Source organism: Streptosporangium minutum, assembly GCF_002149035.1.
GTDB lineage: Bacteria > Actinomycetota > Actinomycetes > Streptosporangiales > Streptosporangiaceae > Streptosporangium > Streptosporangium minutum.
The window spans coordinates 1-46,531 of record NZ_NGFP01000040.1 but is presented as its reverse complement, the minus strand read 5'-3'; the positions used below and the strand labels follow the sequence as shown (position 1 = coordinate 46,531).

The 46,531-nt window shown below is 70.0% G+C and carries 37 protein-coding genes and 1 pseudogene; 14 read left to right on the top strand and 24 right to left on the bottom strand.

The genetic code is table 11. The features are described 5' to 3' along the window. The 4 genes from CA984_RS11715 to glgC all read right to left on the bottom strand — a co-directional run. A partial coding sequence (locus CA984_RS11715) for a pentapeptide repeat-containing protein (protein WP_207620824.1) occupies positions 1–609 on the bottom strand: 609 nt, incomplete at its 3' end. 184 nt (positions 610–793) lie between these two features. After that, positions 794–1,168, bottom strand: a complete 375-nt coding sequence (locus tag CA984_RS11710; RefSeq protein WP_086571186.1) for a VOC family protein — start codon at positions 1,166–1,168, stop codon at positions 794–796. Between the two features lie 10 nt (positions 1,169–1,178). Further along, positions 1,179–1,883, bottom strand: a complete 705-nt coding sequence (locus tag CA984_RS11705; RefSeq protein ID WP_242675890.1) for a TetR/AcrR family transcriptional regulator — start codon at positions 1,881–1,883, stop codon at positions 1,179–1,181. 153 nt (positions 1,884–2,036) lie between these two features. Beyond that, positions 2,037–3,263, bottom strand: coding sequence for a glucose-1-phosphate adenylyltransferase (gene glgC, locus CA984_RS11700; protein ID WP_086571182.1), 1,227 nt, complete (start codon positions 3,261–3,263; stop codon positions 2,037–2,039). A gap of 48 nt (positions 3,264–3,311) precedes the next feature. Here glgC and glgA point away from each other — a divergent pair, with 48 nt between their 5' ends. After that, positions 3,312–4,490 carry a glycogen synthase gene (gene glgA / locus CA984_RS11695; RefSeq protein ID WP_086571180.1) on the top strand — a complete coding sequence of 393 codons (1,179 nt, stop codon included), beginning with the start codon at positions 3,312–3,314 and terminating at the stop codon, positions 4,488–4,490. Between the two features lie 39 nt (positions 4,491–4,529). Here the strand turns inward: glgA and CA984_RS11690 are convergent, their stop codons facing one another. Then, a complete protein-coding gene (locus CA984_RS11690; RefSeq protein WP_086571178.1) occupies positions 4,530–4,895 on the bottom strand; it encodes a PH domain-containing protein in 366 nt (121 codons plus the stop codon). A 98-nt stretch (positions 4,896–4,993) separates the two neighbouring features. On the opposite strand from CA984_RS11690, the gene pgeF reads away from it, so the two are divergent. Beyond that, on the top strand, positions 4,994–5,680 hold the full coding sequence (pgeF, locus tag CA984_RS11685; RefSeq protein ID WP_086571175.1) for a peptidoglycan editing factor PgeF: 687 nt from the start codon (positions 4,994–4,996) through the stop codon (positions 5,678–5,680). A gap of 254 nt (positions 5,681–5,934) precedes the next feature. Here the strand turns inward: pgeF and CA984_RS11680 are convergent, their stop codons facing one another. The 4 genes from CA984_RS11680 to CA984_RS11665 form a co-directional block, all read right to left on the bottom strand. Next, the gene (locus CA984_RS11680; protein WP_242675889.1) at positions 5,935–6,681 is read right to left on the bottom strand and encodes a sirohydrochlorin chelatase; all 747 of its coding nucleotides are present in this window, start codon (positions 6,679–6,681) and stop codon (positions 5,935–5,937) included. Positions 6,682–6,923: 242 nt separating this feature from the next. Continuing rightward, positions 6,924–7,481 (bottom strand): GNAT family N-acetyltransferase, encoded by a 558-nt coding sequence (locus CA984_RS11675; protein WP_086571170.1) that lies wholly within the window; start codon positions 7,479–7,481, stop codon positions 6,924–6,926. 181 nt (positions 7,482–7,662) lie between these two features. Then, positions 7,663–7,854: a ferredoxin gene (locus CA984_RS11670; protein WP_086571168.1), complete on the bottom strand. Its 192-nt coding sequence runs from the start codon at positions 7,852–7,854 to the stop codon at positions 7,663–7,665. Between the two features lie 9 nt (positions 7,855–7,863). After that, positions 7,864–9,063: a cytochrome P450 gene (locus CA984_RS11665; protein ID WP_086571167.1), complete on the bottom strand. Its 1,200-nt coding sequence runs from the start codon at positions 9,061–9,063 to the stop codon at positions 7,864–7,866. Between the two features lie 108 nt (positions 9,064–9,171). Between CA984_RS11665 and CA984_RS11660 the strand changes: the two genes are divergently transcribed. From CA984_RS11660 to CA984_RS11635, 5 genes are all read left to right on the top strand, one after another. Further along, positions 9,172–9,858: a TetR/AcrR family transcriptional regulator gene (locus tag CA984_RS11660; RefSeq protein ID WP_242675888.1), complete on the top strand. Its 687-nt coding sequence runs from the start codon at positions 9,172–9,174 to the stop codon at positions 9,856–9,858. A gap of 298 nt (positions 9,859–10,156) precedes the next feature. Continuing rightward, the gene (locus CA984_RS11650) at positions 10,157–11,473 is read left to right on the top strand and encodes an aminotransferase class V-fold PLP-dependent enzyme (protein WP_242675887.1); all 1,317 of its coding nucleotides are present in this window, start codon (positions 10,157–10,159) and stop codon (positions 11,471–11,473) included. Positions 11,474–11,714: 241 nt separating this feature from the next. After that, positions 11,715–12,092 carry a hypothetical protein gene (locus CA984_RS46030; RefSeq protein WP_165781210.1) on the top strand — a complete coding sequence of 126 codons (378 nt, stop codon included), beginning with the start codon at positions 11,715–11,717 and terminating at the stop codon, positions 12,090–12,092. Positions 12,093–12,175: 83 nt separating this feature from the next. Further along, a complete protein-coding gene (locus CA984_RS11640; RefSeq protein ID WP_086571161.1) occupies positions 12,176–13,234 on the top strand; it encodes a PLP-dependent cysteine synthase family protein in 1,059 nt (352 codons plus the stop codon). Continuing rightward, positions 13,201–14,460: an MFS transporter gene (locus CA984_RS11635; RefSeq protein WP_086571159.1), complete on the top strand. Its 1,260-nt coding sequence runs from the start codon at positions 13,201–13,203 to the stop codon at positions 14,458–14,460. The genes CA984_RS11640 and CA984_RS11635 overlap by 34 nt, the downstream gene beginning before the upstream one ends. A 28-nt stretch (positions 14,461–14,488) precedes the next feature. Here the strand turns inward: CA984_RS11635 and CA984_RS11630 are convergent, their stop codons facing one another. Continuing rightward, positions 14,489–14,914: an Lrp/AsnC family transcriptional regulator gene (locus tag CA984_RS11630; protein WP_207620825.1), complete on the bottom strand. Its 426-nt coding sequence runs from the start codon at positions 14,912–14,914 to the stop codon at positions 14,489–14,491. Between the two features lie 152 nt (positions 14,915–15,066). Here CA984_RS11630 and CA984_RS11625 point away from each other — a divergent pair, with 152 nt between their 5' ends. Beyond that, on the top strand, positions 15,067–15,921 hold the full coding sequence (locus tag CA984_RS11625) for a tryptophan 2,3-dioxygenase (RefSeq protein ID WP_242675886.1): 855 nt from the start codon (positions 15,067–15,069) through the stop codon (positions 15,919–15,921). A 39-nt stretch (positions 15,922–15,960) separates the two neighbouring features. Here the strand turns inward: CA984_RS11625 and CA984_RS11620 are convergent, their stop codons facing one another. Beyond that, positions 15,961–16,944 carry a LysR family transcriptional regulator gene (locus CA984_RS11620; protein WP_086571154.1) on the bottom strand — a complete coding sequence of 328 codons (984 nt, stop codon included), beginning with the start codon at positions 16,942–16,944 and terminating at the stop codon, positions 15,961–15,963. Positions 16,945–17,015: 71 nt separating this feature from the next. On the opposite strand from CA984_RS11620, the gene CA984_RS11615 reads away from it, so the two are divergent. After that, a complete protein-coding gene (locus tag CA984_RS11615) occupies positions 17,016–17,882 on the top strand; it encodes a 4-hydroxy-tetrahydrodipicolinate synthase family protein (RefSeq protein ID WP_086571188.1) in 867 nt (288 codons plus the stop codon). On the opposite strand, the gene CA984_RS11610 is transcribed toward CA984_RS11615, so the two are convergent. The 6 genes from CA984_RS11610 to CA984_RS11585 all read right to left on the bottom strand — a co-directional run bounded on the left by CA984_RS11610 (position 17,883) and on the right by CA984_RS11585 (position 25,687). Next, a complete protein-coding gene (locus CA984_RS11610) occupies positions 17,883–18,692 on the bottom strand; it encodes an Fpg/Nei family DNA glycosylase (protein WP_086571152.1) in 810 nt (269 codons plus the stop codon). Beyond that, positions 18,685–19,137, bottom strand: coding sequence for a ribosomal maturation YjgA family protein (locus tag CA984_RS11605; RefSeq protein ID WP_207620823.1), 453 nt, complete (start codon positions 19,135–19,137; stop codon positions 18,685–18,687). The genes CA984_RS11610 and CA984_RS11605 overlap by 8 nt, the downstream gene beginning before the upstream one ends. A gap of 182 nt (positions 19,138–19,319) precedes the next feature. Continuing rightward, the gene (locus CA984_RS11600) at positions 19,320–19,634 is read right to left on the bottom strand and encodes an L-rhamnose mutarotase (RefSeq protein ID WP_086571148.1); all 315 of its coding nucleotides are present in this window, start codon (positions 19,632–19,634) and stop codon (positions 19,320–19,322) included. Positions 19,635–19,852: 218 nt separating this feature from the next. Further along, positions 19,853–21,142, bottom strand: coding sequence for a M1 family metallopeptidase (locus CA984_RS11595; RefSeq protein ID WP_086571147.1), 1,290 nt, complete (start codon positions 21,140–21,142; stop codon positions 19,853–19,855). A gap of 43 nt (positions 21,143–21,185) precedes the next feature. Further along, positions 21,186–25,118, bottom strand: a complete 3,933-nt coding sequence (locus CA984_RS11590) for a Pls/PosA family non-ribosomal peptide synthetase (protein ID WP_086571145.1) — start codon at positions 25,116–25,118, stop codon at positions 21,186–21,188. Positions 25,119–25,378: 260 nt separating this feature from the next. Then, complete coding sequence (locus CA984_RS11585) at positions 25,379–25,687, bottom strand: hypothetical protein (protein WP_133061634.1); 309 nt, start codon at positions 25,685–25,687, stop codon at positions 25,379–25,381. A gap of 854 nt (positions 25,688–26,541) precedes the next feature. On the opposite strand from CA984_RS11585, the gene CA984_RS11580 reads away from it, so the two are divergent. The 4 genes from CA984_RS11580 (at position 26,542) to CA984_RS11570 (ending at position 34,368) form a co-directional block, all read left to right on the top strand. Then, the gene (locus CA984_RS11580; RefSeq protein ID WP_165781209.1) at positions 26,542–32,391 is read left to right on the top strand and encodes a DNRLRE domain-containing protein; all 5,850 of its coding nucleotides are present in this window, start codon (positions 26,542–26,544) and stop codon (positions 32,389–32,391) included. 140 nt (positions 32,392–32,531) lie between these two features. Next, positions 32,532–33,200, top strand: coding sequence for a hypothetical protein (locus CA984_RS11575; RefSeq protein WP_086571137.1), 669 nt, complete (start codon positions 32,532–32,534; stop codon positions 33,198–33,200). Positions 33,201–33,370: 170 nt separating this feature from the next. Beyond that, complete coding sequence (locus CA984_RS46025; protein WP_165781208.1) at positions 33,371–33,511, top strand: hypothetical protein; 141 nt, start codon at positions 33,371–33,373, stop codon at positions 33,509–33,511. Between the two features lie 39 nt (positions 33,512–33,550). After that, a protein-coding gene (locus CA984_RS11570; protein WP_423229299.1) for an IS5 family transposase occupies positions 33,551–34,368 on the top strand; the annotation gives its coding sequence in 2 pieces (ribosomal slippage) (positions 33,551–33,898 and positions 33,901–34,368; 816 coding nt in all). Positions 34,369–34,547: 179 nt separating this feature from the next. Here CA984_RS11570 and CA984_RS11565 read toward each other — a convergent pair. Both CA984_RS11565 and CA984_RS11560 read right to left on the bottom strand, forming a co-directional pair. Continuing rightward, entirely contained in the window at positions 34,548–35,627 is a 1,080-nt protein-coding gene (locus CA984_RS11565; protein ID WP_086571135.1) for a DUF2332 domain-containing protein, read from the bottom strand. A 352-nt stretch (positions 35,628–35,979) separates the two neighbouring features. Beyond that, positions 35,980–38,121 carry an alpha-L-fucosidase gene (locus tag CA984_RS11560; RefSeq protein ID WP_086571133.1) on the bottom strand — a complete coding sequence of 714 codons (2,142 nt, stop codon included), beginning with the start codon at positions 38,119–38,121 and terminating at the stop codon, positions 35,980–35,982. Positions 38,122–38,281: 160 nt separating this feature from the next. Between CA984_RS11560 and CA984_RS11555 the strand changes: the two genes are divergently transcribed. Continuing rightward, positions 38,282–41,647 (top strand): PDZ domain-containing protein, encoded by a 3,366-nt coding sequence (locus tag CA984_RS11555; protein ID WP_086571131.1) that lies wholly within the window; start codon positions 38,282–38,284, stop codon positions 41,645–41,647. Here the strand turns inward: CA984_RS11555 and CA984_RS11550 are convergent. The 5 genes and pseudogenes from CA984_RS11550 to CA984_RS46020 form a co-directional block, all read right to left on the bottom strand. Next, the gene (locus CA984_RS11550; protein ID WP_086571129.1) at positions 41,644–41,916 is read right to left on the bottom strand and encodes a DUF2332 family protein; all 273 of its coding nucleotides are present in this window, start codon (positions 41,914–41,916) and stop codon (positions 41,644–41,646) included. The two genes, CA984_RS11555 and CA984_RS11550, sit on opposite strands and share 4 nt — an antisense overlap. A gap of 140 nt (positions 41,917–42,056) precedes the next feature. Further along, positions 42,057–44,012 carry a hypothetical protein gene (locus tag CA984_RS11545; protein WP_207620822.1) on the bottom strand — a complete coding sequence of 652 codons (1,956 nt, stop codon included), beginning with the start codon at positions 44,010–44,012 and terminating at the stop codon, positions 42,057–42,059. Then, on the bottom strand, positions 44,009–45,166 hold the full coding sequence (locus CA984_RS11540) for a 5'-methylthioadenosine/S-adenosylhomocysteine nucleosidase family protein (RefSeq protein ID WP_086571126.1): 1,158 nt from the start codon (positions 45,164–45,166) through the stop codon (positions 44,009–44,011). The genes CA984_RS11545 and CA984_RS11540 overlap by 4 nt, the downstream gene beginning before the upstream one ends. A 1-nt stretch (position 45,167) precedes the next feature. Then, the gene (locus CA984_RS11535; RefSeq protein WP_086571125.1) at positions 45,168–45,896 is read right to left on the bottom strand and encodes an NUDIX hydrolase; all 729 of its coding nucleotides are present in this window, start codon (positions 45,894–45,896) and stop codon (positions 45,168–45,170) included. 136 nt (positions 45,897–46,032) lie between these two features. Next, positions 46,033–46,531: pseudogene (locus tag CA984_RS46020) on the bottom strand (hypothetical protein); the annotation flags it as partial.

Sequence of the window (46,531 nt, the reverse complement as noted above, 5' to 3'; positions counted from 1 at the left end):
CCACTGGCTCTGGTCGAGGCCCCGCTCCCGCATCTCCGTCTCGGTGAACGGCCGCCGGATGTCCTCCAGCCGGCTCTCGCTCGCCCGGGACCGCTCACCGGGGGCGTGCAGGCGCGACCTGGAGAGCCGGAACTGACCGGTCACGTGCGCGTTGTCCAGCCGGACCCCGCTGTGAACCGTGGAGCCCTCCAATTCCAGCAGGCCGTTGACCGTGCACCGGGCCGCCCGGACCCGCTCCATCTCGCACCCCCGGAACCGCACGCCCGACGTGGTGGCGTCGGTGAGGGAGACGACCTCGGGGAGGTGGCAGTTGAGCAGGTGGAGCTTGCCGGTGAGGGTGGCGTCGGACAGGTTCAGCTCCCCCGTCACGCGGGCCCCCGCCAGCCGCAGGCCGGCGGTCCGGCCCGGCTCGGGCTCCCGCGCGCCGAGCAGCAGCGCCGCGATGACCTCCGCCCGGACCGTCCGCTCCGGCCCCCACCCGGCTCCCTCCGCCGGGTCGTCGGCGTCCCTGTCCCCGGTCCGCAGGTCCACCCAGGTGCCCGCAGGATAGGCGTCCCATACCTGCCGTTCGGCCGGGCTCAGCCGCCGGAACGGTCGCGTCAGTCGCATTCGAGGCCTCTCGTGATCCGCCCGCATGGTCAAGGGAACGTCCCGGGAGAATCTATCCCGTGGAGATCTTTGACGGTTCCGGGCCGTCCGCCGCGTCGCGGACCGGCCGCCGCGCCAAGCGCGGCGCGAGGGCGTCGATCTCACGGAGCGTCGGGTGCCCGGGGCCCCTTGACCGGCCGCCGCCTCACTCGGGGGACATGACCTCGTAGAGGTTGCGGGCCCCGTCGACGAAGAACAGGCCGCGGGCGCAGGGCGGGTGGTCGACGCGGCCGTTGCCGGGATCGGCCGGGTGGTCGCCGTACGGCACGCCGCGCTCCTGGAGACGGGCGAGGATCCGGTCGAAGGTGGCGGGGTCCACGTCGAAGGCCAGGTGGTGCCCCTCGGGGTCGTCGACGGTCATGTAGTCGAGGGTGAGGGTGGCGTTGACCCGCACGGGGACGAAGTGGCCGCGCGCCCCGGCGGGCGGCAGGCATTCCAGCCCCATGACGTCGGCGAAGAACCGGGCGTCCCGCTCGTTGTCGACGGCGGGGACGATGGTGTGGTTCAGCGTGATGGGCATGGTCGGCCTCTCAGGTCAGGGCGCCGTGCACGAAGACGTCCACGAGGTCGTCGGTGCTTATCTGCGGGCCGCCCAGCGGGCGGCGGGCGCTGGACAGCATCAGGTGGAGGAAGATCGTCGCCAGGCGCTCCGGGGGGAGTCGGAGCGAGTCGCGTTCGGGCTCGAACAGCTCGGCCACCGCCTCAAGGGTCTGCCTGGACGAGGCCTCACGGTCCGGGAGCCGTGTCCCGTCTGCCTGGTCCGGGGGAGAGGCCTCGTCCACCCGGCCGGCGGACGCCTCCCCCCGGTCGGCCGCGGGGGCCTCGGCCGTACCGCCGGCGGAGGGAGGGACGGCGTGGCGGTCGCGGGAACGGCGGCGGCCCGAGGCGTGCAGGGCGCCGAGGACGGTGCCGATCCGCGCCGTGTGCGCCTGCAGGATGTCGGCGGCCTCGGTCAGGCGGGCGGCCAGCGGCTGGTCGAGCGGGATCGCGGCGAGCTGTTCCAGCGCGTGGTCGGGACGGAGCGCCTCGACCACGCAGGCGTCCAGCAGCTCGTCCTTGTCGGCGAAAGCCCGGAAGATCGTGGCCTCGCCGATCCCGGCGGCCCTGGCGATCTGGCTGGTGGTGACGGCTGCGCCGTACTCGGCGACCAGGGGGAGCGCGGCCAGCACGATCATGTGGCGTCGTCGCTCAAGGCTCATTCCCGGCGCTCGCCGCCGGGCAGGTGGGTTCTCCATGCGCTCATCATGCGGAGTGAGTACTCACTCCGTCAATGGGTTAATCGAATGCCGACGGTCGCCGGGCCGCGGTCGCCGATGGAAGCGACGGATCCCGTCACGGAGCGGTGGCGGGGCAGCGGCCGGCGGCCCCGCCGACGGCCGCCGCCGGGGCTACCGTTCGACGATCTCGTTCTTGCCGATGACCACGATGCCGTTACGGGTCACCGCGAAGCGGCTGCGGTCGTACTCCAGGTCGAAGCCGATGCGGGCGCCGTCCGGGATGATCACGTTCTTGTCGATGATGGCCTTGCGGACGATGGCGCCACGGCCCACCTTCACGTTGCCCATCAGGACCGAGTCCTCGACGTGGGAGTGGGAGTGCAGCACCACGCCCGGGGAGAGGATGGAGCGCTCCGCGAGCCCGCCGGAGACGATCACGCCCGCGGAGACCAGCGAGTCGATCGCCCGGCCGACCCGGTCGCCGTCGTTGTGCACGAACTTGGCCGGCGGGAGCGGGTCGTGGCCGGTGTAGATGGGCCACTGGTTGTTGTAGAGGTTGAAGATCGGGTGCGCCGAGATGAGGTCCATGTGGGCCTCGTAGTAGGCGTCCAGCGTCCCGACGTCCCGCCAGTAGCCCCGGTCCCGATCGGTGGAGCCCGGCACGACGTTGTCGGCGAAGTCGTAGACCTCGGCGCTGCCCGCCTTGACCATCATCGGGATGATGTTCCCGCCGAGGTCGTGCTTGCTGGTGGGGTCGAGCGCGTCCTCCCGGAGCGCGTCGAGCATCGCCTGGGTCCTGAAGACGTAGTTGCCCATCGACGCGTACACCTGGTTGGGCGCGTCCGGCAGGCCGACCGCGTCCTTGGGCTTCTCCCGGAAGGCCACGACCCGCCGCCCCGCGGGGTCGGTCTCGATCACCCCGAACTGGTCGGCCAGCGACAGCGGCTGCCGGATCGCCGCCACGGTCACCTCGGCGCCGGACTCGATGTGCTGCTCCACCATCTGCCGGGGGTCCATCCGGTAGATGTGGTCGGCTCCGAACACGATGACGTGGTCGGGCATCTCGTCGTAGATCAGGTTCAGGTTCTGGAACAGGGCGTCGGCCGACCCGGAGAACCAGTGCGGCCCGAGCCGCTGCTGCGCGGGCACGGGCGTGACGTAGTTGCCCAGCATCGACGAAAGCCGCCAGGTTCGGGAGATGTGCCGGTCGAGGCTGTGGTTCTTGTACTGCGTCAGCACGACGATCTGCAGGTAGTGACCGTTGGCCAGGTTCGACAGCACGAAGTCGACGAGCCGGTATATCCCCCCGAATGGCACTGCGGGCTTGGCCCGGTCAGCTGTCAGCGGCATCAGACGCTTGCCTTCGCCGCCGGCCAGCACAATCGCGAGGACTCTCATATCTGGACCTTAACCTGACGAACAAGACTGAAACACTACGCTGATCATATGCGCGTTGATCTGCTGAGTCGTGAGTACCCGCCCGAGGTGTACGGCGGTGCCGGGGTCCATGTCGAATACCTCGCCCGGGAGCTGCGCCGGCTGGCGGACACCCGGGTCCGCTGCTTCGGAGCGTCACGGCCCGAGCGCGGCGTCGAGGCCTACCGGGTGCCCGGCGGGCTGGAGACGGCCAACGCCGCACTCCAGGTCCTGGGCGTGGACCTGGAGATGGCGGCCGGGTGCGAGGGCGCGGATCTGGTGCACAGCCACACCTGGTACGCCAATTTCGCGGGTCACGTGGCCAAGATGCTGTACGGCACGCCGCACGTGGTGACCACCCACAGCCTGGAGCCGCTGCGGCCGTGGAAGGCCGAGCAGCTCGGCGGCGGTTACACGCTGTCATCCTGGGCCGAGCGGAGCGCGCTGGCGAGCGCGGACGCGATCATCGCCGTGTCGGAGGGGATGCGGCGTGACGTGCTGACCAGCTATCCCGAAATATTGCCGGAAAAAGTAACGGTGATTCACAACGGGATCGACACCGGCGAGTACGCCCCCGACCGCGACACCGACGTCCTGGCCCGGCACGGCATCGACGCCGCCAGGCCGTACGTCGTGTTCGTGGGCCGCATCACCCGGCAGAAGGGCCTCGTCCACCTGCTCCACGCGGCCAGGGACTTCCACCCCGACGCCCAGCTGGTGCTCTGCGCCGGCGCGCCCGACACCCCCGAGATCGCCGCCGAGGTCGCCGGGCTCGTCCGGGGGCTGGAACGGGACGGCGTCGTCTGGATCTCGGAGATGCTCCCGCGTCCCGAGGTGATCCAGATCCTCACCCACGCCACGGTCTTCGTCTGCCCGTCGATCTACGAGCCGATGGGGATCGTGAACCTGGAGGCCATGGCCTGCGAGACCGCCGTCGTGGCCACCGCCACCGGAGGCATCCCCGAGGTCGTCGCCGACGGCTCGACCGGCCTGCTGGTCCCGATCGACCAGTCCGCGGCCGACGGCACCCCCGACGACCCCGAGCGGTTCGCCGCCGACCTCGCCGAGCGGGTCAACCGGCTGCTGGCCGACCCGGCGCTCGCCGCCGAGATGGGCAGGGCGGGACGGGTCCGCGCGGTGGACCACTTCTCCTGGGCGCGGATCGCCGAGCGGACGATGGACCTCTACCGGTCGGTCGCCCGCTCCTGACCGTCCACCCGTTGGTGATCGGGAGGGTTCCGGGGCCGGCTACGAGCTGATGAAGTGCAGGATCACGTTGTGCACGTGGTGGGCCTTGCTGTCGCCCCGGAACTCCACCTCGTAGGTGTGGGTGCCCACGTGGATGGCGATGGCCCCGGAGGAGAAGAACGAGCCCGCCAGGGACTTGTTGCTCACCACGCTGACCGCCGAGACCTTGGCGTAGGGGATGCTCGTGATGGCGACCTTCTTGCCCACGAAGGACTTGTCCTGCACGATCACACGCTTGTCGGTGAGTCCCAGGAAGCCGGTCCCGGCGCCGATGGCGTCGTAGACGGCGATGATCTGCTCGCCGGGCATCAGACCGCTCTCGATCTGCTGGAGCTGTTCCTTCCGGTCGTACGCGACCTGTGCCATGACGCTCGCAATCTCTCGGGGGATCCGCGTATCGGTGTAACGAACGCCCCGGGGAGGTGGTTCCTGAGGCGGGTAAGGTCGGGGCCGTGAGCTTTCAGATGAGGATCACCGACCGCCACGGCGGCGTCAGCGCCGAGCCGTACGGCAGCCGCAATCTCGGGGGCCTGTGCGGGGACGACCCGGAGGCGGTCGCCGCCAACAGGGCCCGCACCGCGGCCGAGTTCGGTCTGGACAGGGTCGTGTTCATGCGGCAGGTTCACAGCGCCGACGTCCGGTATGTGAGTGAGCCGTTCGGTGACGACCCGCCGCCGCTGGACGGGGTCTGCACCGACGTGCCCGGCCTCGGCCTGGCCGCGCTCTGCGCCGACTGCGCGCCCGTCCTGCTGGCCGACCCGGAGGCCGGCCTGGTCGGAGCCGCGCACTCAGGACGGGTCGGCACCGTCCTGGGCGTGGTCCCGGCCCTGGTCGCGGAGATGGCCGCGCGCGGCGCCGACCCGGCGAGGATGACCGCCCTGATCGGCCCGATGGCCTGCGGTAGCTGCTACGAGGTCCCCGCCGAGCTGCGCGGGCAGGTGGCGGACGCCCTCCCCGAGGCGTGGTCGATCACCCGCCAGGACACCCCCGCCCTCGACCTGCGCGCCGCGATCACCTCGCAGCTCGCCAAGGCGGGCGTCGGCGAGGTCACCCACGACACCCGCTGCACCATCGAGACCCCCGACCTGTTCTCCCACCGCAGGGACCGGACGACCGGCCGTTTCGCGGGTTACGTCTGGCTGGAGGCCTGACCTCCGGCGGTGACCGCGCCGGTCGTGCCCGGATCAGGAGAAGACGCGCTCCGGCACGACCACCGGGATCTCGCGCTCGGTCTCCGTCAGATACTCGCCGCAGGACGGCCAGGCGGCCGTCCTACCCTGCCATTCGTGCCCCTCGGCGCCGTCGGTGGCCAGTAACGTTCGACGTGTTCTTCTCCGAACGACATGGTCGGTCCCCTCTGATGACGTACGGGCTCCTATTGCCCCGTCAGAGGGGACCTCTCACGTCAGTCCTCGGCCAGCACGCTCCCGTAGGCGCGGGCGGTGAGGTCCGCGATGAGACCGTGCGCGCCGAGGAGGTCGGCGCACTCGGCCCCGATCTCCGCCGCCGCGGCGCTCGCGAGGCCGGGGTCGATCTCCGGGCCGACGGCGCACGGGGACAGGGCGATGCGCTGGGCGCCGATGCCGCGCAGCCGCTCGGCCGCGTCGGCCACGGCGGGCGCGCTGTCCAGGGAGGCCACCACGACGGGGAGCGTCAGGCGGGAGGCCAGCAGCACCGCCGTCGGCTGCGCCTCGGCCGCCGCTTTCTCGCCGCCGACCGTGGCGAGGATGACCGCGTCGACCGGGCTGGAGACGTTGAGCAGCCGCATCCGATCGGCCCTGGCCAGATCCTTCTCCGCCAGGCGGATGTGCAGGGCCTCGGCGAGCAGCGGGTGCGGCCCGAGGGAGTCGGTGATCGTCACCGACGCCCCGCTCGCGGCGACGGCCATGGCGATCAGCCGGTCCGCGACCGGGTGCGGGCCGGTCAGGACCGGCACCACGATGGCGGCGACGCCGTCCTCGGGACGTTCCCGGGCGGCCGCCTCAAGCTCGGCGGTCAGCGCCTTGCCGTCCTCGCCGAGACCGGCCAGCCGGACCTCGATCTGCGGATTGTCCCCCTGGACGAGGGCGGCCAGCTCGGCGACGGCGCCTGTCGCGTCGCCGAGGGTGGCCAGCACCAGCGCGGGTGCCTCGGGCGGGAGCTGGGAGGGCACGGGCCTGCGATGCCGGCCGGAGGGCCGGACGGCGCGTCCGCGCACTGGGAGGATGGAACTCTCACTCACATGCGCGGACTCTAGGCCCATTTCACTCTCTTTGTAGTGAGAAATGGCGGCAATTCCGTCACGACATCGTCCCAGGGCGGAATTCCCGTCGCGCGGACCCCGGTACGACCTCCGCGCGCGGACGGACGCGCCCCGCAGGGTGGGACGCGGTGCACCCGGGGACGACCTTCCGCTCAGATGTCCCTGTGTCCCTCCCACTCGTCCTCCAGGGCCGAGTGGACGACGGAGTCGCGCCAGGCGCCCCGGGCCCGCACGTGGTGCCTGATCCTGCCCTCCTCGACCATCCCGGCGACCAGCATCGCGAGCTGGGCGGCGGTGTTGGCGGGGGAGCGGGCGCCCCAGATGCGGTGCAGGCGCAGATCCCGGAAGCCGAACGTCAGCATCAGCCGGATCAGGTCGGTGCCCATGCCCCGGCCCCAGTGGTCGGGGCGGAGCCCGAGACCGATCTCCGCGCTGTGCGGGTGGTCGGCCTCGATGTGCAGCCGGGCGACGCCGACGGCCTCGTCGTCGTCCAGGTCGATCACCGCGAGCACGTAGAGCCGCCGGGGCTCGGCCCGTGCGGCCTCAAGCGCCTGGGCGATTATCTCCTCGACCTCCTCGCGGGTGCGCGGGTCGAACGGCAGATGCTCGGTGGCGGTGGGGTCGCCGTAGACGGCGTGCAGCGCGTCCACGTCAGTGGTCGTGACTTCCCTCAGCCGGAGCCTCTTACCGGAGATCTCAACGTGACGCATGCGCAGACGCTAACGCCTCAGGAGTCCCACGGCTAGAGATCGTTCCGTCCGGCAACTATCACAAAGGCGGCAAACATAGCTTTGCCGCCGATCGAGAGACGGGTGGTGCCGCCAGGCGGAACGGCGACCCGCGCCACGCGGGCCGCCGATCTCGCCGCCCGTCAGGAGATCTCGCCGCCCGTCAGGAGACGGACAGGGCTCCCGACGGACACAGCTGCACGGCCCTGCGGACCGCCGTCTCCCGCGAGGCGGGCGGGTCGGCGTCCAGCAGCACCACCGTCCCCTCCTCCTCGCTCTGGTCGAAGACCTCCGGCACGGTGAGCGCGCACATGCCCGCTCCGATGCAGCGATCGGTGTCAGCCTTGATATCCATTGGAACCTCCTACCATGTGACCGGCAGCCGGTGCACGCCGTAGATGGTCATGTGGGAGCGCATGGGGACCTCCTCGGCGGGCACCGCCAGGCGCAGTCCGGGGAAGCGGCGCAGCAGCGCCGGGTAGGCGATGCGCATCTCGGCGCGGGCGAGCTGCTGGCCGAGGCACTGGTGGATGCCGTGACCGAAGGAGAGATGACCCGTCGCCGGCCGGGTGACGTCGAGGGTGTCGGGGTCGTCGAACCGCTCGGGGTCACGGTTGGCCGCGGGCAGCGAGAAGGCCACCGACTCGCCGGCCCTGATCAGGCGGCCGTCGAGCTCGACGTCCTCCAGCGCGGTCCGGACCGGGCCCATGTGGATGATCGTGAGGTAGCGCAGGAGCTCCTCGACGGCGTTGTCGGCCACCTCCGGGTCGTCGCGGAGCAGCGCCAGCTGGGCCGGGTCGCGCAGCAGCGCGAAGGTGCCGAGCGCGAGCATGTTCGCGGTCGTCTCGTGGCCGGCGATGAGCAGGAGCAGTGCGACCCCGGCGAGCTCCTCGTCGTCCAGCTCCCCGCCCGCCACCAGGCCGCCGAGCAGGTCGTCGGCCGGTTCGGCCCGCTTGCGGAGCACCAGGTCGCGCATGTAGGCCATGAGGTCGACCAGTGCCGCGCTCATCTGCTCGGCCGAGGAGTCCAGGTTGAGCAGCGCGGCCGAATCCCGCTGGAACTGCGCGCGGTCCCCGTACGGCACGCCGAGCAGCTCGCAGATGACCAGCGACGGGATCGGCAGGGCGAAGGACTGCACCAGGTCCGCCGGGCGGTCGCCCCGCTCCATGGCGTCCAGGCGGTCGGAGGTGATCTCCTCGATCCTCGGTTCGAGCTGCCGCATCCTGCGCACCGTGAACTGCCCGGTCAGGAGCCGCCGGAAGCGGGTGTGCTCGGGCTGGTCCATCCTCAGGAAGAACCCCGGAGGGAGCTGCCGGTTCTCCTGCCGGGCCAGCGGATGGGGGACCGGCGGGTGGGTCAGCTCGGTGCGGTTGCTGAAACGGTTGTCGGCGAGCACGGCCCGGGCGGCGGAGTGGCCGGTCAGCAGCCAGCCCAGATGGCCGTCCGCGAAGGTCATCCGGTGGAGCGCGCCCTGCCGCTGCCACTGGAGAACCTCCCCCGGCGGGTCGAAGAGGTGCCGGCGGGCGGTGGGAAAGGTCACCGGGCAGGATGGGGCCTCGGTCATGACGCAGCTCCTCGTAGGTAGACGCGTGTCCTCTCACCTCCACCAAACAGCATTCAATGTAAATTTGCAATGAGTGAAGAAAAGCTCGGAATGCAGTAAAATGCATGCATGGTCGATGGTCCGGGGTTGCGCGAACGCAAGAAGCTGCGCACCCGTCGCGCGCTGATCGAGGCGGCCCTGCACCTGTTCGAGGAGAAAGGCTACGAGGAGACCACCGTCGCGGAGATCGCCGCGGCGGCGGACATCTCGACGCGGACGTTCTTCAGCTACTTCGCGAGCAAGGAGGACGTGGTCTTCTTCGACGGGCAGGCGCGCGTCGACGAGATCATCGACATGATCGCGCATCGGCGGGCAGGGGAGACTGTGGTCGAGCTCCTGCTCCGCGTGGGCGAGCTGAGCATGGCCCGGACCTTCGCCGGGACCGATCACCTCATGGAGCTGACCCCCGTCCGAACCCGCCTGATCATGTCGGTCCCGGTGCTTCAGGCCCGCGGGCTGCGGCTGCTGTTCGACACCCAGCTGCGGCTGGCCGAGGCGCTCCACCGGGCCTACTCCGAGGAGATCGACCTCGTCGAGGCCGCCGCCGTCGTCGGCGCCCTCGCCGGAGCGGTCAAACTCGCCACGATGGCCTGCCTGAACCGGGGCGACCCGCCGGAGCAGATATGGGAGACGGTACGCAGAGCCATCGAGATCGCCGTACGGGGCCTGCAGTCGGTGGGCGTAGGGCCCGCCGATCCGGGCGTCCTGCCATCGGGCCGGGGGCGGCTCGACCCGGCCGGCGAGTTGTCGCGGTGAAACGGCGGGTCCGAACGGAGAGTCGGCTGGGGGCGTGGGCCTCCCGGTCCGCCGGCGGCTCCTGGGCGGCCACGTGCCGGGTGGGGGGCGTCGACATGCTGCTGGGCCTGTGCATCGTCGTCGCGAATACCTTGATCAAGTAGAACGGCCCCGCCTGCTCGCCTGCCCGCCACGCCCGTGCGGCGCGGATGCCGGACTTCGCGGCCGGGCCGTCGCACACTGGAACCCGATCGCCGCAATCGTCGGGGCCCGCCGTGTGACGGACCCTCGCTGCCTCGCGTGGAGTGGTTCGATGGGCATGTCCAGGCGTCAGATGGTCGCGGGGCTCGGCGGGCTGGCTGTCTCCCTCGCCCCGGGGCCGGCGCTCCTCGATCCGAGGCCGGCCGCCGCCGAGCCGCCGCCGGCCGTACCCCAGGGGGTCGGGCCCGACCGGCTGGCCCTGGACGAGGATTTCTGGCGCGCCGTCGCCCGGCAGTACCGGGTCAGCCCGGACTTCGTCAACCTGGAGAACGGCTACTACGGGATCATGCCCGAGCCGGTGCGCCTGGCCTACCATCGCAACGTCGACCATCTGAACGAGCAGAGCTCCCGCCTGCTGCGCACCTCCTACAAGGCCCAGGCCGACCGGGTCAGGGAGCGCGTCGCCACCGTTCTGGGCGCATCGGCGCAGGAGATCGCCCTGACCCGGGGCGGCACCGAAGCCCTGCAGAACCTGATCGGTGGTTACAACCGGCTGCGCCCGGGCGACGCGGTGATGTACGCCGACCTCGACTACCACAGCGCACGCTACGCCATGAACTGGCTGCGCGACCGCCGCGGCGTGAGCGTCGAACGGATGGTCGTCCCCGAGCCGGCGACCCGGCAGGCCGTACTGGACGCCTACGCCACGGCGCTGCGCGACCACCCGAAGGTCAAGCTGCTCCTGCTCAGCCACATGAACAACCGCACCGGACTCGTCCTGCCGGTCCGGGAGATCACCGCGATGGCCCGCGACAGCGGCGTCGACGTCATCGTCGACGCCGCCCACTCATGGGGACAGCTTGACTTCACCATCGGTGACCTCGGGGCGGACTTCGCGTTCTTCTCCCTGCACAAGTGGATGGGGGCGCCGCTGGGCTCGGGGTTCCTCTACATCCGCGCCGGCCGCCTGGCCGACATCGACCCGGCCTTCGCCGACGAGACCTACCCCGGCGACGACATCCGCTCACGGGTCCACTCCGGCACCATGGACGTCGCGCCCATTCTCACGGTGGGCACCGCCCTGGACTTCCATGAGGTCCTCGGCGGCCCGGTCAAGCAGTCCCGTCTGCGTTTCCTGCGCGACCGCTGGGTCCACCAGGTGCGTGACATCCCCGATCTGGAGATCCTCACCCCTGAGGACCCCGCCATGTACGGGACCATGACCGCGTTCCGGATCACCGGACGCACCTCGGAGGCCGACAACGTCGCGCTCACCGACCATCTGTTCGAGCACCACCGGATCTTCACAGTACGGCGGGGCGGACCGGCCAGGGGCGACTGCGTCCGGGTGACTCCGGCGCTGTTCACCTCGCGGGACGACGTCGACCTGCTCGCCGCGGCGGTGCGGGACCTCGTCCGGCGCTTCCGCCGCTGACCGGCCCGTGACCCGGTGGTCACCGCCCGTGGAGGCCGGACACCCGTCAGGCGGACCGGCGGTTCAGGCGCGGCCCCTGACCGTGGAGGCCGGACACCTGTCAGGCGGACCAGCCGGTCCGACGATTCCGCCGGTCAGAGGTATTCATCCGTTTAGCGGCGGATAGTGCGACTGTCGCGATATGAACCCAACCCCCCAATTTCACTCTTTGTAGTGGATCAGCTACATTAAGTCACTAGATATGAGCATGCAGTGGGGGACCCGGAGCAAGCCACGCGGAGCCGTGTGGCTTGTCCTGCTGGTCGGAACCCTCACGGTGATCCACATGTGGAGCCACGCCGCGACGCCGTACGAGGACCGGCAGGGCCAGGCCGTCGCGGCCGTCGCGGCGGATCCGCACCCGCCCTCGCAGGACCACCACTGCGAGCAGGCCCATACGGCGGCGTGCGTGCCCCCCACCGTCTGGACCCCGCCGCCGGCACCGGCGGCCGGTGAGCTCGCCGGCGCCGTCACCCCGCTCCCGGCCCCGCCGGTGCTCGGCAGGCCGGGCCGGGCCCCGCCCGCCGGCTACCGGGCCCGGTCGGTGCTGACCAACACCCTGGAGGTCTGTCGCTGCTGACAGGCACGAGAAGCCGCCGTCCACCGGGACGCGCGGCTCACCGACGTGCCGTCAAAGATCAGCGACCATCACAAGGGTGCATCATGTCGTCAATTTCCGCTGTCCACATCCAATCGCCACACCTCGCCGACCTGGTCGGCAAGACCCCCGTCTGCCGGATCGGTGAACCCTTCGCCCCCGGAGGCCGGGCGTTCTGGGCCAAGCTGGAGGGAGCCAACCCCGGCGGGCTGAAGGACCGTCCCGCGCTGCACATCGTCCAGCGCGCCCGCGCCCGAGGGGAGCTCGCCCCCGGTGCGATGCTCGTCGACTCCAGCTCGGGAACCTTCGGGCTCGGTCTCGCGCTGGCCGGAATCGTGCACGGCCATCCGGTCACGGTGGTCTCCGATCCCGGCATGGAGGCCATCGTGCACGGCATGCTGGCCGCGTACGGCGCGCGTATCGAGACCGTCGCCGAGCCGCACCCGGCGGGCGGCTGGCAGCAGGCCCGCCTGGACCGGGTGGACGAGCTGCTCAGAGCCCATCCGGACGCCTACTGGGCCCGCCAGTACGACAACCCCGACAACGTCGACGCCTACGCGGAGCTGGCCCACGAACTGATCGTCCAGGTGGGCCGCGTAGACGTGCTGGTGTGCAGCGTCGGCACCGGGGGGCACTCGGCGGGCATCATCGGCGTGCTGCGCCGGTTCTCCCCGCGCACGCGCCTGATCGGCGTGGACGCCACCGGATCGACGATCTTCGGCCAGCCGGCGCGGCCCCGGCTGATGCGAGGCCTCGGCAGCAGCATCCGCCCGCGCAACGTCGCCTACGACGCGTTCGACGAGGTGCACTGGGTCGCCCCGCACGAGGCGGTGTGGGCCAGCCGGAAGCTGGCCGCCACCCACTACACCACCGGCGGCTGGAGCGTCGGCGCCGTCACGGTGGTCGCCTCCTGGTGCGCCCGGGTGCTGCCGCCGCACACCCGCATCGTGGCGATCTTCCCCGACGGGCCCGCCCGCTACTACACCACGGTCTTCGACGACGCCTACTGCGCCGCGCACGACCTGCTCGGCCGCCCTCCAGCGGCCGAACCCGAGGAGATCGCCCACCCCGGCGCGGCCGAGGTGTCCCGATGGACCCGCTGCGCCACGGTGGTGAGCTCCTGATGTGGCGGCGTCTGCGCTCCTTCGACCGCAGCGTCCAGCTGCTCATGCTCAACCAGCTCACCATCAACACCGGCTTCTACATGCTGATGCCCTATCTGGCCGGTCACCTGTCCGGCGGGCTGGGCATGGCGGCCTGGACGGTCGGGCTGGTGCTCGGCGTGCGCAACCTGTGCCAGCAGGGACTGTTCCTGCTCGGCGGCACTCTCGCCGACCGGCTCGGCTACAAGCCCGTCATCGTCGCCGGATGCATGCTGCGCACCGCGGGCTTCGCCCTGCTCGGCCTGGTCGACTCCCTGCCCGCGCTCCTGGCCGCCTCGGCCGCGACCGGGTTCGCCGGAGCGCTGTTCAACCCGGCCGTGCGCGCCTACCTCGCGCACGACGCCGCCGAGCGCCGGGTGGAGGCGTTCGCGCTGTTCAACGTCTTCTACCAGGCCGGCATCCTGGTGGGCCCGCTCATCGGGCTGGCCCTGGTCGCGGTGGACTTCCGGCTGGTGTGCCTGACCGCGGCGGCCGTCTTCGCGGCGCTGACGGTGCTGCAGATCCGCGCGCTGCCCCCGCGCCACGTCGAGACCGCCGACACCCGGGGAATCCTGGGCGACTGGCGGCTCGTGCTGTCGGGCCGGTCGTTCATGCTGTTCTCGCTGGCGATGGCCGGGTCGTACGTGCTGTCGTTCCAGCTCTACCTGGCGCTCCCGCTGCAACTGGACGGTGCCGTCACCGTCAGCGCGCTGTTCGTGCTCTCCGCCCTCGTCGCCATCGCCGGTCAGATCCGCATCACCGACTGGGCCCGCCGGCGCTGGTCCCACCCCGCGGCCATCGCCCGCGGCCTGCTCCTCATGGCGGTGGCCTTCCTGCCGCCGGCGCTCGCCGGCGTGGCGTGGCCGTACTCCACCGTGCCCAGGGTGGCCGCGGTCCTGCTCTGCGCGGTGTTGCTGACGCTCGCGACGACGCTGACCTACCCCTTCGAGATGGACACGGTCGTCTCACTGTCCGGCGACCGGCTGGTGGCCACCCACTACGGCCTCTATAACACCGTCGCCGGCGTCGGCATCGCCCTGGGCAACCTGCTGACCGGCCTGCTGCTCGACAGCGGGTCCACGGTGCTGCCGTGGATCGTCCTGTCGGCCCTGGGCGGGGCGTGCGCGCTCGCCGTCCACCTCCTCGGCCGCGGGGGACGGCTCACCGGCCCGTCCGCCGTCCCGTGCCCGGTCCCGCGTCCGGGCTGAGGAACGCCGACCGGCGTCCGGGGCGGCCTCAGGTGGGGGAGAGCGGACGCCAGGGGACCGGGCTGGAGAGCACCATCATGCTCGACGGGTGGCCGTACGGCGCGAGCCGGTCGATCAGCTCCTCGAAGGCCGTCATCGAGGAGGCGGCCACCCGGAGCAGGCAGCAGGTGTCGCCGGTCACCCGGTGGACCTCCAGGATCTCCGGCCAGGCCAGCGCCTGCTCGTCGCGGAGCACGCAGCGCGGCCCGTAGCACGACATCCTGATCAGCGCGGCCACCCCGCGCCCGGCCAGTGCCGGATCGACCCGCGCGTGATAGCCGGTGATCACTCCTGACTCCTCCAGCCGCCGCACCCGCTCGGCGACCGCCGGCGCCGACATGTGGACCCGCCGCGCGAGCTCGCTGTAGGACAGCCGAGCGTCGTCCTGCAGCTCGGCCAGCAGTGCCCAGTCCATCGCATCCACCGTCACGCTCCGTCACCTCGTAACCTGGCCGACTCCAATGCCTTCCGTTCGGAAGGCGGAAGCTCGAAATCGCCTTCTTCGTATTATTTCCGGACCTGACATTACGGGCCACCATGGAGGTGAACAACCTCAAGGAGTCACTGATGACCAGCACCAGGCAGCTCAGCGAGCGAGAGCGGGAGACGCGGGCCGCGGCCAACGAGGGACTGCCCACGCTCGGGTTCGACGCGGCCACGCCGTACGACGACTACGTCGGCACCGCCACCCTGCACCAGCTTCAGCGCACCGTCACCGACGCCCCGGAGGAGCTCGCGTTCCTGGTCACCACCCAGGTGATGGAGCTCTACTTCGGCCTGCTCCGCTCGGAATGGCAGCTCGCCCAACGGCAGCTCGACGATGACGACGCCGCCGCCGCGACGGCGACGATCAAGCGGTCGGTCCGGCACTTCGAGGCGCTCAACGCCGCGTGGGCGTCGCTCAGCTGGCTCACCCCCGCGCAGTTCAACCAGTTCCGCGACGCGCTCGGTGAGGCGTCGGGCTTCCAGTCGGCTCTCTACCGGCACGTGGAGTTCCTGCTCGGCAACAAGTCCGAGGCGCTCATCCGCCCGCACCGCCGCAACCCCGAGGCCTACCGTGAGCTCGCCGAGGCGCTGGCCCAGCCGAGCCTGTACGACTCGGTGCTCGCCTTCCTCGCCCGGCAGGGCCACGCGATCCCGCGCGCGGCGGTGGAACGCGACTACGCCGCCGAATACGAGCCCCGCCCCGACGTCGAGGCGGTCTGGGTCGAGGTGTACGGCGGGCCGCTCGCGCCGCTGGCCGAGGCGCTGACCGACCTGGCCGAGCAGTTCTCCGACTGGCGTTACCGGCATCTGATGGCGGTACGCCGCTCGATGGGGGCCAAGCCGGGATCCGGCGGGTCGAGCGGTCTGAGCTGGCTGGAGCGGAGCATGCGGCGTGAGATCTTCCCCGAGCTCTGGACCGCACGCACGCTGATGTGACGTCCACCGCCGCCGGGAGGCAGGGGATCGCGCCCGCCCCTACCCGGCGTGCCGCGCATGACGGCCGCCGGGGAGCGAGGAGCGCAGCGCGGCGGTGAAGGCGGCGACGGCCGGATGGGCCGAGGCCCCCCGGCGGAAGGCGATCTGGGTGCGGCGGCGCATCGGCAGCTCGGTGAGCCGGACGCCGCCGGGCGGGTCGGCCGCGCCCAGCTCCGGCACCAGCGCCACGCCCTGACCGACCGCGACCATCGCCAGCACGGTGGCGAAGTCGTCGATGTGGTGGCGGACCCTGGGGGCGAACCCGGCGGCCTGGCAGGCCCGCACGGTCATCGTGTGGCAGAGCGTACCGGGCTTGGAAACGATCCAGGAGGCGTCGCGCCACCGCGCCAGGACGTCGCCGTGCCGGGCGGGGACGTCGCCACCGGACGTGCCGCCATGCCGTACCGGGGCCTCGCCGGGCGTGTCGCGCCGCCGTGCGGGGCAGTCGCCGGCGTCGCCGGAGGCGAGATACATGGGCTCCTCCAGCAGGGGTTCGGTGTCCAGGGCGAGGTCGGGGACGGCGGGGACGAAGTCGTACTCGTGGACGAGGGCGACGTCCAGATCGCCGGTCCGGAGCCGGGGGGCCACCTCGGCGGGATCGATCTCGTCCACCATCGGCTCCAGCCCGGGATGGTCACGGCCCAGGGCGGCCAGGGCGGCGGGCAGGATGGTGCGGGTCGCGGTCGGGAAGGCGCCGACCCTGATGGCGCCGACCAGACCCGTGTGCGCGGCCGCCAGCTCCGCCGAGGCCTGCTCCAGCCGTTCGAGCACGGCCTCCGCGTGCCCGACCAGCGCGACCCCGGCGGGGGTGAGCGTCACCCGGCGGCCGGTCCGCTCCAGCAGCGCCACCCCGGCCTCCCGTTCCAGCGCGGCCAGCTGCTGGGAGACCGCGGAGGGGGTGAACGTCATGGCCTCGGCGACCGCGGCGATCGTGCCCCGGTAGGACAGTTCGCGGAGCAGCCGGAGGCGTCGCACATCGAGCATCAGCTCAGCTTAACGGTCTCGGAAGAAACAGGAACTGGACCTGCATGGTCGGTGGCCACGAGGCTGGGGACATGACACTTCGCGGCGTTTACGTTCCCCTGATCACCCCGTTCGCCGAGGACGGCGAGATCGCCGTGGAGGCGCTCGAAGGCCTGGCACGCGCGGTGCTCGACGAGGGGGCGGCCGGGCTGGTCGCGCTCGGCACCACCGCCGAGGTCGCCATGCTCGCCGACGAGGAGCGGCGCGCGGTCGTCGAGGTGTGCGCCAAGGTGTGCCAGGAGCGGGGGGTGACGCTGGTCGTCGGAGCCGGGGGCAGTGACACCCGGAGCTCCGTCGAGGCCCTGCGCGGGCTCAAGGACCGGGCGGACGCCGCCCTGGTCACCGTGCCGTCCTTCGTCCGCCCGTCCGAGGCAGGGGTGCTCGCCCACTTCACCGTGCTGGCCGAGCAGAGCCCGGTGCCGCTCATCGTCTACAACATCCCCTACCGGACGGGGCAGTCGGTGGGCGCGGCCACCCTGCGCCGGCTGGGAGAGCTGCCCATGGTGACCGGGGTAAAGCACGCGGTCGGCGGCGTCGACCAGGACACCGTCACCCTGCTGGCCGACCTGCCGGAGGACTTCGCGGTGCTCGCCGGGGACGACCCCTTCTTCTCCGCCCTGCTCGCGCTGGGCGCCCCCGGCGGCATCCTCGCCTCGGCCCACCTGCACACCGGCCGCTTCGTCGAGCTGGTGGAGGCCTGGGGCTCCGGCGACGTCGCCCACGCCCGCGCGCTGGGCCACCGGCTGTCCGTCATGTCGGCGAGCATGTTCGCCGAACCCAACCCCACGGTGCTCAAGGGAGTGCTGCACGCCCGGGGACTGATCCCCACCGCCTCGGTCCGCCTCCCGCTGGTCCCCGCCGGCCAGGCCTCGATCGAGGCGGCCGCGCGCCTTCTGTGATCACGCGGTCTGGCAGCCCGGACACCAGAAGAGGTTGCGGCCGGCGAGCACCCCGGTGCGGACCTCGCCGCCGCACAGGAAACAGGGCATGCCCGAGCGCCGGTAGACGTAGACCTCGCCGCCGTGGTCGTCGACGCGGGGCGGACGCCCCATCGCCTCCGGGGTGTGCTCGGGCCTGACCGTGTCGATCCGGCCCACCCGCACCCCGTCGGCCATCAGCGCCACCAGGTCCGCCCAGATGGCCGTCCACTGCCCGCGGGTGAGGTCGCGGCCGGGGCGGGACGGGTCGACGCCCTCCCGGAACAGCGCCTCGGCGCGGTAGATGTTGCCCACCCCCGCGACGACCGTCTGGTCCATCAGCAGGACGCCGATGGAGGTACGGCTGCGGCCGATCCGCCGCCAGGCGAGCTCCGGGTCGGCGTCGGCGCGCAGCGGATCCGGCCCGAGCCTGGCGTGCAGCGCCTTCTTCTCGGTCGGATCCAGCAGCTCGCAGGTGTTGGGCCCGCGCAGGTCAGCGTATTCCTCCGCGTTGCTCAGGCGCAGCCGTACCGCACCCGTCGGCGCGGGCGCCGGAGCCGGGCCGAAGGCGCATCTGCCGTAGATGCCCAGGTGAATGTGGAGCCAGCGGTCGTCGTCGAATCCGAGCAGCAGGTGCTTGCCGTGCGCGTCGGTCTCCTGGAGCACCCGTCCGTCGATCTGGTGGGCCCCGGCGGCGAACCGCCCCTGCGGGCTCTCGGCGCGCACCACCGCGCCACCGAACACCTGACGGTACTGCGCGGCCAGGCGATGAATGGTGTGTCCTTCAGGCATGGTCCCGAAATGATACGGCCGGCCGTCGACCACTTCGGCGTGACGGATCGCGGCGGACGAGAATGTGCGCCGTCGCGGCGAGAGCGGCTCCGGCGGCGTAGGCGGCCAGGTCGGCGGCGCCGAAGGTGCTGCCGAGGACCAACCTGGCCAGCACGCTGGCCTCCGAGAGGGCGGCCGGGACGGGAGTGAGCTGGGCGAACTCGACCGCCCAGCTGAACGCCAGCGCGCCGATCGCGGCGCGGACCGGTGGGATCCGGGGCAGCGCCAGCACGATCAGCGCGTGGACGAGCACGGTGTAGAGGGCGTCTCCGCCGTATTTGGCGAACCAGCCGCCGGTGACCGCGCGGACGGTGAGCCCGGCGGCGACGGTCGCGACGGCCGCGAGCGCGGCCGGCAGGCGGCTGCGGAGAGCGGGGGACAGGCGGATCTGGCGGGCGGGGGGCACCCGCTCACGATAACGAGCGCACCGCGCGGCCGGGGACACGGTGACACCGTACGGCCGGCACGGGTGGACACCGTCCCGGCAGGAAGGGGGTGCCACCGTACGGCCGGCCAGGGTGGACACCGTCCGGGCCGGGAGGCGGCACCGTACGAGGGCGGCCGGGATGGCCATCCGGGCGGGACGGCTCAGGCGAGCTGCCAGACCGCGGGGAGTCCCTTGCCGCCGCCGTCGGCGGAGTAGTCGTGGGCGACCTCCAGCAGCTCGTCCATCCGGGCCTGCCAGGCGATGTTCACCGGCAGGTCGGCCAGCGAGGCGAGCAGCGCCTCGTAGTCGTCACAGTCGATCACGTGGAAGAGCTCCAGGCCGCTGCGCCAGATCGTCCACTCGTGCGCGCCGCCTTTCTTGATCGCCTCCACCAGCTCGGCGGGTACCTCCCGGTGCGCCTGTTCGTACTCCGACTCCCTGCCCGGCCTGATCCGGGTGTGCAACGCGACACGCATGCGATTCCTCCGTAGGTCGTAGCCTGTTATAGCAGCGATCCGACCTATTTAGGGAAATCCCGGATGACAGGGAGTAAATAGTCCCTATTTAGGGGAAGAGATCCGATGAAAGAAGAAGTTCAGGAGCCGTACGGCGAGGCCCGCGCCGTACGGCCAACCACCTCGCTGACCGGCTCGGGCAGGGGAATGCCTGACGGCGGGTCCTTTCCGTGTCCCCGTCAGGGCAGTGCGGGGAGGCGGGAGCCGTACAGCCAGCCGGCGAACAGCCCCTCCAGCGGCGTGGTCGTGCGGCGCGAGGCCAGGTCGGTGAACTGCTCCGTGGTGACCGACCCGTGACGGTGCCCGGCCGTCCACTCGCGCAGCAGCGCGAAGAACGGCGCGTCGCCCACGGTGCGCCGGAGCGCGTGCAGGGTGAGCGCGCCGCGTTTGTAGACGCGGTCGTCGAACAGGAGCGGGGCGCCGGGGTCGGCGAGGACGAAGTCCTGGGGGAGGGCCGCGAGCCTGCGGTGCCAGCGGGCCGCCAGGTCGTCGGCGGGCACGCCGCCCGAGGCCTCCGACCAGATCCACTCCGCGTAGGCGGCGAACCCCTCGTGCAGCCAGATGTCGTGCCAGCCGGCGATCGTCAGGCTGTTGCCGAACCACTGGTGCGCCAGCTCGTGGGCGACCAGCCGTTCCTCGCCGCGCCGGCCGTCCACATGGTTCGCCCCGAAGATCGACATGCCCTGCGCCTCGACCGGGATCTCCAGCTCGTCGTCCACCACCACCGCGGTGTAGGAGCCGAACGGGTAGGGACCGAAGCGCTCGCTGAAGACCTCCATCATCCGGTCCTGGCGTCCGAAGTCGTGCCGGACCCGGGAGGCGAGCCCGGCGGGGAAGACCAGTCGCGTCCCCGCGCCGAGGTCGGCCCGCTGGTAGCGGCCGATCTGGACGCTCGCCAGGTAGGAGGCCATCGGCTCGGCCTGCTCGTAGACCCACGTGGTCGCCGACGCCGCCCGCCGTGTGGAGACCAGCTCCCCGTTGGCGATCACCGTGTACGGCGAGGCGGTGGTCACCGAGATCCGGTAGGCCGCCTTGTCGTCCGGCCGGTCGTTGCACGGGAACCACGACGGGGCCCCGATCGGCTGGCTGGCCACGATGACGCCGTCGGTGAGCTGCTCCCAGCCGAGGCCGCCCCAGTGGCTGGACACCGGCCGCGGATTGCCCGAGTAGCGGACCTCGACGCTGAACGGCCCGGGGCCCAGCCGCCCCGGCGCGAGGTGGAGCCTGCCCCCGCGGTGGGTGAAACGCGTCATCTCGCCGTTGACCAGGACCCCGCCCACGCGGAAGGCGCCGAGGTCGAGGACGAGGCGGTCGAGCGGCCCGAGCGCCACCGCCGACAGGCGGGCGGTCCCGCCGAGCCGGTTGGAGGCGACCCGGTAGTCGAGGGACAGGTCGTAGTGCTCCACCCGGTAGCCGTCGTCGCCGTGCGTGGGGAAGTACAGATTGCTGGGGGTCGTGCTCACAACCACACTTGTTTCCTCTGCTACGTCCTGCGAGCCCATGCCGCGACCGTTACGCCCCGCGGGTCCACGCCGCGATCGGATTGCCGAACCAGCGCGTGCCCGGCGGCACCGACTCGCCGCGCATGACCAGGGACGCCGGTCCGACCGTGGTGTTCTCCCCGATCGTCGCCGCGGGCAGGACGACCCCGTGCGGGCCGAGCGTCGATCCGCCCTGCAGGACGACAGTATCGATGCTCATGACCCGGTCGTGGAACAGGTGCGTCTGCAGGACGCAGCCCCGGTTCACCGACACCCCCGCGCCGAGGGTGACCAGGTCGACCTCCGGCAGCCAGTAGGTCTCGCACCACACGCCGCGGCCGATCCGCGCGCCCAGCGAGCGCAGCCACAGGTTCAGCGGCGCCGTGCCCAGCCAGGCCTGGGCGAACCAGGGGGCGGCCAGCACCTCCACGAAGTTGTCCGCCAGCTCGTTGCGCCACACGAACGAGCTCCACAGCGGCCGGTCGCCGACCGCGATCCGGCCCAGCAGGACCCACTTGGCCACGGTGGTGACCGCCGCGGCGAGCACGCCCGCGCCGAGCAGCACCACGCCGCCCAGCAGCGCGGCGACCGCGAAGCCGTACGATCCGGCCAGCCACTCCAGGGCGGCCGCCACCAGCACGGCGACCGTCACCGTGCACATCGCGGGGACGAGCCGGCACACCTCGACGGCGGCGCGGGCGGCCTTCAACCGCCGCGGCGGGTCGTAGGTGCGGCTGCGGTCGCCGTCCTCGGCCGTACGGCGCAGCTCCACCGGCGGCATGCCGAGGTACGACGACCCCGCCCTGGCCTTCTTCGGCGCGGCCGACAGCACCGCGACCAGGCCGTCCTTGGGCACCTTGCGGCCGGGCGCGGTCATCCCGGAGTTGCCGAGGAAGGCGCGTTTGCCGATCCGCACGTGGTCCACCCGGAACCGCCCGCCGTCCAGCTCGTACGGCGCGACCATCGTGTCGTCGGCGAGGAACGCGCCGTCCCCGACGGAGGTCATCGACGGCAGGGCCAGCACCGTGGACAGCTCCACGTCCCGGCCGACCCTCATGCCCAGGGCGCGCAGCCACACGGGGGTGGCCATGCTCGCGTACAGCGGGAACAGCCAGACCCGCGCCATCGACATCAGGCGTCCGGTGGCCCACGCCTGCCAGGCCTGGCGGCTGTGCACCGGGTGGTGGCCGGCGTGCAGGCCGACCGCCAGCAGCCGCACCAGGGCCAGGATCACCAGGGCGAGGGCGGCCATCGAGGTGACGGTGGCGAGCGGCACGCCGTACAGGACGCCGGGCAGGGAGGTCGTGTCCCCGCGCAGGAGCAGGGCGAGGCCGGGGACGGCGGCGGCCGGCGGGACGAGGCTGAGCGCCAGCGCGGACATCCCGTAGACGGCCACCCAGCGCCGCGAACGGGGTGGCCGGTCGGCGGCGGGCGGGCGGGCCTTGCCCGTCCTGACGGCGGGCACACCCGCCCAGCGCTCCCCGGACGGCACCGCGCCCGCCACCGCCGAGCCCGGTGCCACCTGGGCGTTCTTGCCTATCCGCGCGCCCGGGAACAGGGTACTGCGAGCCCCGACCGTGGCGGCGGCACCGATCTTGATCTCGCCGACGTGCACCTGGTCGCCGTCGATCCAGTAGCCGCTCAGGTCGACCTCGGGCTCGACCGCCGCGTTCCTGCCCAGTTTGAGCATCCCGGTGATCGGCGGCGCCGAGTGCAGGTCCGCGTCGTGGCCGACCTGGGCGCCGAGCGCCCGGGCGTAGTGCGTGAGCCACGGGGCGCTGGACAGCTCGGCCACGCCGAGCCGTTCGGCGAGCCGCTCGGCGAACCAGAGCCTCAGGTGCGTGCCCCCGCCCCGGGGATAGGCGCCCGGCTTCAGCCTCCGCAGCAGCAGCCGTGCCGCGCCCGCGGTCAGCGCGATCCGCCCGGCGGGGGAGACGAAGAGGACGGCGCCCAGCAGCACCCACCACCACGAGACGGCCGGCGCCCACGCCATGCCGATCAGGTTGTTCAGCGCGGCCAGGACGACCACCCAGCGCAGCGCGCCGGCGGTGAGCAGCGGCACCGTGAGGAGCGCCTGCGCGACCGCGGCGCGGCGCGGCATCGGCGTGACGATCCGGTCGGTGGTCACGACCTCGGGCGTGTCCAGCGCGGACAGGTGCCCGGCGAGCCCGCGCAGCGTCGGGTGGTCGTAGACGTCACCGACGGTGACCGCCGGATAGCGGACCCGCAGCGCCGACACCAGCCGGGCCGCCGCGAGGCTGGTGCCGCCCTCGGCGAAGAAGTCGCCCTCGGTGTCGCCGAGGACGTCCTGCCAGCACCCGGCCACCCACGGGTCGACGCCGGGCCGCTCGGCCTTGTCGCGCTTGGGCAGCGGCCACGGCAGGGCGTCTCTGTCGATCTTCCCGGACGTGCGGGTGGGCAGCCCGTCCACCACGGCGATCCGCGGCACCAGCGCGGCGGGCAGCGCGTCCCGCAGCCGGTCCTTGGCCTCCTCCCGGTCGAACCCCTCGCCGGGCACGACGTAGCCGACGAGCAGCTGGTGTCCTCCGCCCGTCGTGCGCACCGCGGCCGCGGCCCCGGCGACCCCGGGCAGGGCCTGCAGGGCCGCGTCCACCTCGCCCAGCTCGATCCGGCGCCCGCCGAGCTTGATCTGCTCGTCGGCCCGCCCCACGAAGAGCAGCCCCTCCGGCTCGGCCCGCACCAGATCGCCGCTGCGGTAGGCGCGTTCCCAGCCCAGCGGGCCGAGCGGGGCGTATTTCTCGGCGTCCTTGACCGGGTCCAGGTACCGGGCGAGACCGACCCCGCCGATGACCAGCTCACCGATCTCGCCCATCGCGACAGGCTCGCCGCCCGCGTCCACCACGGCCAGATCCCAGCCGGCCAGCGGCAGCCCGATCCGCACCGGCCCGTCCCCGGTCAGCGGCGCCGCGCACGCGACCACCGTCGCCTCGGTCGGGCCGTAGGTGTTCCACACCTCCCGCCCCGGTACGGCCAGCCGCTCGGCCAGCTCGGGCGGGCACGCCTCGCCGCCGAAGATCAGCAAACGCACGTCGTCGAGCGTCTCCACCGGCCAGAGCGCCGCCAGGGTCGGCACCGTGGACACGATCGTGATGCCCATCTCGACCAGCCACGGCCCGAGGTCCATGCCGGTGCGCACCAGCGCCCGGGGCGCCGCGACCAGGCAGGCGCCGTGCCGCCAGGCCAGCCACATCTCCTCGCAGGAGGCGTCGAAGGCCACCGAGAGGCCGGCCAGCACCCGGTCGCCGGGGCCGATCGGCTCGCGGGCCAGGAACAGCTCCGCCTCGGCGTCCACGAACGCCGCCGCACTGCGGTGGGTCACCGCGACGCCCTTGGGCCTGCCGGTGGAACCGGAGGTGAAGATGATCCACGCGTCGTCGTCGGGCCCTGGAGGCCCGATCCCGGGTCGCGCCTGTCCCGCCGGCCCCGATCCCGCACGCGCGGACGGTGTCCGATCCCCGGGTCTCTCCGGCCCGGAGGCATCCGCTTCCGGCGGGGACGGGCCGTCGCTCTCCGGCGGCCCGCTCCAGCCGTCGAAGGTGACGATCTTCTCTCCCTCACCGACGACGGCCCGCACCCCGGCCTCGGTGAACACCAGCTCGGCCCGCTCGTCGGGGTCGTCGGCGTCCACGGGGACGTAGGCCGCGCCGGCGGTCAGCACGGCCAGGATCGCGACATACAGGCCGACGGTGCCCGAGGGCACCCGCACCCCGACGCGGTCGCCGCGCCCGACCCCGGCCTGCCTCAGTTCGGCGGCCAGCCGTACGACCTCGGCCCGCAGCCCGGCGTAGTCGAGACGGGTCCGTCCGTCGTCGAGCGCGGCGGCGTGCGGGTGCAGCAGGGTCGTCCGGTCGAGGATGTCCAGCAGCGTGCGGACCCGCGGCGCGACTCCTCCCGGAAGGACCGCCCGTGCCGGTAAGCCGATGTCCGCCGGTAACGCGCTCACGATTTCCCCACCTATCAGGCCACCCTGGCCGCACTGACAGCCTACGGTCCCCTCATGAACACGCTTTGTGACAAATACGTGTACGTCCGGTGAAAAGGCGCTGTCGTTCTTCAAGCGACGGCAGGCCGGGGCCCATGGGGAGATCCCGGATCGCGGCCGGCCGATCGCGGGGTGAGATCGCTCACCGAACGCCGCCCCCGGCGGCGCCGTCACAGGCCAGGGGTCACCCGTCCGAAGAGGCGCTGGACCGCCACGGCCACCTATATCGTCCAGTGGGCCACCGCGATGACGACGAAGGCGGCGATGAGCGGGGGGATCAGAGGCAGCAGCGCCAGTATCCGACGGCTGCCCAGACCGGCCGGCAGCCGGGACACCGCCCGGTACAGCGGGTTGCGCCGCTTGAGCGCCACCACAAGCAGCTGGCGTGCCGGGTCCATACCGGGGTCGAGTCGCAGGACCTCCCGGAACGCCCACACCGCGTCCCGGGCGCTGCCGAAGGCCAGGAGGACGCGCAAGACGCTCGGCGACGACGGCCTTCCCGACCACGACCGGATCACCGCCCTGCTCATCCTGCTCCATGCCCAGCCCGTCGGCGGGGGTCGTCCGGTTGACCGTCGAAGACGTCGCACGCGACGGAGACCAGATCCTCATCAACCTCGGCGACCAGCCCTCGCTCGTTCCCGAACCTTTCGCGGACTGCCGGCCGGCTACATCGACGCCCAGCAGAACACCGCCACCACGACCAACCGCGATAGCCGTCGGCTGTTCCATGGCTGCCGTGCGGGACAGCCGATGAACCCAACCATGATCCACAAATGCCTGAGCCAACTCGGGTTCCTCGCACGCGAGGACGGGCTGCCGCCATCGCCCCGCCGAATGCCTGCGCTGGGGGCGCGGCCGCCGCCACACCTAATGGCACTCATGTGACACGGTTTCGAGGTTGGACTGTAAACAGCCAGCGACTTAAAAGAAAGGAAGGCCAGCAGGTTTCATTTCGCTGCTATTCAACCCGTCATTCGGCTCGGTCGCAGATTGTAGCCGACCCGTTTGGCAGATATTGATCCCTCCGGGTTCAATCTTCGTTCATGATCAACAAAGTTGATGATCTATCTTTCTTTAAGTCGACTTTGCAAGTAATGTCCCGCATGCCGAATTCTTGTTCGAATGGCCCGCATGATCGTGCGGGTCACTCGCGTGCATGCAGGAGACTTGAGTGATCTTGACAACAGGAAGAGGAGGGCGATCGCCTTCCCCCTCCAACGGCAGGCGGCACAGACATCGGCTTGCGAACGCCACCGCCGCCACAATGGCCGCGACGGTGGTCATCAGCCTGGCTGCGGCACCGTCATGGGCCCAGCAAGAGCCGCCATCACCCCCTGCCCCAACCCAGTCGGCCCCCGCACCGAAGGGCGGCACGCCGGTCGTGGACAAGGTGGTGGAAGCCGCCAAGAAAAAAGCCCACGAAAGCGGCAAGCGGGTGGAGATCCCCTCCCGGAAGACCGAAAGCACGACGGTCTTCGCCAACCCCGACGGCAAAACCCTGCGGATGGAACTACACACCCAACCCATCCGGGTCAAGAAAGCCAAGGGCGAGGGCTTCACGCCGATCGACACCACCCTGGTTGAAAAGAACGGCGTCATCAAGCCCAAGGCCGTCAAGGGCGACCTGACCCTGTCCGCGGGCGAGAACACCGTCTTGCTGAAGAGCAAGACCGAGCGGGGCACTGCGGAGATCGCCGCTCCTGGCAAGCTGCCCGAGCCCAAGCTGACCGGGAGCACCGCCACCTACCCGTCCGTCTACGGCGAGGGCGTGGACCTGGTCGTCACCGCGACGGCGACGGGTTTCCGCCAGCGGATCGTGATCCGGGAGCGGCCGAGCGGTCCGATGACCTTCCGCCTGCCGGTGGACCTGCCCAAGAGCATGTCCTACGGCACGAACGCCACTGGGCAGCCGATCCTGCTGGCCGAGGACGGCAAGAAGACGGTCGCCGAGGTCCGGCCGGCGCTGGTGCTGGACGCCGTCGCCGCCGACCCGAACGGGCCGATCGACGCCGGCAAGGTCGGCAAGGCGCCCGTCAGCGTGGAGCAGGACGGCTCGGCTCTGGTGTTCACCCCCGATCCGGCGTTCCTGGCCGACCCCGCGGTGACCTATCCAGTCACCATGAACGCCGCCTCCTCGGCGTGGGTAGGTGCTGCGCTGGCCGATGACACCTTCGTCAACAGCCTGGACTATCAGGACGGCTGGTACAACAGCGATCTGGACCGGACGCTGGTCGGTAAATCCAACGGCGGAGCCGTCACCTGGCGTACCTATCTGAAGTTCAACGTGGCTGTTCCTGAGCTGGAGAACGCAGAGATCTACAACGCCGATCTGATGCTGTGGAACTACCTGTCTAACACCTGCGGATCACAGGTCGGCTCCGGTATCGTCGCCCGCCGGATTACCACACCCTGGGATGTCTACAACCTGACGTGGAACAATCAGCCATCCACCACCACCGAGTATCAGGTGGTCAACCCCGCTGCTTACAGCAGTAACTGCTCCTGGGGTGAAGGCGAGCTGCTCTACTCCGTTGAGGACATCGTCCGGAGCTGGGCTGGCAAGCTCGACCCTGACTACGGGTTCCAGCTCCGTGCCACGAGCGAGTCCGATGCCACCAACTGGCGCCGCTACCGCTCGAAGGAAGGAGGAAGCTGGAATCACGAGCCCAACCATGCCCCCATCCTCTTCATCGACTACACCCCTGCTGAGAAGGCCCTCGTCCACTTCTCGGAAAGCGGCCCGGAACGGACGACGGCACCGTCATACGCAGAGGCGTTGACTCTCTCCCAGGAGACCGAGGAAAGTGTCCCGGTCCTTCCAGCCGTCACTGAAAACGAGTTGCTGCAACTAGACGAGCAAGGTGGTGACCCGTATCCAGTCGAGTCGGAAAACCGGCAACCTCTTGAAGGTGAAGACTGGACCACCGTCGATCCTGAGATGGATGAGTTCGCGCCGAAGGTCATTGAGGTCAGTCCGCCGGACAAGGCAGTGGAGGTCGCGGTTGGCACCACGGTAAGAGTAACTTTTAATGAGCCGGTGACGGGCGTGCAGGTCTCCCTTAAAGATCCTGCTGGTACAGCGGTCGAGGGCACTTCGACAATAGACACCACTGGCAAAGCCGTCACGTTTACTCCAAATGAACCGCTATCTCCAGGGCTCCGGTACACCGCCGAGGCCAGCGAGGCGGAGGACGGTTCCGGTAATCTTATGGATCCATATCCTTGGTCCTTCACCACCGCAGGTGGCATCGCTGCGCACTGGCCGCTCGACGAAGGCGCAAACCGTAACGCCGCCGACTCGTCAGGTAATGATCATGACGCGACGCTGAACGACACTGCGACGTGGGTTGCCGGAAGGACCGGCAACGCACTGTCGAACACCCCGCCTTCCCAGCTGCGAGCCACCGCATCGCAGGAGGCCGTCAAGACTGGCAGGCCCGCCGAAGTCACGGGCGAGACCTCTGAGACCAGCATCACTTATGCCCAGCCTGACGGGAAGACGTTCACGACCGAGGTTGCCGCTGGTCCGGTGCGGGCCAGGCAGGGCGACAGGTGGGTGCCAATCGATGCCTCGCTGGCAGCGCAGGGAGGGGTGCTGAAGCCGAAGACGCTCGCGCATGGTGCCGCAGTGGAGGTTTCTACTGGTGGTACTGACGCGTTCGTGAAGATGACCGCCGATGGGCAGTCGTATGCGCTGCGATGGCCGACTGTGCTTCCCAAGCCGACTCTTAGCAAGAATGTGGCCACGTTCACCGACGCCGCTGGACGCGGCGCGGACCTGGTCGTGACCGTGTTGCCGACCGGGTTCCGGCACGATGTGGTGCTGCGCGAGCGGCCCGCCAGGCCGCTGGAGCTGCGGATCGGGGTGGAGACCGGCGGGCTGATCTTGACTGAGGACAAGGGCGGGCGCCTGTTGCTCACCGGCGGTAAGGGCAAGAAGCTGGTGGCATCCGCGCCGCAGCCGGTGATGTGGGACGCCTCCGCCGGGGCTCGCCTGGCCAGGGGTCGCCTGCCGCAGGCCAGGCACGCGAAGATCGCCACCGATGTGGTGACCAGGGACGGTCACACCGAGTTGGTGCTCAAGCCCGACCACGCCTTCCTGTCCGACCCGGCCACCACGTATCCGGTGCGGGTGGATCCGACCACCACGCTGCCGTTCAACCACGACGTGCAGGTCTCTACTGACGTCGACTTGCCGACCGACCCGACCGAGGCGTTCCTGATGGCCGGCACTCAGACCGGCAGCCGGAAGCTCCGGGTGCATCTACGCTTCGACACCGCCGCCCTGACCGGCGCCACGGTGAGCGACGCCAAGCTGTCGCTGAACAACATCGACGCGCCCAGCTGCGGCGCCGCGGTCGGCGCTGGCATCCAGGTGCGCCGCCTGACCGGCGCCTGGGATGAGAACAACCTGTCCTGGACCAACAAGCCGGCCTCCACCACCGAGGACGCCCAGATCAACAAGGCGGCGATCAACCAGGACTGCGCCACCTGGCCCGGCTCGATGGACTGGAACGTCACCGGCATCGCCCAGGACTGGGCCGGCGGCGCGGCCAACCACGGCGTGGTGCTGCAGTCGCCGACCGAGACCAACGTCGACAACTACCGGGTGTTCACCTCCTCCGAGGACACCGACTTCGCCACCCCGCCCAAGCTGACCGTCACCACCACCGGCCCGGCCTCCGCGCCGGCGATCAGCGCCCTGACCGTCACCCCGGCCCAGGTCGTGGCCGGCACCACGATGGTCACCTCGCTCACCCCGCAACTGACCGCCACCGTCACCGACACCATCGGCGGCACCCTGACCGGCCAGTTCGAGATCGAGCACGACCCGGCCGCCACCGGCCAAGGGACCGGCCAGATCTGGGTTGGCGCCTCCGCCGCGGTGACATCCGGCACCCAGGCCACGGCGGCCGTCCCGGCCGGGAAGCTGACCGACGGGTGGAAGGTGCGCTGGCGGGCCCGCGCGGCCAACACCGCCGCGTCGACCACTTCTGCGTGGTCGGCCTGGCAGATGGCCACCATCGACGTGCCCGGCCCGATCTCTGAGCCGACCGTGGGCGCGTTGCAGGTCACCCCTTCGACGGTGGTGGACGGCACCACCGTCACCTCCAGTCTCACCCCCAATCTGCTGGCCCAGGTGAGCGACCCGGCCGGCGGCAGCCTGCGAGCCGAGTACGAGATCGAGCACGACCCGGCCGTGACCGGGCAGGGCACCGGCCAGATCTGGACCGGAGCCGTCGACAACATCGCCTCCGGCACCCAGGCGAGCATCGCCGTACCGGCCGGGAAGCTGACCGACGGCTGGAAGGTGCGCTGGCGCGCCCGCGCCGTCGCTGGGCCGCTGTCCTCAGCCTGGCCGGACTGGCAGCAGGTCACGATCGACGTCGTCCAGCCGGGCGAGGAACCACTCGCGCGGACCGCCGGGCCGGTGATCCGCACCGATCAGAGCTTCACCGTCGCCGCCTGGCTGAAGTGGAGCGACAAGGACGGCAACTACACGGTTGTCGAGCAGAAGGGCACCCACCAGGCGCCGTTCCGCCTCGGCAACACCCCGGACCGCGGGCTGGTATTCACCTTCACCAGCGCCGACATCGCCGATGCGACGACCGAGGGCGTGTTGTCCGACGTCGAACCGCCGGTCAATGAATGGTTCCACCTCGCCGGCGTGTACAACGCCACAGCCAAGACCGCGACGCTCTACCTCAACGGCAGTCCGATCAAAACCGGACCGGTCAGTTTCTCCACATGGAACGCCGACACCGCCATGACGCTGGGCACCAGCATGCGCGGCGACCTCGACGATGCCCGGGTCTATCAGCGCCCACTCTCCGCCGACCAGATCACGAACTTGGTTGGGGTCGCATTCCAGCCCTTTGCCGAGCCGACGTCGCCTGCCCAGACAGAGGCGCTGGCCACAGGGGCATTTGACTACAAGCACATGTCCCTCGAAGCCTGTGAAGCGGAACGCGACGCGCGGACAGGAACCGGATTCAAATCCCGCGCCTGGGACCGGGCTACTCCCTACAGTGCGTGCTGGAGTCGCCATGAATATTTCATGATGTTCGAAATGGATAAGAAAACCGTCAAAACTTCGACCGGTACTCGCTATGAGAGAGTCAAAATGGAGACTGACGGCCAGCTCCACTTCGACGCAACAGTTGTAATCAATACGTACCTGGGCACCTCGACCGGTACGGGAATCGTTGGCGGAGGATCACTGGGACCGCGCAGCATCAAGGTCTTCACTAAGATTGACGATCTCGATGGCGGCGCGGACGAGGGTGTCGCCGACTGGTTCGAGTGCCTGCTGACCGGCTGCAGCGGCAAGTTCGAAGATGACGACCTGGACAGAGTCCTCGGCCTGCGCGTGGATGTGCAGGGCGGCACCAACGCGTGCACACTGACCTCAGGATCGGGCTATCAGGGCACGTTGAGGCGTGACAACAGAATCTCCCAGTGGCTGGCAGACTCCAGAGATGAATTCGTTCTCCAGTCGCACGCGGAGAGGGTCAGTAGCTGCACGATCCGTCCATGGATCACGTTCGACGACCCCACGCCAGGTATCGATCCCCAGTCCGTCGCATTATGGGGTCCTCCCGGCACGGTTTCGGGCGGCACCTCTGATTCCATGGCCAAGCGGCTGAACTCCCCGGCGGTCAAGTGCGACAACCTTCCGATGTGGAACAACAAGGGTGGATGTATCATCTCCGGAGCGAGCCGTATCTACGAGATGGCCACTCTCGATCTGGAGGTCGGCGCCGTCGCTCAGCACATCAACTTGGCCTTCACCACCCCGCAGAACACCGTGCCCTTGAAGGCAGGGAAGATTATTCCGGGAAACTGGGGGCGCTATGCGAACGGCACGCCTCGCGAGAAGCCGCTGCGGGAATCGCTGCATCGAATCCAGACCCATGTCGGCACAAAGCCGACCGTCAAATACAAGGCAAATGTGGACCGAAAGAACGAGATCTGCAAAGAGTTCTTTGAAGATCGTCGAACCAGGAAGAACGGGGAGACGAACGAGTTGAATCTGGAGGACTGCGACGAGTTCCCCTTCGCGTCAACCGAAGAAGGTGCGGCCTACGTTCATCCGCAGAACGGGGCCGACAACTTCTCGATACTGGCGCTCAATCATAAGCAGAATGAGGCGGCTGGGACGGACCTCAACGTTTTCTACTCGCGATATCGAGTTCTAGCCGGTGACCCGTTCTGGTTGTTGATCAAATAGTGGATCATGCGCCGCCGGGCCGGATATTATCATCCTGGCCCGGCGGCATCACTTCATATATCGAAAGGAAGAGAATGCGGCCGTCGGAACGCCTTTGGCACCTCCTCTGGAAATACGGAATGACAGTAGAATTCCGAGCCGTGTGGGTGGAGGGTATTGATCTTCCAGAGATCGGGCGCCGCCTGGGCGCGGATCTCCGCAGCGCGCAGCGCTGCGGTCTGATCGAGTTGATAGACGGGCTCTCGTACGGTGACGGGACGGCGGTGATCTGGGCCGATCGGTTGAACAACGACTGGATCCAGATCATCGAAGCTCAAGGGCGTGAATGCAGTTACGCCTTGACGGACCTGTCTGCTCGCGGAGGACAGGCCATGCGGATGGGCTGGGGACTGAACGGCATTGCCGATCTCGTTTATTCGGTGGATGGGGAGGAGACCACCGTCTTCAGTGTCACCGTCCCCGGCGAACGGTGGGGCAAGGCTCCCGGCGCGCTCGACTCCTACGCGGCTGGCCTGCGGTTTGACCTTGAGGACACGAGCTGGAAAACAGATCCGGACCTGCCGTCCGAATGGATGGCCTTCGCCGAATGGGCGGAATCCTCCCCGCTCAGCGAACAATCGGATGCGGATCTGGTTCTGCCGGAAGGGTGGTGGGACTTCTACGAGATGTCACTTAATGGATATGACCCGGCCGTGGCGACCTGCGTCACCTCGGCCCTGACGCTCATCGGAAGGATGACCGGCAGAGAGATCGACGACGCATGGCTTAGCGGTATCCATACCCGCCTCGCAATGCCCGTTGAGCTCTGATCTCCCGTTAGATAGATAATGGCCGTCGCTGCGATAGAGGCAGAGCCTGCGCGAACCAACCCATATGGAACAGGCCTCAGCTGCCCGAGAATGCTGACCGGGGTGGCGCCCCCGCTGCCTGCCGGCCGCGGAATACCCGTGAAGTTCCGCCCCAGCCCTGGCCGAACGGCGTGCTACCGTCAGTCCGGCCCAGCAAGGGCGGACTCCTCGCCCAGGTCATCAACACCGGTCTCGACCACCACCTCAACGCTGCAGGGGCCGGGGTCCGCATCACCACCAACCCGCTGTGCATCATTTTTCGCGGCACCTAACAGCGTGTCCTACATGGTGGGTGAGTCGTTGAACTCACCATGGACGGCGGGCAATGGGACTGGATCGTCCCAGCGGGGTTGTGGGAGATCGCGCGGCCGTTGCTGCCGGTGCCCCGGGTGCGCCCGCAGGGCGGCGGGATCGTCGGTGTCGCTGATGAGGCGGTGTTCGCCGCGATCGTCTACGTGCTGGTCAGCGGATGCTCCTGGCGGGCGCTGCCGCCGTGTTTCGGAGCCTCGAAGTCCACTGTGCATCGCCGGTTCTTGATCTGGTCGTGTGCCGGGGTGTGGGAGCGGTTGCACCAGGCCGTCCTGGACCGGTTGGCCGGTGATGGCCTGCTGGATGTGTCGCGCGTGGTGCTCGACTCGGCGCATGTGCGCGCCAGAAAGGGGGCGAACACACAGGTCCTTCGCCCGTGGACCGGGGTAAGCCCGGTTCCAGGCTGCACGGCCTGTCGGACGCGGCCGGACTGCCTCTGGTCGTCGGCCTGTCCGCGGCCAACGTCCACGACAGCCGCTGGTTGAAGCCGATGGTGCTCGCCCTCCAATTGAGACACAGCCCTGTGCAGGGCCGGTATCCCAAGATCGGCAAGCTCCACGCCGACAAGGCCTATGACCATCCTGAGCTGCGGCGATGTCTGCGCGGCAAGCGCATCGGGGTGCGTATCGCCCGCAAGGGCGTCGAGTCCAGCCAGCGACTGGGCCGCCATCGCCGGGTGATCGAACGAACTATCTCCTGGCTGTTCGGCTACCGGCGCCTGTCACCCCGTTACGAGCGTCACCCCTACGCCTACCTGGCCTTTCTCACCCTCGCTGCAGCCATGACCTGCCATAAGCGACATCTCAAACTCACTATGTAGGACACGGTCTAAACCGAAGGCACCACCGCCCTCACCCGCATTGCCGGAACCCTCCACGACCCGCCGGGCAAACCGAACTCCTCACCGCCTGGAGCACATGATTCACCGGTAATCTGCGGCGCCGGTTCGACGGACGGCTCGCGGGCACGGCGCGGGAGCCGGAGGTGAGCGGGCTGCTGTCAGGCGGTGGTGACCTCGCGGGCCGGGAGGCCGTGCGGGGGCGCCTCCGCCAGGACTTCCTCGGCCGCTCCGCCGAGCCGTACGGCCAGCCGGAAGCGGTGCCGCTCGCCGACCCTGCGCGGCTCGAAGGAGACATGGGCGAAGCCCGCCTCCGCCGTGGCGGCCTCCGCCAGCCGGTCCAGCTCCCGCTCCACCCGCGCCCACTCGGCGGCCGGGACGTACTGGCGCATGATCGAGTGCCAGACCACGGTGAGCGTGCCCGGCTCCGGCCGGACATCCGCCAGGAAGTCGGCCGCGCCGACGGCGTCGACCTCGGCCGGCACCCGGGCGGCCACCCGCAGGGCGCCGTCCAGCCGCGCGGCGCGGGCGGTCTGGTCCGGCCAGACGTATGCCCGCAGGGCAAGCGCGCCCTCTGGGGACAGCGGGTCGATGGGCGTCAGGTCACAGCCGCGCCGTTCGACGATCTCCAGGTCCGGCTGCCCGGCGGCGGCTCCGGCCAGCCAGGCGGGCGGGGCACCCCGCCAGGCGTCCTCCAGCAGGACCGGCGAGTCGGCCGGACCCCAGGCGAAGCCCTCGGAGACGTAGCGGAACCGGTCGGCGCGCAGGTTGAGCCCGGCGCTGGAGCCCAGCTCCAGCAGCCTGACCGGCGACGGCCAGGTCCGCGAGGCCCGCAGCAGTCCGGCGATCAGGAGATTGGCCCGGCCGACCTCGTTGGTCTGCGGCGGCCGGGTCATCCAGTCACGGACCCACTCCATCCCGGTGGCGACGGCGGCTCGGAAGGCCTGCCAGCAGGGCTCCGGTCGGTCCGGGTCGAAGACACCGCCCGTGCTGGGGTAGCAGGCGGCCAGGTCGGGCGCGCGGCCGGTGAGGGCGAGGGCGTGCACGCCGCCCAGCAGCCGCAGCGCCACGGCGTCGGGTCCGGGCGCGTCCCCGTATCCGGCGAGTGCCTGCGCGCAGGGACCCCCCTCGCGGACGTCCCGGGCCACCCGCTCCAGCAGGAACGCGTACAACGGTGAGCCGAGTTCGGCGCAGCCGCGCGCCTGGTGCTCGACCATGACGGCGGCACGTTCCTGGGACATCGGTTCCTCCTCGTCCGGGTACCGACGATCTTTCACCTGTGCCGTCGTGTGCGGCAGGGGCGAGCGGGGTGAATCGCGTCACGTGCGGCCGGTTCCGGCATTCACTCGCCGGCCGATCCAGATAGGGCTTGGTTACCCCGGGTAGGAGACGGTATGTCACCTGCTGCGGAGGTGAGGGAGGGTGACCCCTCAAGGACTGGAGGCCGCGCGGGCGCCTGCCGTACACGGGCAGCCGGGCGTTGCGGCGGGACACGAAGACCTCCGGTGAGGTGAAGACTCGACGCCTTCGCCTCACCGGAGGTCTTCGCTGTAGATCAAGCCCTGCTGTCGACAACGCTCCTGGTCAACACGCCTAGCCTCTGACCTGGACCTCGGCCAGGGACAGCGGGTTGGACGGCGAGGCGAGCTGGACCCTGACGTACCTGCCCCTGGTGCCCTCGGGCAGCTTGACCTTGCTCGGCGAGCCGGCCTGCTCGCCGACGTGCACGGCGGTCACGCCGGGCGCGGTGCGGGCCTGGTCCAGGTCGTCGGTGGTGAACGGCTGGTCGGAGGCCATCACCCAGAAGTCGTTCAGCCGGTCGGCGCAGCAGTCGAGCCGGTTCCAGACGTCCACGCTGTCCAGCGCGGCCGAGGTGCCGAGATCGACCTGCCACCAGGCCTGCTTCTCCGGCTCGGCGGTGTGCGTCGTCGTTCCGGAGCCCCAGTTGCCGTCGGTGTTGCCGTCGACGGCCCGGGAGGCCGGCGCGTCGTAGCCGGTGCTCTTCTGCGTGGCCGGCTTGCCGAGCGAGAGGTTGGGCCGGTCGACCGCCAGGGGCAGGGCGGTGGTCGTCCCCATGCGCCCGGTGCGCTGGTGCAGGCCCAGAGTGTGGGGGCCCGGCGCTACACCCGCGGGGGCGCTCACGCTGAGCGGCACCTTCACGCTCTCACCGGGACCGAGCGGGCGCACGCGGGGCGCCCCGAGCGTGGCCGTCCAGCCCTGCGGCACGGTGAGGGAGAGCTGGGTGGCCGGGGTGTGCCGCTTGCCCGGGTTGGTGACCGTGAGCTCGCCGCTGATCGTCTGACCGGGGGCGATCTCCTTTGCCAGGCTGGAGGAGGTGCGCAGCAGGCTGCGCACGCCCGGCGTCTCGATCTTGAAGACGTAGGCGTGCTTCCCGGTCTCCTGCGGGGTGTTCACCACGACGCGGCCCTGCTCGTCACGGCTCCACGACAGGCGCGCGCCGGAGCCGAGCATGGTGACGCGGGTGCTGTGGTCCACCGGCAGGTCGGCGCCGAGCGTGAGCTGCTCGCCCGGCCACTTCAGCGCCGTGGCGTACAGGGTGCCGTCCTTCACCGTGTAGCGGACGTCGTCGGGGCCGCCCTTCTCCTCGGCCCGGTTCCAGTACGTGGTGCCGTAGATCGCCTCGCCGTTGGCCTTGAGCCAGGCGCCGATGTCCAGCAGCCGCTGCCGCTGGATCTCGGGGATCGTGCCGTCGGCCTTCGGGCCGATGTCGAGCAGCAGGTTGCCGTTCTTGCTGACGATGTCCACGAGCGAGTCCACGAGCTGGTCGGAGGTCAGGTGGTCCTCCTCCGGCTCGTTCTGGTTGTAGCCGTAGGAGTGCGCGATGCCGCGGCTGGACTCCCACTTGACCGGGTCGATGTCCGGCTTGACGGCGTACTCAGGGGTCTGGAAGTCCAGCTCGGGACTGTCGAGGTTGCCGCTCTGGATCTTGCACCGGTTGGCGACCGCGACCTCCTTGCCGCTCTTGAGCGCCTTGTTGTAGTAGTCGGCGAGCACTCCGGCGGTGTTCCAGTAGGAGGCCGGTTTGTCCCACTGGCCGTCGCACCAGATGATGTCGGGGTCGTAGCCGTCGATGAGCTCGCGCATCTGCGGGAGCATGTAGTCCTTGACGTAGTCACCGCCGCTCGGTGCCCCGATGTACGGGATCTCCGCTCCCGTGTAGGGATTGGTCGCCGGCCGTCCGGTGTAGGCGGGGTTGTGCCACTCATAGAGCGAGTAGTAGAACCCGGCCTTCAGCTTGGCCTCGTCCTTGCGCGCCGCGTCGAACAGCTCCTTGGCCAGGTCACGGCCGGGTCCGAGCTCGACGCTGTCACGCCCGCTGGTCTTGCTGTCCCACAGGGCCATGCCCTCGTGGTGCTTGGAGGTCAGCACGAAGTACTTGGCGCCGGCGTCCTTGAACAGTTTGACCCAGTCGGCCGCGTCGAACTTCTCCGCCTTCCACTGCTGCAGGAAGGCGTCGTAGTTGAAGTCCTGGCCGTACGTGGCCTTGTGGTGGGCGTTCGTCGCGCTCCCGGGCGAGTTCATGTAGTTCCCGTACCACTCGGCGTAGCTGCCGCGCGGTCCCCACGCGGGCACCGAATAGGCGCCCCAGTGGATGAAGATGCCGAACTTGTCGTCGTTGAACCACCCGGGCACCGGATGGCTGTTCAGCGACTCCACTGTGGGCTCGTACGCAGGCGGCGTGTCGGCACTCGCGACAGGCTGCGTGGCGAACATAGATCCGATGATAAGGAGGCTAGTAGCGGGAGCTAAGAGCAGTTTCCGCCTCATGTGGGGGCTCCAGACGTTGATTGATCGGATGAAACGTAACCTTGGCGTGATCGCCTTCACAAGGGGGCTGTGTCAAAAATGAGGTGATCCACGACAGGAGACCCCTATGCGTCACGGCAAGCCCTGGCGGCTGCTCCTCGCGGCATGCGTCGCCGCGAGCGGGCTGACCGCCCTCACCCCCCTAGAGGCCCTGGCGGCCGACACCGTCTTCCATGTGGCCCCGCAGGGCGACGACGACGCCGCGGGCACCGAGGCGGCGCCGTTCAGGACGATCACGCGCGCCCAGCGCGCCGTACGTGAGGCACTGCCCACCGCGACCGGCCCGCTGCGGGTGCGGGTGCGGGGCGGCGTCTACTACCTCTCCGAGCCCCTCACCTTCACCCCCGCCGACTCCGGCGCCACCTACGAGGCGGCCGCGGGCGAGCAGGTCGTGCTCAGCGGCGGGCGCAGGCTCGCGCCCGCCTGGACCACCCACCAGGGCGCCACCCTGGTCGCCGACATCGGCAAGGACCTCGACTTCGACGAACTCTTCCTGGACGGCAAGCGGCAGGTCCTGGCCAGGTACCCGAACTTCGACCCCAAGGTCGAGGTGCTCAACGGGTACGCCGCCGACGCGATCTCCCCGTCGCGGGTGGCCGGCTGGAAGAACCCCGCGACCGCTCTGGTGCGCGGACTGCACCAGGGCGAATGGGGCGGCAACTCCTTCAAGGTGACAGGCGTCGACGGCAACGGCGACCCGAAGCTGCAGTGGGTGGGCGACAACAACCGGGGCAGCGGGCTGCACCCGCAGAAGCGCATGGTCGAGAACGTCCTGGAGGAGCTGGACGCGCCGGGGGAGTGGTTCTACGACAAGGCCGCGGGCAGGTTGTACCTCCAGCCTCCCGCCGGCGTCGACCCCGCGGCGGTCCGCGTCGAGACGGCCGAGCGGGAGGAGCTCATCCGCGTCGTGGGCGATTCACCCGCGTCACCGGTGCGCGACCTCACCTTCGCCGGATTCACCTTCACCCAGACGCACCGGACGCTGTTCAGCCGGCCGTACGAGAAACTGCAGCTGGGTGACTGGGCCATCGCCCGCGCGGGTGCGGTCTACCTCAAGAACACCAGAGGGATCACCGTCCGTGACGCCCGCTTCGACCAGGTCGGCGGCAACGCCGTCTTCATGGACGGGTACGCCGAGGGCAACGTCGTCTCCGGCGGCGACTTCCGTGACTCCGGGGCGAGCGACATCGCGGTCATCGGCTCCCACGACGCCGTCCGGGAGCGCTCCACCTGGGATGCCATGCGGAGCACCATCACCGACACCACGCCGGGCCCGAAGACCGAGGACTACCCGCGCGACATCACGATCACCGGCAACTACCTGACCCGCAACGGGCGCTTCGAGAAGCAGACCTCCGGCGTGCAGATCTCGATGAGCCGCCGGGTCACGGTCTCCGGCAACACCGTGCACGACGGGCCGCGCGCCTGCGTCGACATCAACGACGGCACCTGGGGCGGGCACGTCATCGAGGACAACGACATCTTCGACTGCGTCAAGGAGACCTCCGACCACGGGCCGATCAACTCCTGGGGCCGCGACCGCTTCTGGCCCCTGAGCGCCGGTGACGCCGTGAAGAAGGACTACGCCAAGCTTGACGCGATGGAGACCACGAAGATCCGGCACAACCGGATCTGGCACTCCTCCCACTGGGACGTCGACCTCGACGACGGCTCATCCAACTACGAGGTCACCGGTAACCTCCTGCTCAACGGCGGGGTGAAGCTGCGCGAGGGCTTCTTCCGCACGGTGCGCGGCAACGTCTTCGTCAACGGCGGCGGGCACTTCCACGTCTCCTACGCCGACAACGGCGACGTCGTCGAGAAGAACATCTTCGTCACCGACGACCCCTACGACTTCATCCAGAGCGATCCGTCCACCTCCAAGACCGCCTACGACGACAACCTCTTCTGGAACAACGGCAAGCCCGTCGCCGACATCACCGACGCCTGGCGCGCCCGCGGCCTCGACACCCGCTCGATCGTCGGCGACCCCCTGTTCGAGGGGGCGAGCCCCTACGCCGATCCGGCCAAGCTCGACTACTCCCTCAAGGCCGGCTCCCCGGCTCTGGCGCTGGGCTTCAAGCCCTTCGCGATGACCGGATTCGGCAAGCCGGGCTCGCCCACGCCGCCGCCGCTCACCTGGCGCAAGCCGGACACCGGCATGACGATCGGCAACCTGGCCGAGCCGCTCATGGGCGCGACGGTCACCGAGATCCACAGCGACGAGGTGAAGTCCTCCGTCGCGCTCACCGACTACGACGGCCTGTTCTTCGCCGCCGTGCCCGCCGACTCCCACGCCTGGCGGCAGGGGCTGCGCACCGGCGACGTCATCAGGGAGATCGCCGACGTCAAGGTGAGCGACCGCAACAGCTTCTGGAAGGTCTACAACCGCACTCCCGCCGGACAGCCGACGGCGCTGAAGGTCTGGCGCAACCAGGCGCTGACGGACTTGAGCCTGACCAAGGCCGCCGGCGTGGAGACGATCGACAACGTCTCCGGCGTCACCTACACCGGCACCGGCTGGGACTGGAAGAACGACCAGCGCGGCGGCGCCGGATCCACCCTCGACGACCTGCACGCCACCCAGACCGACGGGGACGCCTTCGAGCTGGCCTTCCACGGCACCGGCGTCGAATACATCGCCCAGGTCAACTCCGACGAGGGCAAGGTCGACCTCTACCTGGACGGCAAGCTCGACACCACCATCGACAACCAGAACCCGACCCGCGAGTACCAGAAGGTCGTCTACACCAAGACCGGCCTGGCACCGGGGCCGCACACGCTCAAGGGAGTGAAGAAGGACGGCTCCTACTTCATCGTCGACGGCTTCAAGATCCACACTGCTCCCGGGGGCGACGGCGAGGCGCCGGTGACCACCGCGTCCGAGGTGCCCTCAGGCTGGGCCTCCCAGCCCGTGCAGGTGACACTGACCGCCTCCGACGCGGGCACCGGCGTGGAGCGGACCGAGTACCGCCTCGGCGACGATTCCTGGCGGGCCTACACCGGTCCCGTGCGCGTGGACCGCGAGGGGGAGAGCGTGCTGACCTTCCGCAGCGTCGACCGGGCCGGCAACGTCGAGAAGCCCCGATCGGTCACCGTCAGGATCGACACGATCGCTCCCACGCTGACCGTCACGCCCAGCCCCGACCGGTTGTGGCCGCCGAACCACAAGCTCGTGCCGGTGGACATCTCGCTGAAGGCGGCCGACGCCGGTCCCGTCACGGTCACCCTGGTCTCGATCACCAGCTCGTCGGCCGGGGTGGAGGACGACGTCCGCGGTGCTTCGTACGGCACGGCCGACACCTCCTTCGCGCTGCGTGCGGAGCGGGACGGCGGGTCGGCTCGGGTGTACAGGATCACGTATCGGGTGGTGGACCGGGCGGGCAACGCCGCTGTGGCCCACACCCAGGTGACCGTACGGCGGGCCGCCTAGGTTTCCGGCAAGGCGGCCCGGAGCTTCCGGGCCGCCTTGCCCTTCCCCCGCCGGCGCGGGGCGAGGGCGTGCACACCGCCCAGCAGCCGCAGCGCCACGGCGTCGGGTCCGGGCGCGTCCCCGTATCCGGCGAGCGCCCGCGCGCAGGGACCCCCCTCGCGGACGTCCCGGGCCACCCGCTCCAGCAGGAACGCGTACAACGGTGAGCCGAGTTCGGCGCAGCCACGCGCCTGGTGCTCGACCATGACGGCGGCACGCTCCCGGGACATCGGTTCCTCCTCGTCCGGATACCGACGGTCCTCCACCTCGCGGCGGGCCGTACGGCAGAGCCCGGAGGGGTGAGCCTCGTCACGCGCGATCCATTCGGGTGGTCAGGCCGCAGGGCTCCGGGCAGCGGTCGTGGGGTTCCTCACGCGGCCCCTTTCGCGTCGGTGTTGCGGATCCACTCCTTTCCTTCTGCGGCGATTCCCTCAAGGACGTGGAGGGTGTGGTGAATGCCGGAGGCGTCCAGCGTCGCCTCGGACACCGTTCCGGGGAGCTCTCCCTGCTGGAGTTCTTCCATTCCCGGTTCCAGCACCCGGAGCCTGACATCCTCACCGTTGACGAGCGTGAGCTCGAAGGTCCGCCCTCCGTCGTCCGCCTGGCTCACCCGTACAGCCGCGACCACCTCGAAACGGTAGTTGGCCCGCTGCCGGACGTGGAGCGAACCTCGCTCGACGTCCAGTGTGGCGGTGAGCTGGCGAATTCCGTCTGCGGTGAGAAGGAACAGGAGAAGCTGGTACTTCTTGTAGCGCCAGGGACCGCCCCGCACCCGTGCGCGTGCACTCGAGGCGGGCGCTTCGATGAAGGCGTGGGCGATGACGTTGCTCATTTTCAGCCGGTAGTGCCGCAACGCCTTGTTCAGCAGCATTTTCCGGTCGCAGTCCAGCCAGGTGGCCATTTCCCCGTCCCCGGGCTTGTCGGCCAGTTTCGCCCGCCACCGGGTGAAGGCCGCCTCGTCGGCCTTCTGGTTCTGCTCGTATTCGAGTGCGTCGGCGGCATGCCGCCGACGTTCCAGGACGATGCGCAGCCAAGCACGAGCGGCGATCCATCCACCTGCCGCCACGAGGAGTGCCGAGCGAGCCGCGCTCAGAGGATCGGCCGACACCGCGCCGCCCATCGCCCAGATCCCTCCGGCGACGAGGGCTGCGAACCCGAGGACCGCCACCGCTTTTGTCGTCGGAGGCGTGGCGAGCTCCTCGCGGTAGCTCCAGAGCGTGCCCTTCTCCCAGTGCGCTCTGACCTCGCCGACCCGGTGCCGGATCAGCCAGGCGAACCTCTCGGCACCGACCCTCGTCTCCCGGTAGACCTCGACCACCTCGTCGCGCATGCTCCTGCGGATCCCCGCCGTGGCGGCCAGCCAGACCTCGCGGTCCACGCCGCGTGGAACATATTTGGCGAAGTAGTAATCGAAGCGCCGGTCCACATTCCGTACGAAGCCGCCGGGTGGCGCGTTGCTTTCACGCTGCCGGGCTGTCCCGTACGTCTTGTCCTTCGCGCGGCGCCGTACGACGCGGAAGCGCCACTCCGCGCCGTCGCGCGCGCAGAAGAAGCCGCCGATGACGCTCAGCAGGTAGGCGAGGAGCGCGGAGATCCGGCCGGCCTGGACCAGCAGGTAGCCGATGTGGACCGTCGCCGCGGCGAAGACGGCCGTCGCCGCCACCGCCTGGACCCAGATGGACGGGGGAATCACGACCGGCCGCGGTTCGCGGGCCCGAGGCCTGGCCGGAGTCGGCTGGAAGAACTTCCAGACCCGATCCACCCGGCTACCGGCCATTCGCTCCGCTTCGGCCAGTGTCCAGGCCTGTCGCCACACCTGGTCCTTGAGTGGTCCCTCAAGGAACGACTCCAGGTGCCGCAGGATCAAGGTGTGCTGGCGGGCGCCGAGCGCGTCTATCTCCTTCGTCAGGACACGGAGGTCCGCCTCGGGGCGCTGCGCGGAGTCCAGCAGGCGGTGAACGACCGTCAGCCCTTCCGCCCACTCGTCGTCACCGGTGACGGGCCGCCTGCTCTGCGCGTTCCCAAGCGCGGCGACCTCCTCCTTGGACAGTTCGCGCCGCGTCCTGCCGCTCACCAGAGCGAGCAGGCGGTAGAAATGGGCTCTGTCGGTGCTGTAACCATTCATGACGGCTTCGTCGATGAGCGTCCATGCCCGTCCTGTCCTACCACCGTCGAGGAAACGGACACCGAGCTCGAACTTCTCCTCGGGAGAGGCGTCCGCGGACATCATGTAGGTGTGGACGTCGCCGTGGACCGTTCCCGCCTGCACACCGATGTGCGCGGAATCTTCGGCGATGTTCGTCGTGGAGGTGCCTGGCGCCGTCACGACAAGCCTTGGGCCAGGCCGATGATGATCGCCAGCTCTGCGGCCAGCTCCGCCACATCGCCGATGAGCCCGCGCAGTTTCTTGAGCGCGAGCGTCAGCGTGCCCCTGCTCTGCGGGGTGTCCGTCTCCAGCGCCTTGTCGGCCACGGCCAGCTCCACTTCCGCCGCCGCGTAGGTGTCCTCGTCCAGGTGGCCGGCGGCCCGCGCCCGCTGGAGCCGGGTGTGGAAACCGGCGAGCGCCTCCGCCAGATCGACCGGCGGGGACGGCTCCGGGGTGATCCGGATTCCGCCGTACACGGTGCCGGCCTGCACTCCCACCCGCGCGTTCCCCTTTGCGACGTTCCTGGTCGTCTCGGGCATCGCCGGCTCCCTCGTCTCCGTTGTCGTGCGCCGAGCGTCGTCTCGCGCCTCGGCGGTCAGTTCCTCGGCCAGGGACACGGCGAACGCCGCCGCGTTGGCCACCGCTCGTTGCTGCCACCGCTCGCGATCGGTGGTCTTCTTGGTGCCGTCGGCCCAATCGCTGATGCCCCGGACCACGACCACCGGCAGCGACCGGTTCAGATGCCCGGCCTGCGCCACACCGGCGCCCTCCATCTCGATCGCCTGTGCGTCGTTGTAGTGCTCCCGAATCCAGCGGGCGTGCGCGGAAACCCTAGAATTCAGCACCACCTCGCCGGCGGCGATCGGCCCGAAGCGCACCTCGCAGTCCCGGCTGCCGGTGGGAAGACCACGTTTCCAGGAGCCACTACGGGCGATGTGCCGGGCGATCTGGTCGGCGCCGTGCGAGATCTCCCAGCCGCGGGGACGACTCTTGAGCCCGTCGTCCTCACTCGTTCCGCCGTGGTACGCGTAGACGCGCGTCGCCACCACCACGTCTCCGAGGGCGATGTGGGAGTACAGGGCGCCCGCCACGCCCACGAAGAGCAGGGCGGCCGGTCTGAACGCGTTGATGGCGCGTTCGGCCAGCACCGCCGCGGCCTGGTTGCCCGTGCCCACGTGAGCCAGGGCCACCCGGCACCGGCCGTCCGCGAGCCGGCCGACCTCGAAGCGGGTGCCCTGCGGATGCCAGTGCGGACGTGGATCGACCAGCTTCTCGCGGACAGCCTGATACTCCAGGTCCAACGCTGTGAGGATCACGATCGGGGGGCGGTTCACGTCACTGCTCCTTCGTGTTCGATGACTCGGACGGCCGGACCATCGGTGGGTACAAGACCTCGCACTGGCCGGCTTTGAACAGCCGGGCCGGCCGCCCGGTCGCGGACTTCCGCGCCGAACCGGCCGGGACGATGAATCCATCGGTCTTCTGGACCTTGCGATAGAAGTTGCGGGGATCGAGCGGGATCCCCCACACCGCCTCGTACACCTCCTGAAGCTCGGTGATCGTGAAGATCGGCCCGCAGAAGGCCGTCGCGAGCGCGGAGTGTTCAAGCTTGACTCGAGCGCGTTCGACACCGTCCTCGACGATCCGCCGATGGTCGAAGGCGAGCTTCAGATCTCCGGAAAGCACGTGATCGACCGGTTGCCATCTGGCGTCGGCCGCGTCCGTTCCGGCGATCGGCTCCGGCAGGCGCGGCGCGATCGCCAGATAGGCCACCGACACCACCCGGCCGCGCGGGTCACGGCCGGGCTCGCCGTACACGCCCGACTGCTCCAGACGCAGGGTCTCGACGTCCAGGTCGGCCTCCTCGGACAGCTCCCGGTGAGCTGCAGTGATGAGGTCCTCCTCGGGGTGCTGAAGAAAACCGCCGGGTAGCGCCAGGTCGCCCTTGTACGGCTCGACACCGCGCTCGACGAGCAGCACCTGTAAGCGCGACTCACGCAACGTCAAGATCACAAGGTCGACGGTGAGAAGGACGGGCGGCGGCACCCAGCGGTCGTCGGTCATACGACGAGAGTAGCTTTTTGTCAGCATGACAGAAAGGGGTGTCGCGGTGGCGTCTCGAGTACCTCTGCTGTCGCCGCCGGTCCGCCGTGGGCTGAGGTGCGATCCGCCCTGGCTCCCCGGGGTGTGGCCTCGCGGGTCAGCGGCGGGTGAGGGTCCAGGGGCCGTCGGCCTTGACGGTGATCAGGCGGGTGCCGGTGGGCAGCAGGGCGTTGCCCTTGTAGCCGCCGATCTTGTTGAACAGCAGGTCACCGTAGGAGCCGACGCGGGTGTAGCCGAAGACGATGAAGTTGCCCTCGCCGTTGTGGGCGGCGCGGACGGTGCGCAGGCCCCGGGTGGGGGAGAGCTTGAGCACCTGGTCGCCGTCGCCGCGGATGGTCCCGGCACACCAGCAGCGGGCCGTGGTCACCGGCTTGAACCGGGCGGTCCAGGCGCCGTCGGCCTTGATCTCCAGTGCCGCGGTGCCCTTGCCGCCGTAGGTGTTGTACAGCACGGTGCCGTCGTAGGAGCCGATGGTGTTGACCAGGAGCTCCGCCTTCTTCCCCGCCGGATTGATCGTGTGAACGATGAAGTTGGCCTCGCCGTCGTGGCTGAACTCCAGCAGACCGGGGGTCTTGGTGACGGCGACGCGGATGACC

What these genes read in the sequence shown, in the direction of transcription:
- glgC (WP_086571182.1), bottom strand. Translation starts at nt 3,263, where the DNA reads ATGAGAGTCCTCGCGATTGTGCTGGCCGGCGGCGAAGGCAAGCGTCTG.
- pgeF (WP_086571175.1), top strand. Translation starts at nt 4,994, where the DNA reads ATGAGGATCACCGACCGCCACGGCGGCGTCAGCGCCGAGCCGTACGGC.
- CA984_RS11710 (WP_086571186.1), bottom strand. Translation starts at nt 1,168, where the DNA reads ATGCCCATCACGCTGAACCACACCATCGTCCCCGCCGTCGACAACGAG.
- CA984_RS11665 (WP_086571167.1), bottom strand. Translation starts at nt 9,063, where the DNA reads ATGACCGAGGCCCCATCCTGCCCGGTGACCTTTCCCACCGCCCGCCGG.
- CA984_RS11585 (WP_133061634.1), bottom strand. Translation starts at nt 25,687, where the DNA reads ATGAGCAGGGCGGTGATCCGGTCGTGGTCGGGAAGGCCGTCGTCGCCG.
- CA984_RS11640 (WP_086571161.1), top strand. Translation starts at nt 12,176, where the DNA reads ATGTCGTCAATTTCCGCTGTCCACATCCAATCGCCACACCTCGCCGAC.
- CA984_RS11550 (WP_086571129.1), bottom strand. Translation starts at nt 41,916, where the DNA reads ATGTCCCGGGAGCGTGCCGCCGTCATGGTCGAGCACCAGGCGCGTGGC.
- CA984_RS11565 (WP_086571135.1), bottom strand. Translation starts at nt 35,627, where the DNA reads ATGTCCCAGGAACGTGCCGCCGTCATGGTCGAGCACCAGGCGCGCGGC.
- CA984_RS11660 (WP_242675888.1), top strand. Translation starts at nt 9,172, where the DNA reads ATGGTCGATGGTCCGGGGTTGCGCGAACGCAAGAAGCTGCGCACCCGT.
- CA984_RS11555 (WP_086571131.1), top strand. Translation starts at nt 38,282, where the DNA reads ATGCGTCACGGCAAGCCCTGGCGGCTGCTCCTCGCGGCATGCGTCGCC.
- CA984_RS11670 (WP_086571168.1), bottom strand. Translation starts at nt 7,854, where the DNA reads ATGGATATCAAGGCTGACACCGATCGCTGCATCGGAGCGGGCATGTGC.
- CA984_RS11630 (WP_207620825.1), bottom strand. Translation starts at nt 14,914, where the DNA reads ATGGACTGGGCACTGCTGGCCGAGCTGCAGGACGACGCTCGGCTGTCC.
- CA984_RS11620 (WP_086571154.1), bottom strand. Translation starts at nt 16,944, where the DNA reads ATGCTCGATGTGCGACGCCTCCGGCTGCTCCGCGAACTGTCCTACCGG.
- CA984_RS11560 (WP_086571133.1), bottom strand. Translation starts at nt 38,121, where the DNA reads ATGTTCGCCACGCAGCCTGTCGCGAGTGCCGACACGCCGCCTGCGTAC.
- glgA (WP_086571180.1), top strand. Translation starts at nt 3,312, where the DNA reads ATGCGCGTTGATCTGCTGAGTCGTGAGTACCCGCCCGAGGTGTACGGC.
- CA984_RS11675 (WP_086571170.1), bottom strand. Translation starts at nt 7,481, where the DNA reads ATGCGTCACGTTGAGATCTCCGGTAAGAGGCTCCGGCTGAGGGAAGTC.
- CA984_RS11600 (WP_086571148.1), bottom strand. Translation starts at nt 19,634, where the DNA reads ATGCGTGTCGCGTTGCACACCCGGATCAGGCCGGGCAGGGAGTCGGAG.
- CA984_RS46030 (WP_165781210.1), top strand. Translation starts at nt 11,715, where the DNA reads ATGAGCATGCAGTGGGGGACCCGGAGCAAGCCACGCGGAGCCGTGTGG.
- CA984_RS11535 (WP_086571125.1), bottom strand. Translation starts at nt 45,896, where the DNA reads ATGACCGACGACCGCTGGGTGCCGCCGCCCGTCCTTCTCACCGTCGAC.
- CA984_RS11705 (WP_242675890.1), bottom strand. Translation starts at nt 1,883, where the DNA reads ATGGAGAACCCACCTGCCCGGCGGCGAGCGCCGGGAATGAGCCTTGAG.
- CA984_RS11615 (WP_086571188.1), top strand. Translation starts at nt 17,016, where the DNA reads ATGACACTTCGCGGCGTTTACGTTCCCCTGATCACCCCGTTCGCCGAG.
- CA984_RS11690 (WP_086571178.1), bottom strand. Translation starts at nt 4,895, where the DNA reads ATGGCACAGGTCGCGTACGACCGGAAGGAACAGCTCCAGCAGATCGAG.
- CA984_RS11650 (WP_242675887.1), top strand. Translation starts at nt 10,157, where the DNA reads ATGTCCAGGCGTCAGATGGTCGCGGGGCTCGGCGGGCTGGCTGTCTCC.
- CA984_RS11610 (WP_086571152.1), bottom strand. Translation starts at nt 18,692, where the DNA reads ATGCCTGAAGGACACACCATTCATCGCCTGGCCGCGCAGTACCGTCAG.
- CA984_RS11625 (WP_242675886.1), top strand. Translation starts at nt 15,067, where the DNA reads ATGACCAGCACCAGGCAGCTCAGCGAGCGAGAGCGGGAGACGCGGGCC.
- CA984_RS11635 (WP_086571159.1), top strand. Translation starts at nt 13,201, where the DNA reads ATGGACCCGCTGCGCCACGGTGGTGAGCTCCTGATGTGGCGGCGTCTG.